Here is a 57,671-nt window from a genome sequence, read left to right on the forward strand (position 1 = left end):
ACGCGGGGTGGAGCAGCCTGGTAGCTCGTCGGGCTCATAACCCGAAGGTCGTCGGTTCAAATCCGGCCCCCGCAACCAATATTAAACACCTTAACGGGTGTTTTTTCGTTTCTGCGGCCCGTAAAAAAAGCGCCTTTCAGCGCTTTTTTATTATCCCCTTCTCGCCAGCGTCGCCCCATCGGCAAAGTAGGCTTTAATACCCGCCAGAATCGACTCCGCCACTTCCTGCTGGAACTTCGCCGTTTTGAGCTTACGCTCCTCTTCAATATTACTGATAAAGGCGGTTTCCACGAGAATAGAGGGAATATCCGGCGCTTTCAGCACCGCAAAGCCGGCCTGCTCGACCTGATTTTTGTGCAGATTATTAACTCTTCCCAGCTTGTTGAGCACCGCTTTACCGAACTTCAGGCTATCGGCGATGGTCAACGATTGCACCATGTCGAACATGGTGTGATCGACATAGCGATCGCCGCTTTTACTCACGCCGCCGATCAAATCCGAGGCGTTCTGAGTTTGCGCGAGGTATTTTGCCGCCGTACTGGTCGCGCCCTTCGTCGAGAGCGCAAAAACAGATGAACCGCTGGGCTGTCGGCTGGTAAACGCGTCCGCATGGATAGAGACAAACAGGTCGGCGCGCTGCTTCTGGGCTTTTGCCACGCGCACTTTCAGCGGAATGAAGATATCCTCATTACGCGTCATGTAGACCTTCATATTGCCTTCTCTCTCAATTAACGCGCGCAAGCGGCGGGCAATCTGCAACACCACGTCTTTTTCGCGCGTCTTGTATTTCCCCACGGCGCCGGGATCTTCCCCTCCATGACCGGGATCGAGCATGATCACGATCGGGCGATCGCGGCCCGCCTTGCCCGGCTGCGGCCCGCTCTGCGCAGGCGGCACCTGCTTATCCAGATCGCCTTTGTTGTAATCTTCCAGCAGCGCCAGCAACGGATCCTGCATATCCTGCGCATTGGCAGGGTAGAGATCCATCACCAGGCGTTCTTTAAAGCCCGCCACCGGCGCAAGGGCAAACAGCTGCGGTTTCACGTTTTGCTTCAGCTCAAACACCATCCGCACCGTCTGTGGATCAAACTGCCCCACTCGCGCTGACTTGATATACGGATCGTCCGCGCGGATCTGCGCGCCAATGCCTTTAAGCACCGAGTTCAGATTCACACCTTCAATATCCACCACCACGCGCTCAGGGTTACTCAGGGCAAACTGTTTGTATTTCAGCAGACGGTTCGATTCCACCGTGACGCGGGTATAGCTGGACGCAGGCCAGATGCGTACCGCGACGACCTGGCTGACGGCAGCCAAACCGACCTGACTTACGCTCAATAGCCACATGGCGCCCGTCCCTTGTAGTAAACGACGGCGACTGATTGCTGAGTTGGATCCCGACATGCTTCTCCCGAGCAAAACAAACTTAACGGTGCTGATGTACAAAACGTCTAAATTGACCGGAAACTTTAGCGAATGACGCATAATCTGTCATCTATAAAAGGGTAAACTTTCTTTTTGTATTCACGGTATTACTGAGAGAAAACTTCAGCGGGATTAAAATTTGCGCTTGCGCACGACGGAAAAACAGAATAAAAATACATTAATTTCGAATAATCATGCAATGAGGGTGTGCCGTGGTGAAGGAACGTAGAACCGAACTGGTACAGGGATTCCGCCATTCTGTTCCCTATATCAATACCCATCGGGGAAAAACGTTTGTCATTATGCTTGGCGGTGAGGCCATTGAGCATGAAAATTTCTCCAGTATCGTCAATGACATCGGGCTTCTGCACAGTCTGGGCATTCGCCTGGTGGTGGTGTATGGCGCGCGTCCGCAAATCGACGCGAACCTTGCCGCACATCATCATGAGCCGCTGTACCACAAAAATACCCGCGTGACGGACGCCAAAACGCTGGAACTGGTTAAGCAAGCGGCAGGCACGTTGCAGCTGGATATCACCGCCCGTCTGTCGATGAGCCTGAACAACACCCCCTTACAGGGCGCGCACATCAACGTCGTCAGCGGCAATTTTATTATTGCACAGCCGCTGGGCGTGGATGACGGCGTGGATTACTGCCACAGCGGACGCATTCGCCGTATTGATGAAGAGGCAATTCATCGCCAGTTAGACAGCGGCGCAATTGTGCTGATGGGGCCGGTCGCGGTTTCCGTCACAGGCGAAAGTTTTAACCTGACCTCAGAAGAGATCGCCACGCAGCTCGCCATCAAACTGAAGGCGGAGAAGATGATCGGCTTCTGTTCGTCGCAAGGGGTAACTAACGACGAAGGCGACATCGTTTCCGAACTTTTCCCGAACGAAGCGCAGGCACGCGTTGAAGCACAGGAAGAAAAAGGTGATTACAATTCAGGCACCGTGCGGTTCCTGCGCGGCGCGGTGAAAGCCTGTCGCAGCGGCGTGCGTCGCTGCCATCTGATTAGCTACCAGGAAGACGGCGCGCTATTGCAGGAGCTGTTCTCACGCGACGGGATAGGGACGCAAATCGTGATGGAGAGCGCCGAGCAGATTCGTCGCGCCACCATTAACGATATCGGCGGGATCCTGGAGCTGATTCGCCCGCTGGAACAACAGGGGATTCTGGTGCGCCGCTCCCGTGAACAACTGGAGATGGAGATCGACAAATTCACGATTATCCAGCGAGATAATCTGACCATCGCCTGCGCCGCGCTGTACCCTTTCCCCGAAGAAAAAATCGGCGAAATGGCCTGCGTGGCGGTACATCCAGATTATCGCAGTTCATCGCGTGGCGAAGTCTTGCTGGAACGGATCGCCGTGCAGGCAAGACAGATGGGCCTCAGCAAGCTGTTTGTGCTGACAACGCGCAGTATTCACTGGTTCCAGGAACGTGGGTTTACGCCGGTGGATATCGAACTGCTGCCCGAGAGCAAAAAAGAGATGTACAACTATCAGCGTCGTTCAAAGGTGTTGATGGCAGATTTGGGATAACCCATTTTGCCTGACGACGACGCTAAAGCGTCTTATCGGGTCTACGGGGATGCTGTAGGCCGGATAAGCGCAGGCGCCATCCGGCAACTTACCTCACAGCCCGTTATTAAAAAACGCGGACAGTCCGCTACGTCGTTCCGTGCGCGTCGCAATTGCCCCGCTCAAAACCCGTTCATCGGCATAGAGAGACAGGCGACGACGTGCGCGCGTCACGGCGGTATACACCAGCTCGCGGGTCACAACCGGCGAGCGCTGGCTGGGTAAAATCAGCGCCGCATGATCGAACTCCGATCCCTGCGATTTATGCACCGTCATCGCCCAAGTTGTTTCATGCTCCGGCAAACGGCTGGGCTGCACCGACTTAATGCTGCCATCCGGCATGGCGAACCACACCCTCAACCCCTGGCCGCGATCGAGCGCAATGCCGATATCGCCATTGAACAACCCCAACGCGCTGTCATTGCGCGCAATCATTACCGGACGCCCTTCATACCAGCGGCTGTGCGGGTGACGCTGAATTTTGCGCTTTTGCAGCATAACCTGTTCGATGCGTTCATTCAGACCGCCAACGCCAAACGGCCCTTCACGCAGCGCGCACAGCAACTGGTACTCATTGAAAGCCTGAATAATCGCCCCCGGCTCCGCGCCCTCGCGAACAAGCGCCAGATAACGCCCATAACCGGCCAGCGCCTCGTCGAGCATGGCGGCGTAATCCTCGCTGCTCTGTAGCGTTCGTTTTTCAATATCGCCGAATCCCTGCTGAAAGACCGTTTTCATCGCCGCTTTATCGCCACGATTAATGGCTGCCGCCAGTTGACCAATGCCGGAATCATGCCCGAAGCGATAGCTTTTTTGCAGCAAACACAGGCTATCGCGCAAAGAGGCCGCCTCCATTCCTGCGCCCGCAGGAATGGGGCTTCCCGTCAGTCGGCTCAGCTGCTGTGCGCGCCCGGCGGTAAATCCGGCATTTACCCAGGCGCAGATATCGCCCAGCACCGCCCCCGCCTCAACGGAAGCCAGCTGATCGCGATCGCCGAGAAAAATCACGCGTCCGTGCGGCGGCAGCGCCTCAATTAGCCGCGACATCATCGGCAAATCGATCATTGATGCCTCATCCACTACCAGCACGTCCAGATGCAGCGGGTTTCCCGCGTGATGGCGCAGCCTCTGGCTACCGGGCTGTGCGCCCAACAGCCGGTGCAACGTACTGGCGTCATCCGGGATGCGTTTTTTTTGCTCATCCGTGAGCGGAAGCTGGCGCAATGCCGCGCCAAGCGACTCGGTCAGACGCGCCGCCGCTTTCCCCGTCGGCGCCGCCAGTCGTATACGGCATCGCTCGCCGTCCGCCATCTGAATCAACGCGGCCAGCAGCTTCGCCACGGTAGTGGTTTTACCGGTGCCAGGCCCGCCGGAAATGACGGAAATACGGCGCGTCAACGCCACGGCCGCCGCCACTTTTTGCCAGTTGACGTCATCCGTCGGCGGGAAAAGCGCATCCAGCGTGCGGGCCAGTTGCTGTTCATCTACCGCGATCGCCTGGTTAACCTCGCTAAAAAAGCGGGCTACCGTGCGCTCGTTACTCCACATCCGGTTCAGGTAAAGGCGATCTTCATGCAGAATCAACGGCGTTGGCCGCTCTCCCCGACTGACCGCCCCGGAAGCCAGCAGACACGATGCCCAGTCTTCAGGCGCGTCCCTCTCGCTAAACCAGGAGACCAGTAGCGGATGCGACTCTTCCGTTATCGCCAGGCGCGAAAGCGGCATACAGACATGCCCTTCCCCGGCATCGCGGCTGAGCAATGCAACGGCCAGCGTCACGCATGGATCGTCCTGCCCGGCAACCGCCAGCGCAAACTGAGCGTCTAATGGCCGCAACAGCTTTTGTTCTACGGCCTCCAGTAATCGCTTCTGAATTGTCATTGCGCCTCCTCCGCTACAACGCCTGCAAACATCTCATCCATTAACGCAATCAGTTCGCCGTCCGGCCGGGTCGAGAAAATGCCCTGCCGTGGATATTCACGGTCAACGCCGCGCAGGAAAAGGTAGATCACGCCGCCGAAATGACGTTCATAGTCATAATCGGCGATGCGATGGCGCAGATAGCGGTGCAACGCCAGCGTATACAGCTGATATTGCAGGTCATAGCGATGCGTCTGCATCGCTGAGGCCATTGCCTCCTGAGTGTAGGCCGTGCTGTCTTCGCCCAGCCAGTTTGATTTGTAATCGAGCAGGTAATACCGCCCTTCATGGCGAAACACCAGGTCGATAAACCCTTTCAGCATGCCGCGAACCTGCATAAAGTCGAGCGGCGGGCAGCCCGCCGAGAGCGGATCAAACCGGCGAATCAGCGCATCCAGTTGACTGGCGATAAGCGGCTGTGCGATCGGCAGATAAAACGCCATCTCCACCTGTTTTTCACGGGCGGAAAGATGACGCAGACTCACGCCGCGTTCGGTCAGGGGAGCCTGCAAAACAGCGTCCAGCCACTGCGTTAAAACCGGCTCCCAGTGCGCGTCATAACCGCCAAGCTCCAGTTTTTCCCGCACCCAGGCCGGGTCAACGGGCTGCGTAAAGTCGAGGTCTTCAAACAGGCTATGCAGGAATGTACCCGGCGATGCCCCTCGCGGGAACTGGTGCGGCGTCAGCTCCGGCTCTTCCGCCACATCCCCCACCCCGGCGGCATCCACATCCAGACGCGGAATTAAATCCTGGGCGACGCTATGGCCTTGCTGCTGTAAGCCGGAATAACTGGTTACTCGCCAGTTGTCGGCAGGCGTTCGGCGTAACGCTCTGGCGCTTAGCGCCGCACGCGACGCTTCCGTTACCTGCCAGCGTTCGCTGTCCGGTTCGGCTGGCGTCCGACAGGCGATATCCTCCCCGCAAAGCGCGTCAATACAGGCGCGAAGCCCGGCGGCATCTTTCGGCTCACCTTTTTGCAGCAGGCGCCCGAGCGCGCTCTGGTGTACATCGGTATCGCCTTTCTTATCTCCGCGACGACGCACCAACGGCGCAACGCCGAGGCTGCAATGCCACACCGAACGGGTCAGCGCCACATAAAGCAAACGCAGGTCTTCCGCCAGACGCTCTGCTTCCGCCAGTTCAACGCTCTCCTCGGCGTGGCTGAGATCCAGCACCGCGTCAAACGAATTGCGATCGTGATAAAACGCCTGATCCTGCACGCGGAAATGGGTAATAAAAGGCAGCCAGACGAGCGGGTATTCCAGCCCTTTTGATTTATGGATGGTGACGATTTGCACCAGATGTTTATCGCTTTCCAGCCGCAGTTGCTGGCTGGCGGCATTGCTGCCCGGCTCAAGAATATGCTGCGACAGCCAGCGCACCAGCGCATGCTCGCTTTCCAGCTGCGAACCGGCTTCCTGCAACAATTCGCTGATGTGCAGAATATCGGTCAGGCGGCGCTCGCCTCCCGCCGTCGCCAGCAGGTTTTCGGCAATATTCCGCGCTGACATCAGCGCGCGCAGCATGGGCATGACGCCGCGCTTATGCCAGATTTGACGATAACCGTCGAACTCTTCGACCACCGCATCCCAGGCATTTTCGTCGTTATTCAGCGTTTCGATGTCCTGCGCGGTCAGCCCCATCATCGAGGCCGCCATCGCGCTACGCAGCGTATTTTCACGCTCAGGCGTCATGACGGCCTGTAAGATCCACAGCATCTCCTGCGCTTCCAGCGTCTCAAATACGCTGTCGCGGTTGGAGAGATAAACGGACGGAATCGCCAACAGCGTCAGCGCATCACGAATTTGCGCCGCTTCCTGGCGGCTTCGCACCAGCACGCTGATATCCGAGGCTCGAACCGGGCGTGAGGTTTTCTCGCTAACAAGCAGCGCATCGCCAGTTTGCCCGGCTTTCAGCCAGTCACGAATTTGCGTCGCGCACACCTGCGCCATGTAACTCTGATAGTCGCCAATGCCGCAGCTTTCCCCTTCCATCAACCACATGTTCATGGCGGGCTGCGTCTCGCCGTTCAGCACAAAGCGCAGCGACTGGTTCTTCTGGGCCGATTTAACCGGCGCAAATGGAATTTCGCGGAACATAAAGGCGTCGTTCATCTGACTGAACAACGTATTCACGCTGTTGACCATGCCCGGTGCGGAACGCCAGTTGGTATCCAGCGTATAATGGGCGCTGACCTCGCTGCGGGCTTTCATGTAGGTGAAGATATCCGCGCCGCGAAACGCATAAATCGCCTGTTTCGGATCGCCAATCAGCAACAGCGCGGTGTCCGGCTGATGCCGCCAGATGCGGCGGAAAATGCGGTACTGCTGCGGGTCGGTATCCTGAAATTCATCAATCATCGCCACCGGGAAACGGCCACGAATTGCGCTTGCCAGCGCATCGCCGCTATTACTACGCAGCGCAACATCCAGACGACTCAGCATGTCGTCAAAACCTAATTCACCCCGGCGTTGTTTTTCCTGCGCAACCGTCTCGCGGATTTCCGCCAGCGCACGGGTGATCAGCAGATCTTTTATCGTCAACGGTTCAGCCAGCAGTTCCTCAATGGCAACAAACAGCGGATGCTGCGGGGTTATGCCGCCCGCTTTGGTTCTCTCTTCCAGGAATCGCCGGGAGAATTTCTCCAGCGCGTCGGGTAATTGATAGGTTTGCGTTTCCGCCTGCGCCCACGCCGTGATCTTCTCGATCCATTTCGTCTGGTTGCCGCGATTGAATTTTCTGCGATCGATTCCCGACGACTCTATCACCCCATCCAGTTCATCAACGGACGCGCACCATTGCTGCTTCAGGGCGTTAATACGCGACAAAATGTGTTCGTGGCGAGACGCCAGCGTCTCGTCTGACGGCGGCGGTGCTTTGATGACCGGCGCTTCGCCCTGCAAATAACGATCGATATCTTTCAGTAGCGCCCGGGGGCCTTTCCACGCTTCAAAGACAACCTGGGCAATTTCGCGTGGCAGCGGATAACAGTGACGCCGCCAGAAGTCGGCGCAGGCCTGATAGCGCAGAAGGGATTCATCTTCGATTAATTGCTGCTCGAACAGCATGCCGGACTCAAACGCATTCAGGCTGAGCATGCGCTGGCAAAAACCGTGGATGGTGAATACTGCCGCCTCATCCATCTGTCTTTCCGCCAACAGTAACCACTGCGCCGCCTGCTTTTTATCCTCGATCTCTTCCAGCAGGCGAGCATATAACGGGTTATCGGTAGTTTCACGCAGACAGGCGATGCGCAGTTCATGGATGTTGCTGCGGATGCGGCCGCGTAACTCTTCGGTGGCCGCCTCGGTAAACGTCACGACCAACAGTTCTTCCACGGTCAGCGGTCGGGGAAAGGCGGCAGAGCCGCCCAATCCGAGCAGCAGGCGCAGATACAACGCGGCGATAGTAAACGTTTTGCCAGTGCCCGCAGAGGCTTCAATCAGACGCTCGCCCGTAAGGGGCAAGCGTAAAGGATCAAGGGACTCAGCGGCATCATTCATTCTTTTCACTCATCAGGGGTAAGGTTTGCTGCAACGCGCTGACGTTCTCCCACACTTTCCAGCCTTCCGGGCGCACGTACTCTGCTTTCCCGTTCTGACTGCCGGAAACCTGTGACAGTATCGCCATGCCTTGCGGCTCAACCACCGCCTGATGGAAGAAATCGGCAAGTTTTTGCGGCGTCAGCAGTTTAATCTGAGCCACGATTTTATCACGTGAATCAAAGCGCATATTGCCGCGATCGAAATCTTTGCTTAATTTCGACGCTTCTTCGCCCAGCGTTTGCGGCGCTTGCAACATCTGCGCGATGATCGCCTGCTGAATTTGCGCAAACTCTTCCGGCGTCATCGCCCGCAGCTTCGCTTCCGCCGTTGGGAAGAATGCTTTGTAACGCTCCCAGAGATAAGACGGTTGCTTGTCGCTGCTTTGCAGCAGGAAACCCATCCCCCACTGACGCCCGACGCTCATCGGGAAAGCGAACACCGCATAACCTAACTGTTCTTCAGTACGCAACTGATTATAGAACCACGGCTGAACGATTTGCCCTAACATCGCGCTGTAGGCTGAACTGGCATATTCATCGTAACCGGTTGGAACGAATACCGCCGCCAGCGCGGAGTCAGTGCTGCTTCCCGCCTTCTCAAAGATGACCGACTGCTTTTTATCCACCAGTACGTCTTTATTGCGACACCACTCTGAACCGTTGGCGCCAAGCTGCTGTTGGATATCCCGCGCCATAATTTTCACCTGCGCTTCGCGCATATTGCCAATCACCAGGAACTCCGGTCGCGCGCCTGCTTTTAACGTATCGCGGTAAGCCATGACCTCTTTCAGCGTGATCGAAGGCAACAGCTTACGGCGTTCATCACGCTGGAAGTAAGGCACCTGAGAAAGCATCTGTACCGGCATAATCGCCTGATCGTAGGCCTTCCCTTTTTCTGCGGAATCCATCATCTGTGCATACCAGGATTTCGCCTGTTCCAGCTGTTCTTCCGTCGCGGTGTAGCTGAAATACCCTTCCAGCAATGCCTGGAAAAGCTGCGGCAAGCGCTGCGTGTAACCGTTCGCGTTAAGCATCAGACCATTGTTGGCGTTGGTGGAAAAGCCAATCCCGCCAACCGATGCCTGGTTGCTTAACTGGTCGAGCGCGATCCCCGCGAGATAATCGTTTAACGCAAACATCACCTGGTTTCTGGCGCTGTCCATTGCTTTCGGGTTACGCAGAATAACGCTGACATCCGCCTTAGGCTCGCTGGCAAAATAACGGCTCGGCGCATAAACCACGCGCAAATCCGGTTCATCGACAATCAGCTCCGGGTGGGGATATTCCTTCTCCGGTTTGATCAGCGTGAAATCGTCTGGAATATAGGGATTAAGCTCCGGTAATGACAGCGCAATGCCCTGCGCTTTTTGCTGCCAGTCGGCGAGCGTTTTGTCGTCGATTTTATTCACCTGATAAGGCGCGTCGACAAAATAGGCCGTTTTGTTGTGCGGTTCCTTCGGGCTGATGTACCAGATACGCGCATTCTGCGGCGTCATCATCGCCAGGCGTGATTTCACCGCCGCCGCATCATATTGATCGGCGATATTCACCGCATCCAGCGTATGTTCCACCGGAACGCGAATCATCGTATCCGCCAGCCATTCGACGTAATCCATATCACGGGTGATAGAGGGGTAACGGAAGTCGAGATCCAGCACATGCGCCAGCTCATCGAAGTAACGTTTATCCACGCCTTTTTCACGTAACAGATTGAGATAGCTGAAGATGGCGGCGACAACGTCGTCCCGGTTCGCCAGCCCTTTGTCCGTCAGGGTAGCGGAAATAGCCAGTACGCCGCTGTTACCGTTAACCACCGGGTCAGAGTCCGCACGAATGCCTTCCACTAATCCTTGTTTTTGCAGCCAGTCGGAGAGCGTTCCCGGGCTCCGGTTGCCAATCAGGTAGGTCACCAGTTCGTCGGTTTTGCTGCGAAACTGCGCGCTGTTGTTATCAATACGAAACTCTACGCGCAGCACTTTACGCGGCAGAGCAGGCACATAATGAATGATGATGCCCTTTTGCGCGTCCGTTACTACCGGCACGGTAATTTCCGGCTTTTTGATATTTTTATTCGGCACCCGGCCATAGGTTTCAGCCGCAATACGCGCCAGTTCCGGCAGCGGTTTGTTACTGTAAATCACCGCCTTCATCAGGTTCGCTGAATAATATTTTTCGTGAAACGCCTGCAACGCCTGCTGAACCGGATTGCCCGGTTTGTCGCTTAAGGTTTCCAGATTGCCGCCAGAGAAGCGCGAACCCGGGTGCGCCGGGTTGATGGTTTCTGCGCTGACCTGCGCCATACGCATACCGTCTCGCGTACGCGCCATCGTCAGTTCGGCATTGACCGCATTGCGCTCACGCTCGGCATATTTTTTATCCAGCAACGGGGCGGCAATGGCATCGGCAAGGCGATCGACCGCACCTGACAGGGCGTCGTTTTCCACCTCCAGATAGAAGGCGGTACGATACGGCGCGGTGCTGGCATTATGGCTGCCGCCGTGCATTTTAAGGTATTCGGCAAGGCTGTCAGGCTGGGGATATTTTTTAGATCCCATCAGACTCATATGTTCGAGATAGTGCGCCAGCCCCTGATGTTCATCGGGGTCCTCCAGCGATCCAACAGGCACCACCAGCGCGGAAAGCGATTTTACCGCTTGCGGGTCGGATACCAGCAAAACCACCATGTCATTGTCCAGACGAATCGCCTGATACTGACGCGTATCTTTCTCGCTTTTACGGATGGTTTCCGCCAAAGGCTGCCAACCGGTATCTGCCTGACTTAAGGGTGCCCAAAGGGCGACAAACAACAATAACGCTTTGAACCAGGTGCTGCGGGGCATTCACGAACCTCATCATTAACTTTCTTTCCCGCTCAGGTGAAGCGCGAGCGCGACGCTGGCGCTTATTGAGCAGGACAAAACTGTGTGCTAAACGAGTCAGCATCTCTTATTGTAAAATCAGTCCGTGACAGAAAACGCATCATAAATGAAGCCATTTAATTGCGCAATTTTTATACAACCCTCACGACTGATTAAAACGAAATAGCGGTAACAGATAACGTTGAGACTGAGAAATAATGCTCTCTATCGTCTTCGGCTCCAGCTGTCGCCACAACCGTTGATACCAGATATCATCCCCTTCTCCGCGTATCACCATGTTACCTTCATAAGCCTGTAAGAACTTCGTCCGGGCTTTTTGCAGCGTGTCAGCATCATCTAACATGGCATCATTCGCCGCGTCATAACAAGCTTTTATCCATGCGCCGCCGCTTTCAGGAAGAACCAGCAGTGGGGATGACATCCCTTCCCGATAACCGTCAATCAGCTGTGCGAGGTAAGTTAACGCCTGTTCAGCCTCTAACGGCGGGAAGCGCCACTCTCCCTCTTTACGCAGGAACAAACGACTTTCGCCTTTTCCGCCACAGGCACAATAGACAAGGTGTTCCAGCCAAAGTTGCATTCCCTGCGCAACGCTTATTAAAGATGGGCGCCAGCGCAACAAACCGTCTTCCTGCACCTGCGGCAACCACCCCGTGATCTGCACGCCATTGCAGAGCAGATCAACTTCCATACTTTTCCCCGGCTGACGACACGCGATAATCCTGTCCGCCAGCGACTGCATCTCCTGACGCTGCGTATCCCAGAGGATCTCGCCAAAAGCGCCATACGGGAGATCGCCCGCCGCCCGGAAGCGACGGAATAAAAGCCCGGCATCCTCTTCTTCGACCAGCGTATTAAGCAACTGCTGATTAAGCTGATAGCGGGTTAGCCCTTCCAGAATGAACGGCTCCGTATCGGGAATTTCACTCTCTTCCGCGCGGAAATTCACCTGTAGCCGCATCTGGAAAAACGCCCGCACCGGATGCGCCCAGAAGCGCTGAAGTTTTTCCAGCGTCAACGTCTCAGGGAGTTCATAGGGCAACGGCTGTACAAAATCAGAATGGGCCTCGCCTGACTGACTTGCAGCAGGCAGCCATTCGCGCGCGTAGCTTTGCTGTTCACCGGGAAGATAGTTTTGCGCATCAAACGGCATCCGCGTGTGCAGGCGAGCGATATGCGCTTTCACGCGGGCCTCGCTCTCATCGCTGGTCAGTTCTTCATCTCCCGGCAAATAGTGACTTTGCCCGATATAATCCATCAGTTCCTGCACCAGGACTGACGGGAAACGTTCGCTGTTATCCTGAATAGAGCGCCCGATGTAGCTAATATAGAGCGTCTGCTGCGCAGAGATTAAGGCCTCAAGGAACAGGTAGCGGTCATCATCGCGACGGCTACGATCCCCGCGCATCGGTTTCTGACTCATCAGGTCAAAACCGAGCGGCGCCAGCTGACGCGGATAGACGCCGTCATTCATACCAAGGAGACACACAACCTTAAAGGGGATAGAACGCATAGGCATGAGCGTACAGATGTTTACCGGCCCCGCCAGAAAACGCTGGCTGATGCGTTCCTGATCCAGCCTTTGCGCCAGCTCGTCCCGTAACAGAGACAGCGGCACCGCATCGCCATACTCCGCCTCAAGCCCTTCGGTGATAATCGCCTGCCATTGCTGCTCGATAAGGGTCATCGCGGCTTCCGTTTCCGCATCGGGCAGGAAAAAGTCATTGAGCATGTCGCGGCAAACCGGGAGCCATTCTTCCAGCGGACGCGCCTGCGCCAGCCCGCGACGCCAGAGGTTCAACTGCATAAGCAGGGACGCCAGATGCCCGACCAGCTCCGCAATCAGCCCGCTGGACTCGTCATAAGGCAGCACGGACTGCCATTCGCCCTGCGCGCTTTCCATCGCGTAACCCAGCAGCATACGCGTCAGACCAAATTGCCAGGTATGCTGCCCCGTTGCAGGAAGCGCCAGCTCGCGCACGTTGTCGTCATCAATCCCCCAGCGGATACCCGACTCATTGACCCATAAGCGAAGATAGCGCAGCCCTTCTTCGTTGATGTTAAATCGGGCCGCCAGAACCGGCACGTCCAGCAGAGCCAGCACATCTTCAGAGACAAAACGGCTGTCCGGCAACGACAGCAGGCTGATAAACGCCTGCAAAACGGGATGCGACTGACGCGCCCGGCGATCGGAGATAGCATAAGGTAAATAGCGTTCGGCAGGCGCACTGCCAAATACGGCCTGAATAAAGGGGCTATAGCTGTCGATATCCGCCACCATGACGATAATATCGCGCGGCATCAGCGTCGGGTCGGCCTCCAGCATCGCCAGCAGACGATCGTGCAGGATCTCCACTTCACGCTGCGGGCTATGGCATACGTGAAAGGTCACGCTGGCGTCATTCGGGTCAAGCAGACGCTTGTTGTCGCTTCGGGCGTACTCTTCGAGGTTCGCCCCAGCCACGGCGCGACTTTCCAGCTCAAGGATGTCCGCCTGAATGTTATGAAGCAGATTGTCCGGGGGAATATCGACAAACGCATCCAGTTCCTGTGTGTTTTCCAGTTCGGAAAGCAAGTAGATGTAGTCCCGCCCCAGTTTCCCCCAGGACGCCAGCATCGGGTTCCCGACATCCTGCTCGCCGTCGCTATTAAATAACTCCCCGGCGCGTTGGTTATCGCGAAACAGCGGTAAGTCGCGCTCCTCAAAGCTGTGACGACGCTGACGAGCCACCAGTTTTGCCAGCCAGGCAGGATCTCTGATATCCCCCCAGTAATAACGGCAGGGGTTAGTGAACAGCAGATGGATTTCGATGTGCTTTCCCAGCGCCTGTAAGGCCCGGAGATACACCGGCGGCAGCGCGGAAATACCACAAATAAAGACGCGCGAAGGCAGCCCCGTCGGGCTGGTTGTCGCATTTTCCAGCGTCTGGATAAAACGCTGATACACATTCGCACGGTGCCAGCGCGGCTGCCCCAGTTCAGCCGTGTATTCCACCAGCGCCTTCCACAGCGGCGCCTGCCAGATCTGAGCCTCCCCTAACCCGTCAACCATCTGCCCCTCTTCCCACTGGGTAAGCCAGTCGGGGCGATAGACCAGATACTGATCGAAAAGATCGGCGGCACGCGAGGAAAGCTGGAATAGTTTGCGCTTATCAGCGTCGTCCGTCAGATAGTGGCGCAGTCGCGTAAAATCCTCACGCTCCAGCAGTTGCGGCAGCAGCGTCATCAGCTTCCAGCTCATGTTTTGCTTGCTGAACGCGCTCTCTTTCGGGATATCAGGCAGCACGCGTACAAACATATCCCAGATAAAACTCGCGGGTAGCGGAAAATCGATATTCGCGGCGATACCAAATTTCTGCGAAAGGGTCATTTGCAGCCACTGCGCCATACCGGTACTTTGAACCAACACAATTTCGGGTTCAAAGGGATCGTCAAGCCGATCGCGCTCAACGATGAATTCCATTAACGCTTCCAGCACGTCCAGACGGTTGGAGTGGTAGACCCTTAACATAGCAACTCCTGACTACTGACTTTTCGGGCAGTGTAAGCGCGACATCTGGCCTTGCCTGCCCAAAGGGGAAATGAGTTTAACGCTGATGCTGACACATCCCGCTTGTGTTGTCTGCATTCGGTTGGCCTGCCAGCTTTCGGGAGGTGAAAATGAATACAGCGCCGTTTGCTGCCAGCCGTACCGCCAGAGCTGTTGGTATTGCGCCCTGACGACAAGACTCGTCATCAACGCCCGCTGATAACCCGATAACGCAGTGACGGTTATCACCAGCAGCGCCATCGCCAGTATCACTTCCGGCAGACTAAAACCACGCTGCCTGTTCAGGGTATCTGGCATAACGCCACCTCACTCAACGGGCAAAAATCGCTCCATCCATGCGGAGAAAATACAACGCCGCTTTCCTCCCGCGCTCCCAGACGCCAGACCGATGCGCCATCATACTGCGCAATCAATAAAGCGGTGTTGTTCGCGAGCAGGCGCAGGCAAACGCGGGCATTCGGCGTGGTGTATTGCCGACACTCAACCGCAGCCTGCGCCGACCATGACTGCATCCTTCCCCATTCCAGCGCCGCCTGCGCCACCGCCTGACGCTGCAAGGCCCGGCTTTCTGTCGCCACCAGAGTGGAAAAACTCGCCTGCTGCTGGTTTGCCCCCTGAAGCAGCAGGCTGCCCAATACCAGCAGCAAAAGCACCATCGCCAGAGAAGACACACCCCGTTCACGCTTCACAGATTAAACCCGGTGACGCTGTATTGCGCCTTAACAGCGGTTTTAGAAGCCGCTTTACTGCGCCCCTGAAGAGACAGCGTCAGTACCGGCGCAAAACCGGGCATCTCCTGACGCTCAACGTTAAATGCCTCAATCTGTACCGTATCGGGATCGGTCATTTTATCCCACCCTTTATCTGCGCATGATGTTGCCCCACGCAGTGTTTCCAACGTTTTATTGTTTAAACGAAACCCGGTCTGTTCGGCCTCTTTTCCCGGCGCAGTCTCCCAGCGCCCGTTATTATTGGCGTCCCACTGTACGATAACGCACTCCCCCTGCCCGGCAATCACCAGTCCTTTCCCTGTGCAGTTTCCCCGACAATATCCCGCGCGTTGCAGGTGTTTTGCCACGGTATAAGCACGCTGCCAGATCTCATCTTCCAGCAACAGCTGCCGCGTGGTCTGTAGAATCTCACGCTGTAGCGCGGGTAAAAATCGTGCCGCGCCGAGCAGTAGCATGCTGCTTATCGCCATCGCGATAAGTACCTCCAGCAGAGAAAAACCGCGCTCGTTCATCGACATGCTTCGGCCTCGCGTCCCTCACAGAGCCGGATTCGCCCCCAGGACGAAACCACCAGACGCCATTCGCCCGCGGCGTTTTTCAGGCGGATATGCCCGGCCCAGGCGGTATTGCGCAGACCAAAAAACGCCAGCGAGGGGGTGATCTCCACCATGTCTATATCGCGCCATGCTGGAATAAAGACAAACGGCGCGTCTGGCGTACAGGCACCTTGCGCCGAAGCAGCGCTGACAAAGCACCAGCCGCCGCGTTCTCTGATGACCTGAACAATGTGATCCCGGTTGTGCCAGTTCGCATCCTCACGCAGTTGCAGCAAGTAATCCCGCAGCTGGCTGGCGGTTTGCCATAACCGTTGCTGCTGTTGCCAACGCTGCCAACCATAGAGCCCTGTGGCGCTAAGGCTAACCATAAGAAGCATTGCGACCATTGTTTCAATGAGCGTATAGCCCTGTTGTTTTTTCATAGCGGCAGTATGCCGGGGGCGGAGAAAATGACGAGGCAAGAATGCAGATTATTCGGCGCGTTACGAGAAATAGTTATCGTATTACAGCACGTTGCAAAAATTCGGGAATCTGCGCCGAAGAATGGCGTACGGGATAAAAAAAACCGACGCGCAAGGGCGTCGGTTATGACAGGATGAGCTCAGGTCAGATAGCGACCGGCGCTTTAATGCCAGGATGCGGGTCGTAGCCTTCAATCTCAAAATCTTCAAAACGGTAGTCGAAGATAGAGTCAGGCTTACGTTTGATCACCAGTTTCGGCAGCGCGCGCGGTTCGCGGCTTAACTGTAGGTGCGTCTGTTCCATATGGTTGCTGTACAGGTGCGTGTCGCCGCCGGTCCAGACGAAGTCGCCCACTTCCAGGTCGCACTGTTGCGCCATCATATGCACCAGTAACGCATAGCTGGCGATATTAAACGGCAGCCCCAGGAAAACGTCGCAGGAGCGCTGATACAGCTGGCAGGAGAGCTTGCCGTCCGCAACATAGAACTGGAAGAACGCATGACACGGCGCCAGCGCCATTTTATCCAGCTCGCCGACGTTCCAGGCGGAAACAATAATACGGCGGGAGTCCGGGTCATTTTTCAACTGGTTCATGACCGTGGTGATCTGGTCAATATGGCGACCGTCCGGCGCAGGCCATGCGCGCCACTGTTTGCCATATACCGGGCCTAAATTACCGTTTTCATCGGCCCATTCGTCCCAGATCGTCACATTGTTTTCATGCAGGTAAGCGACGTTGGTATCGCCTTGCAGGAACCACAACAGCTCGTGAATGATGGAGCGTAAATGGCAGCGCTTCGTCGTCACCAGCGGAAATCCTTCCCGCAGGTTAAAACGCATCTGATGACCAAAAATGGAAAGCGTTCCGGTTCCGGTACGGTCGTTTTTCTGTGTGCCTTCATCCAGCACTTTTTGCATCAGTTCTAAATACTGTTTCATGGTTCCTCAGGAAACGTGTTGCTGTGGGCTGCGGCGGTAAGCCCAAACCATCATGATCACACCAGCGACAATCATCGGGATAGAGAGAATCTGCCCCATGCTGATGTACTGTACCCATGCGCCGGTAAACTGCGCATCCGGCTGGCGGAAGAATTCAACAATGATACGAAACGCGCCATAGCCAATCAGGAACAGGCCAGAGACAGCCCCCATCGGGCGCGACTTGCGGATAAACAGGTTAAGAATAATGAACAGCACGATACCTTCCAGCACCAGCTCATACAGCTGGGACGGGTGGCGAGGCAGAACGCCATAGGTATCAAAGATCGACTGCCACTGCGGGTTTGACGGCAACAGCGCGATATCTTCCGCGCGAGAGCCCGGGAACAGCATGGCAAACGGGAAGCTCGGATCGACACGCCCCCACAGCTCACCGTTGATAAAGTTCCCCAGACGCCCTGCGCCTAAACCAAAAGGAATCAGCGGCGCGATAAAATCGGATACCTGGAAGAAAGAACGTTTAGTGCGTCTGGCGAAGATCACCATCACCAGAATGACGCCGATCAGGCCGCCGTGGAAGGACATGCCGCCATCCCAGACGCGGAACAGATAGAGCGGATTTTCCAGGAACATCGGGAAGTTGTAGAACAGAACGTAACCAATACGGCCACCGAGGAAAACGCCGAGAAAACCGGCATAGAGTAAGTTTTCAACTTCGTTTTTGGTCCAGCCGCTGCCCGGACGGTTTGCCCGGCGAATCGCCAGCCACATTGCAAAGACAAAACCGACCAGGTACATCATGCCGTACCAGTGCAGCGCAACGGGCCCAATTGAGAAAATGACCGGATCAAATTCCGGAAAATGCAGATAGCTACTGGTCATCTGTCACCACAAGTTCTTGTTATTTCGCTGAAAATAGACAGCAATTGATATGCGCGCCAGCCGTTCACAGGCGCTCCAAAGGAGCGAATGATAGCACAAGGGGTGCATCGGTGATGCCGGGAAGATGTAAAAGATCTGTATAGGCTATCAATGACAATCCCAGGAATGCCTGATGGCGCTTACGCTTATCAGGCCTACGGACCGCGCAACACCTTTGCCTGATGGCGCTGCGCTTATCAGGCCTACAGACCGCGCAACACCTTTGCCTGATGGCGCTTACGCTTATCAGGCCTACAGACCGCGCAACACCTTTGCCTGATGGCGCTTACGCTTATCAGGCCTACAAACGGTACAACACCTTTGCCTGATGGCGCTACGCTTATCAGGCCTACAGACGGCACAACACCTTTGCCTGATGGCGCTTACGCTTATCAGGCCTACAGACGGCACCGCGCCGTAGGCCGGATAAGGCGCGTGCGCCGCCATCCGGCAATCAAGGGCACTGCGCCTGTCACAACCCCCCGCGTATCAGGCCCCCCATGCCACGGCGCTCCATAAACGCCGCCACCTGATGACGCACTTCCGTCGCCATTTGCGCTTCCAGACTGCGCTGCGCCAGCGTTTGCGCGTCTTCATAATCAATGTGCCGCAGCAGGTATTTCACACGCGCGACGGAGCGACCGTTCATCGACAGATGGCGGAATCCCAGGCCTATCAGGATCGCCACACACATCGGATCGCCCGCCATTTCACCGCATAGCCGCAAATCAAGCCCCTGCTTTTCGGCTTCCTGAGCGATCATCGCCAGCGCACGTAACATCCCCGGGTGCAGGCTGTCGTAAATACTGGCCACACGCGTATTGTTGCGATCAACCGCCAGGATGTACTGCGTCAGATCGTTGGTGCCAACGGAGATAAAATCAACCCGGTTCGCCAGTTGCGGCAGCATAAATACCATCGACGGCACTTCCAGCATGATCCCAATGCGCGGTCTGGGGATCGCGTAACCGATCATCTCTTCGACTTCACGCCCGGCACGCTCAATCAGGCGTCGCGCTTCATCCACTTCATCAATGCTGGTGACCATCGGCAGTAAAATGCTCAGGTTGCCGGTCGCGGCGTTGGCGCGCAGCATCGCGCGCACCTGGATCAGGAAGATCTCCGGCTGATCGAGCGTAATACGAATGCCGCGCCAGCCCAGGCACGGGTTTTCTTCGCTGATCGGCATATAGGGCAGTTGCTTGTCCGCGCCGACATCCAGCGTACGCAGAGTCACCGGTTTGTCGTTAAACATTTGCAGCATCCCCTGATACTGCGCTACCTGCTCTTCTTCCGAGGGGAAACCGCTTTGCAACATGAACGGAATTTCGGTGCGATAAAGCCCGATACCGTCGATACGGCTGCCCAGCTTCTCTTCATGTTCCGGGCTTAACCCTGCGTTAAGCATCACCTTAACGCGTTCGCCGCTTTTCAGATGCGCGGGCAGATTGACATCATCTTCCGCCAGCCGGCTTAGTTCATTCTCTTCGCTGATAAGTCGCTGATATTCCTGCAACAATACCGGTTCAGGATCGACCAGCAGCTCCCCGCGATAGCCATCCACCACCAGCGTGCGGTGATGAAGAACCGAAGGCTGAATATCCGCGCCCATCACGGTCGGAATACCGAGCGCGCGCACCATAATCGCCGCATGCGAGTTAGCCGCGCCGTCGCGAACCACGACGCCGGCCAGTCTGTCCTGCGGCAGTTCCGCCAGCGTGGTGGCTGAGAGTTCGTCCGCCACCAGCACAAAACGCTCGGGCCATGTGTTCGGCCCCTGAATGGTGTCATCCAGGTGGAATAACAGACGCTGGCCCAGCGCGCGTAAATCTCCGGCACGCTCTTTGAGGTAGCCATCCGTCAGGGCGGCAAACTGCTCGGCAAACTTTTCGATGACTTTTTTGACGGCCCACTCCGCCACCGCGCCTTTATCGACTTCGGCAAACAGTTCACGACGCAGTCGGGCATCAGAAAGCAGGTGTGAATACAGATCGAAGATCGCCGCCGTCTCTTTCTGCGCGCCAGCGGCAAAGCGCTTACTGTAACGACGAAATTCGTTAGCGGCCTCTTCCAGCGCGCCGGTCAGCCGCTCGCGCTCAAGCGCCGGGTCAAGGGTGGAGGCTTCATAGACCTGCTCCATCAGCGGCAACGTTGCATCCTGCCAGCCTTCCGCTATCGCCACGCCGGGCGCGGCGGGCAGCGCACGGATGCGCGTATGGCGGTATTGACCAAATAACGCGGTTAGCTGCGTCTGCGAAAGGATAGCCGCCATCTGGGTCGCCAGCGTAACGAGGAAAGACTCTTCGCTTTCATCGTACTGGCGCAGTTCACGCTGCTGTACCACCAGCACCCCCAGTAGCTGGCGGCGCTGAATAATCGGCACGCCCAGAAAAGCGCGGAAACGCTCCTCTTTTACTGACGGGATGTATTTAAAGCTGGGGTGTTTCTGCGCATCGGCAAGGTTGATCGGTTCCGCCAGCCTGCCAACCAGGCCGACGATACCTTCATCAAATGCGAGTGTGACAGTACGGCCACGCGGTTTTTTTAGCCCTCGCGTCGCCATGAGGTAGTAACAACGTCGGTCGTGATCGGCCAGATAGACCGAACAGACCTCTGTATCCATCGCAAGACAGATATCAGTGACCAGAATATTCAGCGCCTCGTTAAGGCGCGGCGCACTGGCCACCTTTTCCACTATTTCGCGCAGGCGGGTGAGCATAATTTGCGTAGCTTTAACCTCTTTTACGTCGCCAGGCAGGTGCGTTTTGTGGCTTCGGCGTACTCTCCTGAAGCGCCATCACGACACTTGCGAACTCTTTCATCACCCTGCGGTAGACATCGCGTTTAAATGACACCACCTGCCTGACCGGGTACCAGTAACTTACCCAGCGCCAGCCATCAAACTCAGGGGTGCTGCTGGTTTGCATATTGATTTCCGCATCAGCGCTCATCAATTGCAGAAGAAACCATTTTTGTTTCTGGCCGATACAAACCGGCTTCGTGTCCCAACGCACCAAACGTTTCGGTAACTTGTAACGCAACCAGTTGCGAGTAGAAGCAAGTATCCGCACATCTTTACGGCTCAACCCGACTTCTTCAAACAGTTCCCGGTACATCGCTTGTTCTGCTGACTCCCCTGAATTTATCCCGCCTTGCGGGAATTGCCAGGAGTGCTGACCAAATCGCCGGGCCCACATAACCTGCCCCTGGCGATTACAAATTACGATACCTACATTTGGGCGGTAGCCATCGTCATCAATCACCGGACTACCTCAACATAAACCTTATATATGAATGATTGTTTCACACTCCAGAGAGACGGTAAACCACTCTGTTAGGCGTACGCGCTACTAATAACAATTGAATAACTCACAGCAAATAGCCGAGTTATAAACAGAGAGGTGTGTTCACAGACGATTTTATTCACCTTTTCTGTGGATATAGTTGTGAAGAAGTACGGAATTACTACGGGAAAACCCGGAACAGTCTGAATTGGGCGGCAAACACCATCAAAAAATAGCCTCGTAAATTCATTAAGTTAAATGCAAAACCTGCGACCATTCGTGCTAAATCGTGACAGCCATCACATTGAAGATCGTCAGGCTGATGAAAGATCAACCACCGTCGCTTTTATCCACAGATTGTGCCAATAAGTTAGGCACAATTTGTGTAAAAATTCGATTTTCGTCGCACGTCAAGGCTGTAAATTGAAACAGTAGTGGCGGTTTTTCACAGTTATCCCATCTTTCTGTGGATAACATGGTGTAAGATCCTGTTTATTTTCAGTGACCAGATTTGGAAAACCCATTTCTCTGTTGCGCAACTTGCAGGATCAGATCCTAAAAACCAATATAAATCATGCGATTGAACATCGCGTGTGGAAATCGTTAAACTCTGTTCATACGGTATAAAATCATTGTTCACTTTTTCGCCTAAGGTATAACGTCATGCCCGGACTCCGCCCGCTACTTTCTCCGCCAGCATCTGAAGCCCTTTTGCTTGCCCAGGCGCAGCAGCTTTCAGGTTACTCGCTGGGCGAACTGGCGGCGCTGGCCGGTTTAGTGGCCCCCAAAGATTTGAAACGGGATAAAGGCTGGATTGGCGTGCTGCTGGAGATCTGGCTCGGCGCCAGCGCCGGTAGCAAACCGGAACAAGATTTCGCCGCGCTTGGCGTGGAGCTGAAAACCATTCCCGTCGATAGCCTTGGCCGCCCGCTGGAAACCACGTTTGTCTGCGTCGCACCGCTAACCGGCAACAGCGGCGTGACGTGGGAAACAAGTCACGTCCGCCACAAATTAAAACGTGTGTTATGGGTTCCCGTAGAGGGGGATCGCAGTATTCCGTTAGCCGATCGGCGCGTCGGTTCCCCACTGTTGTGGAGCCCAAATGAAGAAGAAGATCAGCAGCTTCGCCTCGACTGGGAAGAGTTGATGGACATGATTGTGCTGGGTCAGGTTGAGCGTATCACCGCCCGGCATGGCGAATTTTTACAACTGCGGCCAAAAGCGGCGAATGCCAAAGCCCTTACCGAAGCAATTGGCGCGCAGGGAGAGACCATTCTGACGCTACCGCGCGGCTTTTATCTGAAAAAGAACTTCACTCGCACGCTGCTGGCCCGCCATTTCCTGTTACAGGGCTAACAGGCACAGACTGGACTTTCACCTGCCGCATTGCGCGCCTATAATTAGCGCTTCTTTTTTTTGGCAGGACTTTGTTCGATGTTATTTGCATGGGTAACCGATCCTAACGCCTGGCTCGCGCTCGGTACGCTGACGCTGCTGGAGATCGTTCTTGGGATCGACAATATTATTTTCCTCTCTCTGGTGGTGGCGAAACTTCCTACAGCGCAACGGAATCACGCCCGACGCCTTGGGCTGGCGGCGGCGATGGTGATGCGCCTGGCTTTGCTGGCTTCTATCGCCTGGGTCACACGCCTGACAAACCCGCTGTTCGAGGTTTTCGGCGAAGCGATTTCCGCCCGCGATCTGATCCTGCTGCTGGGTGGGTTGTTCCTGATCTGGAAAGCCAGTAAAGAAATTCACGAATCGATTGAAGGCGAGGAAGAAGGGCTGAAAACGCGCGTCTCCTCCTTCCTGGGCGCGATTGTCCAGATCATGATGCTGGATATTATTTTCAGCCTTGACTCCGTCATCACGGCGGTGGGCCTCTCGGATCATCTGTTTATCATGATGGCAGCAGTTGTGATTGCCGTCGGCGTGATGATGTTCGCGGCGCGCCCTATCGGCGAGTTTGTTGACCGCCACCCTTCCGTAAAAATGCTGGCGCTCTCTTTCCTGATTCTGGTCGGCTTTACCCTGATTCTGGAAAGTTTCGATGTACACGTTCCGAAAGGGTACATCTACTTCGCCATGTTCTTCTCTATCGCGGTAGAGAGCCTGAACCTGATGCGCAATAAAAAGAACCCTCTCTGATTCACTCTTTCGCTCCCTGTAAGGGGAGCGAATACCCGCAATGCCGCTCCCGTTCCTCACAGTTTAAGATTTTACTGCTTTTATCAGACATAACTTCAGGTTATTACTAGACTATTATCAGACGCAGGCCACGTGAGGATAAATGGATGAAAAAATGGGCAGTTGTGATTTCCGCTGTAGGACTGGCTTTTGCTGTTTCTGGATGTAGCAGCGATTATGTAATGGCGACCAAAGATGGTCGGATGATTCTGACCGACGGTAAACCAGAAATTGACGATGATACGGGTCTGGTGAGCTACCACGATCAGCAAGGCAACGCGATGCAAATCAATCGTGACGAAGTCTCTCAGATCATTGAACGCTAATTGTTGAGGTCAGCAGCCCTGCTGGCCTTAGAATTTTCTCTTTCCCTTTTCTCTTCCCTCTGCCATTTTTATATTCCTTTGTCGGGATTTACTGACTTCATAATAAGAAGGAAACGGCTATGCACTATCACCGTATACCCCACAGCTCGCTTGAAATAAGTACACTGGGGCTGGGCACAATGACGTTTGGTGAACAAAACAGCGAAGCCGACGCACATGCACAGCTCGATTACGCCGTGGATCAGGGCATTAACCTGATCGACGTCGCCGAAATGTATCCGGTGCCTCCACGCCCGGAAACCCAGGGACTAACAGAAACCTATGTCGGTAACTGGCTTGCTAAACACGGCAGCCGTGAGAAGCTGGTTATCGCTTCCAAGGTAAGCGGCCCATCGCGTAATAACGACAGCGGAATTCGCCCCAATCAGGCGCTGGATCGTAAAAATATCCGTGAGGCCTTACACGATAGCCTCAAACGCCTGCAAACCGACTATCTGGATCTGTATCAGGTTCACTGGCCGCAGCGCCCGACCAACTGCTTCGGCAAGCTGGGCTACAGCTGGACGGATTCGGCACCGGTTGTCACGTTGCTCGAAACGCTGGATGCGCTGACGGAGTTCCAGCGCGCGGGCAAAATTCGCTACATCGGCGTCTCTAACGAAACGGCCTTCGGCGTCATGCGCTATCTGCATCTGGCGGATAAACATGACCTGCCGCGCATTGTTACTATCCAGAACCCTTACAGCCTGCTGAACCGCAGTTATGAGGTGGGATTAGCGGAAGTCAGCCAGTATGAAGGCGTCGAGCTGCTGGCCTACTCTTGCCTGGCATTCGGTACGTTGACCGGTAAATATCTGAATGGCGCCAAACCCGCCGGCGCGCGCAACACCCTGTTTAGCCGCTTTACGCGCTACAGCGGCGAGCAGGCGCAAAAGGCGGTTGCGGCCTACGTCGACATCGCCAGACGCCACAACCTCGATCCGGCCCAGATGGCGCTGGCGTTTGTGCGTCGTCAGCCGTTCGTCGCCAGCACCCTGTTGGGCGCAACGACGATGGCGCAGTTAAAAACCAACGTTGAGAGTTTGCATCTGGAGTTAAGCGAAGAGGTGCTGGCGGAGATCGAAGCGGTGCATCAGGTTTATACCTACCCGGCACCGTAATGCGTTCATCCGGCGCTTCTGCCTGATGGCGCTACGCTTATCAGGCCTACCGACAGCACCATACCCGTAGGCCGGATAAGGCACCTGTGCCGCCATCCGGCACTTCTGCCTGATGGCGCTACGCTTATCAGGCCTACCGGCAGCACCATACCGTAGGCCGGATAAGGCACTGTGCCGCCATCCGGCACCTTTGCCTGATGGCGCTGCGCTTATCAGGCCTACCGACAGCACCATACCGTAGGCCGGATAAGGCGCCTGCGCCGCCATCCGGCTCCTCTGCCTGATGGCGCTACGCTTATCAGGCCTACCGACAGCACCATACCGTAGGCCGGATAAGGCGCTTGTGCCGCCATCCGGCGCTTCTGCCTGATGGCGCTGCGCTTATCAGGCCTACAGACGGCGCAACAATCACATCTGGCCGCGCTGCCAAATCCACAGCGCCGCAATCGCCAGCGCAAACAGTCCGCCAAAACCAATGCCGATCGCCACGACCGGAATACCCACCAGTACGGCCAGCGAATAGAGACCCAGCATCAACAGCATCGCGCTGTTCTCCCCCAGGTTCTGTACCGCAATCGCGTTGCCCGCGCCGACGCTTTTCTTGCCGCGCTCCTGCAATAACGCATTGAGCGGCACCACGAAAAAGCCGCCCAGCACGCCAATAAGCGTCAACAGCGCATAGGCCGGAAGCAACGCGTGTTGCAAAGAAAAAATCAGCACCACCACACCAATCAGAATACCCGCAGGCATACAACGCGCTACCGTCTCCAGCATAACCAGCTTCGCCGCAGCGCCCGCGCCCACAACAATACCGATCGCCACCATTGCGTTCAGGTAAGTCGGCGTGGCGTTATCGGTAATTCCCAGCGCTACCGGCACCCACAGCACCAGCAGAAAACGCAGCGTGACGCCCGCGCCCCAAAAAAGGCTGGTGCCAACCAGCGAGAAACGCGTCTCCCCGTTACGCCAGAGCGACATGCAGGCGCAGAAGAAGCTGCGCACCATCTTACGCAAATGCCAGGACTGGCCTGGCCGCGCCGCCGCGAGTTTCGGAATAAAAAGGTTAGCGACGACTGCGCCCGCATAGGCCAACGCACAGGCGACCAGCGCCGCAATCACATGCCAGTCTGCCAGTACGCCGCCTGCCACCGATCCCAGCAGAATCGCGGCAATGGTGGAGGCTTCCATCAGACCATTGGCTTTCACCAGTTTGTCGCCCGTGGTCAGCTCGCCAAGAATGCCATATTTCGCCGGAGAGTAAGCCGCCGCGCCAATCCCCACCAGCGTATAGCCGACAAAGGGATTAAAACCAAAACAGATGCTCGCAGCGCCCAACAGTTTCAGGCCGTTGGCGAACATCATCACCCGACCTTTGGCAAAGCTGTCCGCCACCTGCCCGACAAAGGGGGCAAAAAGAATGTAAGCGCCTACAAACACCATTTGCAGGATCGGCTGGCTCCAGTCCGGGTAGAACTGCGCCTTCAGCAGCGCCAGCGTCGCAAACAACAGCGCGTTATCGCCAAACGCAGAGAGAAACTGCGCGGCAATAACCGACATCATCCCTTTCGACCAGATCGAGGTGTTAGTATGTACTGACTCACGCATGTTGTTTTTCCGGTTCATCAACCCAGCTTTTCAGCGTCACAAAGTCCGGTTTGCCGCTGCCCAGTAACGGAAGTTGTTTCAGATAGCGGATATCACGCGGTACGGCAAGTTCAGGAATGCCGTGTGTGCGGGCATATTGCAGCAGGCTTTCACGCGTCAGCTCGCTGTCTGTCGTGAACAGCACCAGCGCTTCGCCCTTGCTGGCGTCGCTTTTAATCGCCGTGGCGTGCATTTTATCTGGCGAGACGCCCAGCGCCAGCTGTTCGACCATCTCCAGCGAAACCATCTCTCCGGCGATTTTCGCAAAGCGCTTCGCTCGCCCCTGGATCTGCACAAAACCGTTTTCATCGAAACGCACAATATCGCCCGTGTCGTACCAGCCCTGTTCAACGTCGCCCAGCGCATTTTCCGCCGCAGGCGCTTCCAGCACGCCCGGTTTTTCAACCCGCAGGTAGCCGTTCATGATATTAGGCCCTTTGAGTTGCAGACGCCCGCCGTCATCAATGCCCGGAACCGCCAGCAAGCGCGCATCCATGCCTGGCAAAATGCGCCCAACGGTGCCCGGCTTCGCCGCCATAGGTACGTTAATCGACACGACCGGCGCGCATTCGGTCACGCCGTAACCTTCCAGAACGCGCAGGCCGAATTTGTCCTGCCAGAGCTGTCGGGTGCTGTCCTGCAATTTTTCCGCGCCGGCGACGACATAGCGCAGACGATAGAAGTCATACGGGTTGGCAAACCGCGCGTAGTTGCCCAGAAACGTCGACGTGCCAAACAGCACCGTGCAGTTCCGGTCATAGACCAGCTCCGGCACAATGCGATAGTGCAACGGGCTGGGATAGAGAAACACCTCAGCGCCGGTCAGCAGCGGCGTCAACAGGCCGACGGTCAGGCCGAAGGAGTGGAACAGCGGCAGCGCTGACATAAAGCGGTCGTTCGCCGTGAAATCGGCAATGGTTTTTATCTGCTCAACGTTCGCCAAAAGGCTTTTATGGCTGTGCACCACGCCTTTCGGGTGCCCTTCCGAACCGGATGTAAAGAGGATCATTGCCGCCTCTTCCGGCCGCTGTTTGACCTGCGCCAGGCGCGGCATCAGCAGATGCGCAAAAATCCAGAGCTTATCGGCGAGCGTCACATCAGCTTTTAAATCTTCGAGATAAATCCAGCGAACCTGCGTCAGTTGCTCCGGCAGATGCCAGAGTTTGCCTTTCTCAAGAAACTGACGGGAGGTGAATACGGTTTTGATCTCCGCAGCGGTAATGGCGCTGGTCAACCCTTTCACGCCCGCCGTGTAGTTCATCATCGCCGGGATACGGCCACGAGAAACCGCGCCAAAAATGACGGCGGCGCTGATGGCCGCGTTTGGCAGCATCAGGCCGATGTTTTCACCCTGCGCGCTGTATTTTTCCAGAATGCGGCCGACAAACAGCGTTTTTGTCAGCAATTTGCGATAAGTGTCCGGCGTGAAGTTAATATCTTCAACACAGTTTTTACCCGCCCCGTAGCGGTACTGCGCGGCTAACAGTGATTCATACAGCGTTTCACGCGGGCGCACCGCCATGCGCGCTTCCATCATAATTTGATGCAGCATTTCTCCGGCCAGTTTGCGGCGCTCACGCGCTCGCGGCGCTTCCGGCATCGGCAAATGAGTAGGCGGCAGGATATGCAGGTGAATGCGCGGGAAAAAGCGCTGTTTTACCAGACCTTTCAGGCGGCTAAAGTACGTAAGCTCTGCGCCTTCAATACGAACCGGCACCACCGTTGCGCCAGACTTCGCCGCCACAAACCCGGCGCCGTCGTAGATTTTCATCAACGAACCGCTCACCGAAATTCGCCCTTCCGGGAAGATAACTACCGGGCGGCCCTGCTCTACCAGGCGTACCAGGTGCTTAATCGCCATCGGCTTCGTCGGGTCGAGCGGCACAAAATCAATCAGCGACTTTAACCAGCGCATGTACCATTGCTGGCTGATAGAGGAATAGACCGCGAAAACAGGGCGAACCGGTAAAAACAGGGCGAGTAAAATACCGTCGATAAAAGAGACATGGTTTGGCGTGATCAGGATGCGCTCACCCTGTAGCGCCCTGGCATCCCCGGTGACGCGTACACGATAAATCACGCGGAACAGGTTGCGAAAAAATCCAAAAAGCATGTCAACTCCCTTTGCTCACAGTTCGGTAAAGATGCATGGTTGCAGATTATACGAGATGGGGAACAGGCGCGACAGGTAAATGGAAGGACGAAAAAAAACCTGCGCATCCGCACAGGTTGGTGCAAGAGACAGGTACGAAGAGCGTACCGAATAATCTCACCAATCAATACCTCTGGGATCTTGATTGTGGTCTCCGGCGACGCTGCGCGCCACCAGCAAAACGCAAAGGAATGAACACAAATGCAACGAGTTGTGTAAATTATCGGTTACTGTTACAGATTGGTGTAAGCGCAAAAAAAAACCTGCACATGATGCGCAGGTTGGTGTAATTCTTGTGATCAACCCGAAAGCTGATTTCACCTATCAATACCTCTGGGATCTCAACTCTAGCAATCCGCCCGACGCCCTCACCAGCGAACAATCGCAACAGCGCTTCGCAAAGTGTAACCAAAGGTTTGCATTCTCCCTTTTCTGTCTTACTTCCCCGGCGTGCGCTCACATTTGCGCGTTCCCGTCAGGCAATCTGCTTGAACAGATAGCCATTTTCCGTAACACTGACGAAATGTAAGCGTTTACCCACTATAGGTACTGTCATGGCGACCATAAAGGATGTAGCCCGACTGGCTGGTGTTTCAGTCGCCACCGTTTCTCGCGTTATTAATGATTCCCCGAAAGCCAGCGAAGCATCCCGCCTCGCGGTCACCAGCGCGATGGAATCGCTCAGCTATCACCCCAACGCCAATGCGCGAGCGCTGGCACAGCAATCCACGGAGACAATTGGTTTAGTCGTGGGGGATGTCTCCGACCCTTTCTTTGGCGCGATGGTTAAAGCGGTCGAGCAGGTGGCCTACCACACCGGTAATTTCTTACTGATTGGCAACGGCTACCACAATGAACAAAAAGAGCATCAGGCGATTGAACAACTGATCCGCCATCGTTGCGCGGCGTTAGTCGTACACGCCAAGATGATCCCGGACGCGGACCTGGCGTCATTAATGAAACAGATGCCTGGCATGGTGCTGATTAACCGCATCCTGCCAGGGTTTGAGCAGCGCTGCGTGGCGTTAGATGACCGTTACGGCGCCTGGCTGGCAACGCGTCACTTAATTCAGCAGGGCCATACCCGCATCGGCTATATCTGTTCCAACCATTCGATTTCTGATGCGGAAGACCGGCTCAAAGGTTATTACGACGCGCTGGAAGAGAGCCATATTCCGGCTAACGACAGGCTGGTCACATTTGGTGAACCGGATGAGAGCGGCGGTGAACAGGCAATGACCGAGCTGTTAGGTCGCGGAAGAAACTTCACGGCGATCGCCTGTTACAACGATTCGATGGCCGCAGGCGCAATGGGCGTATTAAACGACAACGGTATTGACGTGCCGGGCGAAATTTCACTGATTGGTTTCGATGATGTGCTGGTCTCGCGCTACGTGCGTCCACGTCTGACCACGGTACGCTACCCGATCGTGACCATGGCGACCCAGGCCGCCGAACTGGCGCTCGCGCTGGCGGAAAAACGGCCTGTACCCGAAATCACCCATGTCTTTAGCCCTACTCTGGTACGTCGGCATTCCGTTTCGACGCCGTCGGAAACCGGGAATTCTTCGTCAAACGATTAATCAGGATAGCATCATGACAACAATGCTGGATGTTTCACGTCGCGCGGGCGTATCAAAAGCGACGGTTTCTCGCGTGCTGAACGGAACGGGACAGGTGAAAGAGAGCACGCGCCAGAAAGTCTTCAAAGCGATGCAGGCGTTAGATTACCGACCCAATTTTTTGGCGCGATCGCTGGCGAACCGCACCAGTAACAGCATTGGGCTTGTTGTCTCGACCTTTGACGGATTTTACTTCGGGCGCTTGCTGCAACAGGCGTCACGCCAGACGGAGTCGCACGGTAAGCAGCTTATCGTGACCGATGGCCATGACACGCCGGAACGCGAGCAAGAGGCGGTGCAGATGCTGGCCGACAGGCAGTGCGACGCGATCATTCTCTATACCCGCTATATGAGCGAAAAAACGATCATCTCGTTGATTAATACCATAGAGACGCCGCTGGTCGTGATCAACCGCGATGTCAGTCTGGCCCGCGATCGCGCCATATTCTTTGAACAGGAAGATGCCGCGTTTCAGGCGGTGGATTACCTGATCTCACAGGGCCATCGGGATATCACCTGCATTACCGTACCGAATCACACGCCAACGGGAAAATCCCGTCTGACGGGCTACCGCAAGGCGCTGGAGAAAAACGGGATCGCCTGGGACCCGGCGAAAGTGAAATACGGCGACTCCAGTATGACACGCGGGTACGAAGCGTGCCGTGAACTGCTGGAGGAAGGGATCGCCTTTACCGCGCTCTTTGCCTGTAACGACGATATGGCACTTGGCGCATCAAAGGCGCTGCATCAGGCCGGGCTGCGGATACCGCAGGATATTTCGCTGTTTGGCTTCGATGACGCGCCCAGCGCGAAGTGGCTGGAACCGGCGCTGTCCACCGTTTATCTGCCGATCGACAGTATGATCACCACCGCAATCGATCAGGCGATTCGGCTGGCGAGCGGCGAGGAGCTGGAGCCGATCCCACCGTTTACAGGAACATTAGTGCTGCGTGAATCAGTGACCACCGGGCCATTTTTTCAGTCGGATTGCTGATGGTTTGCCGGATGGCGGCGCAAGCGCCTTATCCGGCCTACGATACTGTAGGACTGATAAGCGTAGCGCCATCAGGCAAAGGAATCTTATCCGGCCTGCCGGTTAAAAAACTTCCAGCGCCAGCAACTCTTCAATCGTCTGGCGGCGGCGAATCAATCGCGCTTTACCGTTATCAAACAGCACTTCCGGCAGCAGCGGTCGGCTGTTGTAATTTGATGACATGGACGCGCCGTACGCGCCGGTATCGTGCAGAACCAGGTAATCCCCCGGCGCGACCGCAGGCAGCGCACGCGTTTCCACGTTACCGCCTTCCTGCTGCGTAAAGACATCGCCAGATTCGCACAACGGCCCCGCCACCACGGTGTCCAGCAGCGGCGCATGTTCAAGCGAGCGACCGTCCGCCGCCAGCGCCGTAATATGGTGATAGCTGCCGTACATTGCCGGGCGCATCAGGTCGTTGAAACCGGCATCCACCAGCACAAAATGACGGCGCCCCATCTCTTTCACGCTGCGTACCTGCGTCACCAGCACGCCGGATTGCGCCACCAGAAAACGTCCCGGCTCAATTTCCAGCTTCACCCGATGCCCCAGATGGCGAGCGATTTGCTCGCGGGCGGCGTTCCACAGTCCGAAGTAATGCTGCGTATCGACCGCCTCTTCCCCCTCGTGATAAGGGATCGACAGCCCGCCTCCCGCCGAAATCGCCTCCAGATCCTGCCCAAAATCGATAACCTGACGCACCATCGCGCCGCATACCTGCTCCAGATGACCGTAATCAACGCCGGAACCAATGTGCATGTGAACCCCGACAAGCTGAAGCCGATGGCGCTGCATCACCGCCAGCGCGGCAGGCAGATCGGTATGCCAGATGCCGTGTTTGCTGTTCTCGCCGCCGGTATTGGTTTTCTGGCTGTGCCCGTGACCAAAACCGGGATTGATACGCAGCCAGACGCGATGACCCGGCGAAACCTGCCCCAGTTGATCCAGCATATCCACCGACCCGGCATTCACCGGAATGCGCAGTTCGCTGACGCGGGCCAGCGTGGCGGCGTCAATAACATCAGCCGTGAAGACAATATCATCAGGGTGGTTTTGCGGATCGTATCCCGCCGCCAGCGCGCGCTCAATTTCACCCAGCGAGACGGAATCCACCTTTACGCCCTGCTCACGCATCAGGCGCAAAATATGAATATTCGAGCAGGCCTTTTGCGCAAAGCGCACCACATCAAACTGTTGCAGGGCCGCGATCTGACGGCGAATAATCTGCGCGTCATAGACCCATACCGGGCAGCCGAATTCCGCCGGTAGTCTGAGCAGATTTTCAGCGTTGAGATCAGTATCAGTGCAATTCAGTGAATGTGGCATAGCAGACTCCGGGCAAGACATTTTTTATGATTACGCCACAAACTGAAGGGAATAAAAAATATCGTTTTATGGCGAGTCTATGCAAAAATGATATGGATGATATCCACTGAGGGGAAAGCCAACGATGGCAGCCGTGAACCTGCGCCACATTGAAATCTTTCATGCCGTAATGACCGCCGGAAACCTGACCGAAGCGGCGCGCCTGCTGCATACCTCGCAGCCCACCGTTAGCCGGGAGCTGGCGCGGTTCGAAAAAGTATTGGGGCTTAAACTGTTTGAGCGCACGCGCGGACGCCTGCACCCGACGGTGCAAGGATTACGGCTATTCGAAGAGGTGCAGCGTTCCTGGTATGGGCTGGATCGCATTGTAAACGCAGCTGAGAGCTTGCGTGAATTCCGCCAGGGCGAGCTGTCGATTGTCTGCCTGCCCGTTTTCTCCCAGTCCTTTTTACCCACGCTGCTGCAACCGTTTCTCGCCCGCTATCCTGATGTCAGCCTGAACATCGTGCCGCAGGAGTCGCCGCTGCTGGAAGAGTGGCTTTCCGCCCAACGCCACGACCTCGGCCTGACGGAGACGTTGCATACCCCGGCAGGCACCGAACGCACCGCGTTGTTGACGCTAAATGAAGTGTGCGTGCTGCCGCCCGGCCACCCGCTGGCGACCAAATCCGTGCTGACGCCGGGCGACTTTCAGGGAGAGAATTACATCAGCCTGTCGCGCACCGACAGCTATCGCCAGCTGCTGGATGCGCTGTTTAACGAACACCAGGTTAAACGCCGGATGGTCGTGGAAACCCACAGCGCGGCGTCGGTTTGCGCGATGGTGCGCGCGGGCGCCGGGCTTTCGGTGGTTAACCCGCTCACCGCGCTGGATTATGCCGCCAGCGGAGTGACCGTGCGGCGGTTCAGTGTCGACGTTCCGTTTACCGTCAGTCTGATCCGCCCGCTGCACCGGCCATCATCCGCGCTGGTGGATGCGTTCAGCGAGCACCTGCAAACCAGCCTTCCGCGTCTTGTCGATCCGCTGGAGGCCATTCTGGAGCCGGTTAAGAAAGCATAAACTCCACGGCGTCAGCCGCATGGATCGCCGCAGTATCAAACACCGGCAGCGCGCTCTGCGCTTCCGGCACCAGCAACCCGATCTCAGTACATCCGAAAATCACGCCCTGAGCGCCCTGCGCCGCCAGACGTTCGATCACCTGCAAATAATACTGGCGGGAGCGTTCGCTAAACTCGCCGAGGCACAGTTCGTCAAAGATTATCTGGTTGATCTGCGCACGGTCGTCAGTTTCCGGCACCAGGGTTTCAATCGCAAATCGCTGCTCCAGACGCCCGCGATAAAAATCCTGCTCCATCGTGTAGCGCGTCCCCAGTAGCGCCACGCGCGTCATGTTTTTGCGCGCAATCGCCCGCCCTGTCGCATCCGCAATATGTAAAAACGGCAGTGAACAGCGCGACTCAATCGTCTCCGCCACTTTATGCATGGTATTAGTACACAGCACTATCGCTTCTGCGCCCGCCTGCTGCAAACCCAGTGCGGCCTGCGCCAGAATATCTCCCGTTTTATCCCACTCGCCCTGGCGCTGACACTCTTCAATTTCATGGAAATCAACGCTATGCAGCAACAGGCTGGCGGAATGCAAACCGCCCAGCCGTGTTTTGATTCCTTCATTAATCAAACGGTAATAGGGGATCGTCGATTCCCAACTCATGCCGCCCAGCAGTCCAATCGTTTTCATTACCTTCTCCTTCTCACCTTGATGACAGCAGTGAAGCAAACTTGTGATCAAGTTTCCAGTTCATTTGGTCTGCCATTTTCTTTTTCCCCGGTATGAACTAATTTAGTTGAAACATTGTTTCAATAAATAACAGGATCACCGCATGTTTATTTTTCATAATGAGACGACGCTTGAGGATCTGGGAAATGGCGTTACCCGGCGTATTCTGGCTCACGACGGCAACATGATGGCGGTAGAGGTGAATTTCGAAAAAGGCGCAATCGGGCCGTTGCACAATCATCCTCATGAACAGCTGACTTACGTTTTGTCCGGTGAATTTGAGTTTACTATTGGTGAAGAAAAGCATGTGGTGCGCGCCGGCGACACGCTATATAAACGGCCCAATATCATGCATGGCTGCGTGTGTTTACAACCGGGGACACTGCTGGATACCTTCACGCCAGTACGCGAAGATTTCCTCAACGCGTAAGCCATACGCATCCGGCCTGTACAGGAAACCCTGCGCAGGCCGGATGTTATCGCCTCACCGGGGCGAGGCTTTTACGACATCAGAATTAACGCGCCAGCCAGCCGCCATCTACCGCAACGGTATAGCCGTTAATATAGTCAGATGCGCTGGATGCCAGGAACACCACCGGCCCCATCAGATCGCTCGGCAGCCCCCAACGCCCCGCCGGAATACGGTCGAGGATTTCCGCGCTACGCTGCTCATCAGCACGCAGTTGCTGAGTATTGTTCGTCGCCATGTAACCCGGCGCGATAGCGTTCACGTTGATGTTATGTTTCGCCCATTCGTTCGCCATCAGGCGCGTTACGCCCATAACGCCGCTTTTAGACGCGGTGTAGGAAGGAACGCGAATCCCGCCCTGGAAGGAGAGCATAGAGGCGATATTAATAATTTTGCCGCCGTTACCCTGGGCGATGAAGTGCTTCGCCGCAGCCTGAGACATAAAGAACACGCTCTTAATGTTCAGGTTCATGACGTCATCCCAGTCTTTTTCACTGAAGTCGATCGCGTCTTCACGGCGGATCAGACCGGCGTTATTCACCAGAATATCAATGTGGCCGAACTCCGCCACCGCACGTTCAAGCAGGGCTGGAATACCGTCAATCTGACGCAAATCCGCCGTCAGACTTAAAAAACGGCGGCCCAGCGCGGTGATGCGTTCAATGGTTTCCGTCGGCTCAACAATGTTGATCCCGACAATATCACAGCCCGCTTCCGCCAGACCCAGCGCCATCCCCTGACCCAGACCGGTATCACAACCTGTGACTACCGCGACCTTACCTTCAAGAGAGAATGCATTCAAAATCATTGTTAATCCTTATTTTCTTAGTGCCTGTCACGGACAGACATGATTGCCGTCCGCGACTAGCGCAGATCTTTTACTGCAACGTGGTCCATATCATCAAAGACCTGATTTTCACCCACCATCCCCCAGATGAACGTATAGGCCTGGGTGCCGACACCGGAGTGAATAGACCAGCTTGGGGAGATAACCGCCTGCTCGTTATGCATCACGATATGACGCGTTTCCTGAGGCTGCCCCATCATATGAAAGACGCAGGCGTTCTCTTCCATGTTGAAATAGAAGTACACTTCCATACGGCGTTCATGGGTGTGACAAGGCATGGTGTTCCACAGATTGCCGGGCGCCAGTTCGGTCAGACCCATGCTCAGTTGGCAGGTCTCCAGTACGTCCGGCACGAAGTATTTGTTAATGGTGCGGCGGTTACTGGTGAGGTTGTCGCCCAGAGTGACCGGCGCGACATCGGCTGGCGTCACTTTTTTAGTCGGATAAGTGGTATGCGCCGGCGCGCAGTTGTAGTAGAACTTCGCCGGATTTGCGCCATCAACGCTGGCGAAAACAACTTCTTTCGCGCCTTTACCGACATATAAGGCATCGCGGTGGCCGATCTCATAGCACTGACCATCGACAGCAATCGTGCCCGGCCCGCCGATGTTGATCACCCCCAGTTCACGACGCTCCAGGAAGTAGGTAACGCCCAGCTGTTTACCAACTTCACCGCCAACGGAAACCGTTTTCGCTACCGGCATGATGCCGCCGACAATAATGCGGTCGATGTGGCTGTAAACCATGGTGTATTCATCAGCAACAAACACTTTCTCGACCAAAAATTCGTTGCGCAGCCCCTGGGTGTCCAGCGTTTTAGCGTGCGCGCTGTGGATGCTCTGTCTTACGTCCACATCAACCTCCAATAATAAACCGACCGTGAATGTCAGAACGGAAGGCGAAACACCGTTCCGTTTTACTTTATGCGGTAATGATATCCCTCCAGAAACGGGTTTTCAATTACAAATAAAACGTTGTTTCAGTTTTTCTGCATCTTATTATCAAAAGTGTAATTGCGATCACGTCAGCGCGAGATTTCCCTTTAGCAGGCACAGGCTGAGATACTTAAAATAAAATTAAAAACAATAAGATAGGTTTATCAGGTGGATATGGGAGCAGCGTGTGCTCCTGAAAAGAAACGCCGGATTGCTGCAACCCGCGGCGTCAGGGAGGGGAAATATCAGCACATATTGCGGCTGGCACGGTTGGCAGCGCCAGCACGGGGAAGCGGAAAATGAAGGCGGTCTTAATCTCGTTCGATAGCAAGCGCCACGCCTTGCCCGCCGCCAATGCAGAGCGTCGCCAGACCCTTTCGCGCATCGCGTTTAACCATCTCATGCACCAGCGACACCAGAATCCGGCAGCCGGATGCGCCAATGGGATGACCGAGCGCAATCGCTCCGCCGTTAACGTTCACCCGGCGTTCGTCCCACTCCAGCATTTTGCCGACGGATAACGCCTGCGCAGCAAAGGCCTCGTTAGCCTCGATAAGATCCACATCCGCCAGCTGCCAGCCTACCCGTTCAAGACAACGTCGGGTGGCGTAAACGGGCGCGATACCCATCAGTGCGGGATCGACGCCGACGCTGGCAAAAGCGCGAATACGCGCCAGTATGGGTAAATCCAGTTCCTGCGCTTTGGCTTCGCTCATCATCATGACGGCAGCCGCGCCATCGTTAATTGACGAGGCATTGCCCGCCGTGACCGAGCCGAGGAGATCAAATGCCGGGTTCAACTGGGCCAATCCTTCCGCGCTGGCATCGGTTCTTGGCTGCTCATCAGTATCGACAACGACAGGCTGGCCGTTACGCTGGGTGACAACCGGGACAATCTCAGCTTTAAAACGCCCGGCATCAATGGCCGCTCGCGCTTTTTGCTGGGAGCTGAGGGCATAGGCGTCCTGCAATTCGCGGCTGATGCCGTATTCCCGCGCCAGATTTTCAGCGGTAACGCCCATGTGGTAATCGTTAAACGCATCCCACAAGCCGTCGTGAACCAGGCTGTCCACCAGTTGGCTGTTACCGAGCTGCGCCCCTGTGCGGCTGTCGGTAAGAACGTGCGGCGCCCGGCTCATGTTCTCCTGCCCGCCGGCAATGACAATATCCGCCTCGCCGCACTGAATTGCCTGCGTAGCCAGGTGCAGCGCTTTCAGGCCGGAGCCGCAGACATCGTTGATGGTGATAGCGGAAACGGTGTTGGGCAGCCCACCTTTGATGGCTGACTGCCGCGCCGGGTTTTGTCCTGCGCCCGCCGTGAGCACCTGACCGAGGATAACTTCATCGATAGCATGTACATCAACGCCGGTACGCTCCATCAACGCTTTTACCACCATGCTGCCCAGTTCAACGGCAGAATGGCGGGACAGCGTTCCCTGGAAGCATCCGATCGGCGTACGTAAAGCCCCAACTATCACAACCTCTTTCATCACCACCTCAGCGCAAAATAACACCGCAATAGTAGAGGATTGTTAAAGATAATTATCCTGCTTGTTTAAAAATGGTGAGTTTTATCACAAAGGAAATTGCAGCTATTTTAATCAGCCGGTATACGCCCCTGCTGTAAATGATCGCGGAGCCAGCTTCCCGCCGCGCCCGGCGGCGACTTCTTGTTCCAGAGAAGATCAATCGAGATCGCCTTCGGCCAGCCGGGCACATCCAGTTGCACCAGCGGTTTTTCAGCCGCGAACTCTTCCACCAGCGCGCAAGGCAATGCGCACCAGCCAAATCCCTGTACCGCCATACTCAGTAATAACAAATAGTTAGGTGCAGACCAGGCCGGGCCGCGCGCCACGCTGGCGCCACTTTCCAGATAGGTATTCAGCCGCAGTTCACGCCAGGTATGCAGCTGATCCCATTGCAGGGTTTTCTGCGCGGCCAGAGGATGCGAGGCCGCCACGTAGAGTCCCATCCAGGTCTGCATGGGCAGACGCGTCACCCCCATCTCGGTAGGGTAATGATTGCGCGCTTCAATCAGCCCGACCTGCGCGCGTCCCTTTTGCAGGAGATCGATGACATCTTCATCTTCGCCGATCAGACATTCAAATTCTGTATGGGGAAACTGGCGGTCGAACTGCACCATTAATTCTTCCAGAACGTCTGGATGCAGGGTGTCGGATAGCACGAATGTCAGACGGGTTTCCGTTTCGCCAGACAGGGATAACGCCACCTCATCCAGACGATCGCTTGCTGACAGAATAGCCTGCACATAGCTGAGCACCCGCTTGCCCTCTTCCGTCAGCACTGGCTGTCGTGAAGAGCGATCAAACAGTGAAAACCCCAGATCGGCTTCCAGGTGGGCAATCGCCGTACTGACGGTGGACTGACTTTTCCGTAACCGGCGCGCCGCAGCGGAAAACGAGCCGCAGGAGACCGTCTCAACAAATGCGATCAATGCTTCGGGAGAGTAGCGCATAAACTATCTACTTTATCGATGGATTCTATCTTTTAGATATCATATTAAACGATAAAATGCCTGACATTCCGTTTTCCCGGAGATGAAAAAAAAGGTTTGATCCTATGCAACATGATTTAGTCCAACGCCGTTCGCTACTCGAACGCATTTTCCATGCGGTCTGCTTCGAAGGCATTGCCACCGCCATTCTGGCCCCGACTACCGCCTGGCTGATGCAGCGCTCAGTGCTGGAAATGGGAGGCTTAACCATTCTGCTGGCAACCACGGCGATGATCTGGAATATCATCTATAACGCGCTGTTTGACCGCTTCTGGCCGTCACACGTAGTGACGCGCACCGCTAAAGTTCGCGCACTGCACGCGCTGGGATTTGAAAGCGGCTTTATCGTTATTGGTGTAAGTATTGTCGCCTGGGCGCTGAACGTCAGCCTGTTGCAGGCCTTCACGCTGGAAATTGGTTTCTTCCTTTTCTTCCTGCCATACACCATGTTCTACAACTGGGCCTATGACACGTTGCGTCTTCGCGTAGTAAGACGCCGCCAGCAGCGCGTTACTGCCTGATAATGCTCTGTTTAGCCGGAACATTCCCCGTTCCGGCGCTTCCTGCCTGCCCTCGCACACCGCTTTAGTTTCCCCAGCCTCATGCCATTTATGGTAAATTGCGCTTCTTTTTGTTTATTTTATAGTTGATACGTTCAAATAATGTCGAAAATTTGGTCAAAAGAAGAAACTCTCTGGAGTTTTGCACTATATGGGACTGCGGTCGGCGCAGGCACCCTTTTCCTCCCCATTCAGTTGGGCTCCGCGGGGGCCATCGTGCTGTTTATTACCGCACTGGTTGCCTGGCCTCTGACTTACTGGCCTCATAAAGCGCTGTGCCAGTTTATCCTCTCTTCGAAAACCTCCGCTGGCGAAGGGATCACCGGTGCGGTAACGCATTACTACGGCAAGAAGATCGGCAGTCTCATCACCTCGCTATACTTTATTGCGTTTTTCGTGGTGGTCCTGATTTACGCCGTGGCGATAACCAATTCCCTGACGGAACAGCTGGCAAAGCAGATGACGGTAGACCTGCGGGTGCGTGTTCTGGTCAGCCTGGGCGTCGTATTGATTCTGAATCTGATTTTCCTGATGGGACGACATGCGACTATCCGCGTGATGGGCTTTTTAGTGTTTCCGCTTATCGCCTATTTCTTATTTCTGTCGCTTTATTTGACCGGAAGCTGGCAGCCCGCGTTATTGACCAGCCAGATGTCTTTCGATCGGCACACACTTCATCAGGTATGGATATCCATTCCGGTGATGGTTTTCGCTTTTAGCCATACGCCCATTATCTCCACGTTTGCGATCGACAGACGTGAAAGATACGGCGAGCAGGCCATGGGTAAATGCAAAAAAATCATGAAGGTGGCTTATCTGATCATTTGCCTGAGCGTGCTGTTTTTCGTTTTCAGCTGTCTGCTCTCCATTCCGCCATCCTATATTGAAGCCGCGAAACATGAAGGCGTGACCATCCTGTCAGCGCTGTCTATGATGCCAGCCGCACCGGCATGGCTCTCCATTTCAGGGATTATTGTCGCCGTTGTCGCAATGTCAAAATCGTTTCTGGGCACCTATTTTGGGGTGATTGAAGGGGCGACAGAGATAGTACGAACGGCGTTACTTCAGACTGGCGTGAAGAAAAGCCGGGCATTTAATCGCGCCCTGTCTATCATGCTGGTCTCGCTGATTACCTTTGTCGTTTGCTGCATTAATCCCAACGCCATTTCGATGATTTATGCGATCAGCGGCCCGCTTATCGCCATGATTTTGTTTATCATGCCGACGCTGTCGACCTATCTGATCCCCGCGCTCAAACCATACCGCTCTCTGGGAAATCTGCTTACCCTGATTGTGGGTCTGCTTTGCGTGTCCGTGATGTTTTTTGGCTAATCTCAATACAAAACGGCTCATCCACCTGAAGAGGGGCGAGCCGTTTTACTCAGTCTTTAATCTATCGGCATAATAGTGAGGGCGACCCGACTGTCGTAAACGTCCAGCCTTCCCGCCAGGGTTGTATCAAAAACGAGAACGTCGCGTCCTTTGATAAATAAATAAGCGGCATGGCCTTGCGTTCATGGCTGCCCTGCAATTCGTCAGACGGATATCGGACCAGATTATGCGTCGTAATAATATAGTTTTGCTGCAACTTCTGGTACGTAAAATAAATAATCCGGCTAATTTTATAAGAATGAGCGTCAGGCGTATTCAACACGCCGGTTAATGTCACGATCCCCTGATGATTATGCATCTGGTAGGTAATATCACCAGCAAAAAGTTCATGATCAATATCCCAGACGGCATAACCACTGCAATCAATTTTCGGATTAATGCTGTGCGCATACCAGAATCCTCCGCCACCCACAATGAAGATCGTGATAATAATAGCCGCTGCCAGTATTTTAATTTTCATCATTTATCGAATAGTAGGTTATACACTTTACGGACGGATTTTCTCTGGCATCCTCCGGGCATATAATCGCCGTGATATTTTTTGCGCTGCTCATTCCTGAGAGAAACACATAGTTATTGTTATCGCAAATCTCGCGATGTTTGTGCATAAAGCGAATATAATTTAGCTCCAGCACATCATTCCCTTTTTGCAGGACGGTACAGGATGAAAAAGTCTCGGAGTCCAGAACCTCATAAGACGACAGCAGCGACTCTGGAGACATATAAAACAGGCTGGCGGCAATGCTTATCATCACCACCAGAAGCGCCAGTCCGCAAAGCGCCGCAGGCAACGAGAGATGGCGCTTTTTTATTGGCGTGTCTCCCTTCGGCTCCATTTGGGGTGCAACAATCTGCGCCGGCGCTTCGGTCGCTGATGCTTTTGCGGTTATCTCATCCGTCTGAATATTCGCTGAAATCATCATACCGCGACGGGCAATGGTTTTTATAAGATCGCGCGGTAACCCAATATAACTTAACGCATTTCTTAGAATGAGAATCGTCTGATAAAAAGTATTCGCCGAGGTAACATGATTCTTCTCTCCCCAACCCGCTGTAATCAGCTGGTTTTGAGAAACCACCGTGTTGTTATGCTGAATAAGATATAAAAGGATAAGGCTTGCAGGACTCTGTAACGTTACGGTCTTCTGCATTGCGCTATTCGATAACGCCCGGTTTCCAGGGTGAAAGTCAACCAGGTTATTAATTGTGTAACATCTGGCGTGTTTTAACAAATCCGACACAGTATTCCTTCTGGCATTCACATGATGAATGCCATGCTACAAAATTCTTATATCGAGATCACTATAAATATTTGATTATGCGATTACTGTCAAACGCCAGCGGTAAAATTACTTATAAATCAAAAACCTTAAGTCAAAAAAGATCATTTGTTCTTAATTAAGACTATTTTTAAAGCATTTTCATGCTCTCCTGATATTATTACGATAAGCTTAAAAAGCACACAAATACATAATTTATTAATTATGAAAAACAATAGCGATTTTACAATTAAGATACAGTAATTAACATTGATGCAACTTTTGTCCATAAATGCCATTTAACAAAATATCTTAAACATTTTTGCAATATAACTATTCCTGGATTTTGCTATAAAAGTCCTGGATGCTAAATTGTTTCTGTCTCTGACGAGACGTCGCTCCAGGAAAATAAGCAGCATGTAAATAGCCACTATTATAAATACATCGCAAGGCTTTAAGAAAAATAGCAATAAGTGATATACATCGATTTTTTACGCACGCTAATCGCCGTCTGGCAAAGTATTGACATATTTAAAAACGGATGAAATTATGAAATTATCTACGGATAGGGAGGTTCCTGTATGGAGCTGGATGTTAAATTAAAAAACCTTACGTGCAGTAGTTGTTCTTTACATTGTAAAATAATGCCAGAAAAATCACCTCGTTTACAATATTGTGCTAACGCATGTTTTTGTATGTGGCCGGAAGAAAGTATCTACTTTAACAGAGGTGTTATTGAGGGCATTTTAAATAATAATCATAATGCCCGATTAAATGGTTATATTTTTGTCGATTTCTCTATCAGCTTTTTGCGGCTGTTTCTCGACAAACAGTGGATTGATTATCTCGCCAGCACACGTATGGGTATTGTACTGGTGAGCGATCGGAACATGCAGTCGTTAGCCAACTACTGGCGTAAACATCATCCGGCGGTTTCTGTCGTCATTTATCACGATGATGGACTGGCGGTTGCCAATGAAAAAATCAGACAAGTATTTATTGGGCGACATCTGTCTTTTACAAAAGGAAATACCCTGACCCAGACGGAGTTCATCATTATGGGTAACATGGTTGCAGGGAAAAATCCGCATCAAATCGCCGAGTTGCTGAGTATGGATATCCGCAGCGTCTATGCTTATAAACAGAGGATCGAGAAAAGAATGGGCGGGAAGATAAACACGCTGTTTATTCATTCGCATCCACTCTCCAATGAAAAAGCCGCATTCCCAATGATCACAAAGGAATGCAAAGGCTCGCTTATTCATCTGCAAAGACGGCGTTAACATTGAAGACAACAGTCGGGCACCGGTCCCGGCTATTTTATATAGGAATCCAGCACCTTCAGGATCACTTCCAGATCGTCTTCGCGCTTCACTTCATCGCTCTGATGAACAATGTGTTCGGTCAGATGCCCTTTGATCACCTCACGCATTAATCCGTTCACCGCGCCGCGTATCGCCGCGATTTGCTGCAATACCGCGGCACACTCGTGAGGCTCATCCAGCATTTTTTTCAGTGCGACAACCTGCCCCTGGATTTTACTGGCGCGAGCTTTAAGTTTTTGTTTATCCCGGATCGTATGTGACATAACAACGCCTTATTAACATAAATCATTATGGATTATAGCATTGTGACGCTACTGGGGGGTAGTATTTGGTACTGGGGGGGAGTAGAATGCGGGGAAATAAGACAACTAAGAATCATTCTCATGGGCGAATTTTCAACATTACTTCAGCAAGGAAACGCCTGGTTCTTCATTCCCAGCGCCATTCTGTTGGGCGTATTACATGGGCTGGAACCCGGGCACTCCAAAACGATGATGGCGGCGTTTATCATCGCCATCAAAGGGACGATTAAGCAGGCTGTGATGCTGGGGCTGGCAGCCACGCTTTCACATACCGCCGTTGTGTGGCTTATCGCCCTGGGCGGCATGTACGTCAGCAGAGCGTTTACCGCAGAATCCGTGGAACCCTGGCTACAGCTGGTCTCCGCCATCATTATTCTGAGCACGGCGTTCTGGATGTTCTGGCGTACCTGGAAAGGGGAGCGGGACGGGTTGGCTAACAGGCTTCCTGCCCACACTCACCACCATCACGACCATGAGCACCACCATCACGACCACGACCACGACCACGACCATCACCACGACCACCAGCATGTTCATATTTCCCTGAAGGGGCTAACGGACGGATCGCACGCCTGGCAGGATGCCCATGAACGGGCGCATGCAACCGATATTCAGCGCCGCTTTCACGACCGGGAAGTGACAAACGGACAGATTTTACTGTTTGGCCTGACGGGCGGCCTGATCCCTTGCCCGGCAGCCATCACCGTATTGCTGATCTGCATCCAGCTTAAAGCCTTCACGCTGGGAGCCACGATGGTACTGTGCTTCAGCATTGGTCTGGCGTTAACGCTGGTAGCCGTTGGCGTGGGCGCAGCCATCAGCGTGCAACAGGCCGCAAAACGCTGGAGCGGATTTAATACCCTGGCGAGAAAAGCCCCCTATTTCTCCAGCATACTGATCGGTCTGGTGGGGCTTTATATGGGAATGCATGGTTATCTGGGCATTATCCGCTAATTGTTCCCCGCCTTTTTCCACAAACGTGCAGCGACCCAAGTGCTGCACGTCCGTTCATATCAATTTTTCGCAAGCCATGAGCAGACCGTAGGCGGGCGGTAAGCCGCTCTGATGAGTGAAGCGCATTAACGAATCTTTCCAGAAAGTCGCCTGGCCGTATAATTCGATGCTATTACCCGACGCGTATTGCAGTTCTGCGCTTTTGCGACAAGCGCGCAGGCATTGCGGATTTATTGCGGAAAAATTGTTCTCTCCCACGCTCAACATCAGCATAATTCCGCGCAGAAAACACGCTTCATGCGAACAAAACGCACTATATCAACTGGCAACTTAAATACGATTGCATCAATTGTTGATCTTAATCAAATGGGGTTTATTGGAAACTAAGCCTTTTAAGCTCCAAAAGATCCAACAAAATAAAATAAAATTCCTAAAGTAAAGAGTACGCACCTAATAGTCAGTAACAGAAACAGTATAGCGATGCTGATGATTATTATAAAACCGGTATCTGTTTACATCACACATTCAATTAATTAACTCACCGGCATGGAACGACTTTACGGCTAAATCATTAATACCAATAAAGCGAATATCTAATTATCTTAATATCGACACAACCGATCTATTTCCAGTTTTTAATAGCCAGCGCCTATTGCAAAAGATTTATTCGGATGTTTTAAACGATTTTCATATTTAAGATTACTGTCGTTAAAATTCCGGCATAAGAAAAAAGATATATTTTCAGATGGGCTATTTGTCGCCTGGGACGCATTGTTGAATAAAAACTGAGAAGGCGCGTGCAGCAGCACATTTTCCTATTTCAACGCCTCAACACCAGGATTAATACCAATATTTTCGCCAACACTGACTTAATACAGCAACATTCCAGCACAGTGCCATTTTTATGAATGTCCCTGAGCATTGGGAACACCCTGAATTCTCAGGGTAAATCAACACGACTGAATGAAAATGGAGTTTAGTTATGAAACTGAATCGTGCCCTAATTCCGGCGCTGGTGATCTCCGCGATCTATTCTGCGGGCGCGCTGGCTTCTGATAATACCATTACATTTATGGGAGAAGTTTCTGATGAAACCTGTTCCGTATCGGTAAATGGTTCTGAGGCCTCACCTGTCGTCTTACTGCCTACCGTCACGGTAAACACCTTGAACACCAATCAGGTTGCAGGACAAACGACCTTCGACATCGGCGTCAGCGGATGCACCGGCTCAGCCTCCGGGATCAATATTTCAACCGTCTTCGTCGGAAATAACATCAGCGCCACGACCGGAAACCTGGCCAGCAATGGCTCGGCGAGCGATGTTGAAATTCAGATCCTCGACACCAGCGATACAGAGATCGATTTTCGCAACGCGTTTAATGGCGGCGGAGATTTAGCGCTGGCGGCAAATGAGACATCAGCCACGGCAACCTACAAGGCCCAATATTACTCAGGGGGCGCAGCAACCACCGGTACGGTGCAGGCCTCCATGCAATACGCGGTTTCTTACCAGTAATTTAACCCAGGCGGGAATTTCGTCCCGCCCTCTTTCGACCAGGGAGTAATAAATGAACCCCATTCGCGACGCCCTGTATTCTCTCGCGGGGTTTCTGTTTATCTTTTTTACACTCTGGAGTGAACACGTCGCCGCCAGTATTACCATGACCGGGACGCGAATTATTTATAATGGTTCAGCCAACTCTGTCGATGTTCATTTAAAGAATAAAGATTCCTTCCCTTATGTGGTCTCAACCTGGTTCGATAACGGCAATATGGCAGACGGGCCGGAGAAATCAGCTCAACTTCCCTTTATCGCCACGCCGCCGGTATTTCGTATTCAACCCGGCGAAGGGCAAATTATTCGGATTGTTTTTACGGCGGCCCAGTCCCTGCCACAAGACAGGGAATCTCTGTTCTATTTTAATTTTATGCAGGTTCCGCCCGCGAATGTGGGCCAACGTAGCCCGGATCAGGGCAATCAAAACAGCCTGCTGATCATGCTACGCAACCGGGTGAAGTTATTTTATCGTCCGGCTGAATTAAACGGTAATCCACAAAAAATGCTGACGAACCTTCAGGTCACGCGAACGGGTCAAACCGGCATCACCATTAAAAATAATCAGCCTTATTACATCACCATTGCCGGGCTACAGTTGATCAATGCCTCAGAAACCCGCGCCCAAAAAGCAGGCATGATTGCCCCTTTCAGCAGTGAGCGTTATGTCTTTACCGACGCCCGATCGGCTGCAAATCAGCGTGTTCGCATCACGTTGATTAACGATCAGGGAGCCAGAATCAGTGAAGATTTTCCTCTTTAATCGCCCGGCGGGTTTCGGCCTGATGGTATGCGTTACGGCATTTTCCGCTGCGGCCAGGGCTGATTACTATTTTGATCCCGCGCTGCTCCAGGGGTCCGCATACGGTCATGGTCTGGATCTCCAGCGCTTTAATCATACCCAAGACAGCGTGCCTGCGGGTGAATACGTGCTGGATATTTATCTTAATAACCAGTTGATTCGCCAGCAGGAAAAGATCGAACTTATTGCATCCGCCACGCCGGATAACGCCGTCGAACCCTGTCTGCCGTTTGAGGTGGTTCGCGCCAGCGCGATTCGCACACGCTCCTCTGCGGCGTCTTCAACGCCGCACTGTCTGCGCATCAGCGAGACCGGGCAAAAAATCAGTTGGCAAGTGGATATGGCGAAGCTGCGCCTGAATATGACGATTCCTCAGGCCGGGCTTTACCACGCTCCCCGGGGGTATATTCCCGTTTCCGAATGGGACGCCGGAGAAACCGCGCTGTTTTTGCGCCACAATACCAATTTTTATCATACGGAAAATACAGACTCACGCCTGCGCTACGACTACCTGTGGAGCAATATCAATGGCGGTTTCAACATCGGGCTGTGGCAATTTCGCCATCAGGGGAACCTCCGCTATGCCGATGACAACCAGACGGGTAGCCACTACAAATACAATGCGGTAGCGACCGCGATTCAGCGCCCTCTTCCTCAGTTTGAGAGCGTGATAGCGTTTGGGGACAATTACACCAACAGCAGCCTGTTCGGTAGCCTCTCATTCAACGGCATAAAACTGAACACCGATCAACGGATGTGGCCGCAGGGCAAACGCGGTTATGCGCCGGAAGTGCGCGGCGTGGCGACCACAACCGCCCGCGTGGTGGTACGCCAGCAGGGTAAAGTGATTTACGAAACCACCGTCGCGCCCGGCGCTTTTGTTATTAACGATCTCTACAATACCCGTGGCCAGGGCGATCTGGCCGTCGATGTCATCGAAGCGAACGGGCAAATCTCAAGTTTTACCGTTCCCTACTCGGCGGTTCCTGATTCCGTTCGACCGGGAAACTGGAACTATGAGCTGGCAATGGGCTACGTTCGCCACTACTACAGCGTGGAGAATAAATTTGTCGAAGGCGTTTTGCAGCGCGGGATGAGCAACACACTAACCGCCAATTTGGGTTCACGGCTGGCCGATGATTATCAGGCGTTTCTGCTGGGCGGGGTAATGGCAACATCCGTCGGGGCATTCGGCCTCAATACCGTTTACTCAAACGCCAGAGTCGAAAACGACGATAACGAGCAGGGCTGGCGCATTGAGGCCAGCTACAGCAAAACGTTTACCACCGGCACAAATCTGGTGCTGGCGGCCTACCGTTACTCCACCAGCGGTTATCGTGATTTACAGGATGTGCTGGGCGTGCGCCGTCAGCAGAAAAACAGCGTGGCGTATTATTCGGATACGCTGCACCAGCGTAATAACTTTTCCGCTACGCTCAGCCAGCCGATGGGCGACTGGGGCATGGTTAGCTTCACCGGCAGTACGTCAGATTACTACAGCGACGCGTCGCGCATCACCCAACTCCAGTTTGGCTACAGCAACAGCTGGCGCAACATCACCTTTAATCTTAGCGCCGCCAGACAGCGCAGCAGTTATGCCAGCCGCTACGACACCAGCGTAAACGACCGGGATTTTGACCGCGAAAACCAGCGTAAATACACCGAAAACACGCTTTCACTGGGGATCTCCATCCCCTTCGATGTTGGCGCCAGCCGCACGCAGCTAAATCTGGATATGAATCGCAGCCGCGACGTTCGCACCGCCACGGTGGGGATAAGCGGCGCCACGGGCGAGAACAGCGCCACATCCTGGGCCGTTTATAGCGGCCTGGAGCGAGATAAGCACGACGGCAGCAGCGCAACCTGGGGCGGCAACGTGGAGCAACGAACCGCCGTCGGCGCGTTTCGCGGCTTTGCCTCCCGCGGCAGCGATTACCAGCAATATGGTCTGGGGATGTCCGGCACGCTGGTTGCGCACCGCGGCGGGATCACCGCTGGCCCCTACACCAGCGATACATTTGCGCTTATCGAAGCGCCAGGCGCACGCGGCGCGGCGGTACGTAACGGGCAAGGCGCAACGGTCGATTATTTCGGCTATGCCCTGCTCCCTTCCATGACCCCCTATCGCTATAACACCGTAAGCCTGGACAGCGGAAACATGAATGCCGAAGTAGAGCTACAGAGCGGCAGCAAGCGCATCGTGCCCTACGCCGGCGCGATTTCCCGCGTGAAATTCATGACCACCAGCGGTAAAGCGGCACTCATCAACACAACGCTTCCCGATGGCGACCAGCCACCGATGGGCGCTGACGTGACGGACGGCCACGGCGAATCAGTGGGAATGGTCGGCCAGGGCGGGCAAATTTACGCCCGACTGGCGGAACAATCCGGCGTGCTGTTCGTACAGTGGGGGCAAAAATCCACGCAGCGATGCCAGGTCTGGTATCAACTACCGGCTAAAACGCATACGCCGCTGTACCAGCTCACACTACCTTGTCGTCAGGAATAACGTATGAAAATCAGACAGCTCTTTTACGGCCTGTTATTCAGCGGCATGGTTGCGCATCCTGCCCTGTCCGCCTGCATCAAGGTCACGTCAGCCAGCCCCCTTTCTCAGGCGGCGAAAGACGCAGGCTATGTGGGCGCCAGTTGGGGCGGCGTGGGGGATGGCGATGTAAAAGGGAAACTGGGCTTGCCCGGCGTCATTACCTTAAGCAACGGGACGGGATTTCAGAGCGAAGGCACGTTGCTGGGCAGCGCCGCTGCCAGTTTCGTCCCCAATGGACGAACGCAGGGCGTCACGGCCAATCAGATTATGTTTCGCTGTACCGTTTCCGAAATCGGCCAGGTATATGAATACTACGCCACCAACGGCGACGATTACTGGGGAGGCATGGTCGACGTACCGGGAATCGACGGCGCTTACTACACCTACGTTAAAAACGTGGCGGTCAGGCTGACCAATCTAAAAACCGGAGAATATTACTCCCGTTACTGGAAAGCGCGCGCAATCCCGGAAAGTGAAATGTTCAATGACGGCACCTATATCTACATCCCAGCCAGCGCCTTTAGCGACGTATTTGTTGAATTGTTTCGGGTTGATGACAGCGCCAGAGGCGTTGATGGTTCCAACCGTTATACCTATCCCTACGCGGGACCGGCAGGCTATATCGCTTTCCACGGCGGCGGCATGAGTTCAGGGCTTTTCGAGGGCGCTGACAGCCGAACCAACTATAGCGGCTGGGGCGCAGCGCAGTGGCCCGGCGGCTGGACGTTAACCAGCCAGACCGTGTTCGTGCGCGGCGCCGCCTGCCGGGTCAACGACTATCCCGCCATTGTCAGGTTACCGCCAGCCAGCGTTGGCGAACTCATCAGCGGCGGCAGCAGTCAGGCTCCTTTTAGCATTAGCGTTGAATGCGAAACCGGGGCGTTGTCCGGCACGACGGCGTCCACCAGCTTAAGAGCATATGTGGCGATGGGATTCCTGGTCAGCAATCCCACCGCAGCCAATGCGGCCTCTCAGTTGGGCCTCAAGACCGGTTCCGGCGCTTATACATGGCTACTCGACAATCATTATGGCGTAAACGGCGTTGCATCAGGCGTTGGCATTCGCCTCTACAGCGACAAGCAAAATGGCAATGCGCTGAATCTTCTGCCCAACCAAATAGCCACAGCCACGGGCAACGCGGGCGGCTGGTACGGCTATCAGGATCTGACCACGCAAACCGCCAGCGGCTCAACCAGCCTCTACAGCGGTGACTTTACCGCCTCTCTGGAAGCGATTCCGGGGGAAAACGTGACAGCAGGAACGGTCTATGCACAGCTCCAGGTGGTGGTCAGTTTTCAGTAACTGGCCCACATACACGCTTCTTATCGTCTGGACAGGATGGACGGCGACTCCCGCACGGGCCGTGGTCAATACGGAAGTGACCCGCGTTATTTTTAACGCCGGGGAGAGCCATTATTCGCTGGCGCTGGCAAATTCAGCGCAGCACCCTGCCCTGGTTCAAATCTGGACGGATGAAGGCGATCCGCTGAGTCAGCCTGCTGAGACCATCACGCCCATCGTCGCGATACCGCCCGTATTCAAAATGCAGCCAACGGAAATTCGGACGGTAAAGTTACAGCTCGCAGAGAAGCCTGGGTTAGCGCGCGAGCGGGAGTCGCTTTACTGGCTGAATATCTACCAGATCCCGCCGATGACCGATCAGGACGCGAAAACGCGGCAAAAACTCGTTCTGCCGCTGCGCATCCGCATGAAAGTGTTTATTCGTCCACAGGGCGTTGGGCCATTGAGAGAGCAGGATGGCGAACGGCTGACCTTCACATTCCAGCCGCAGGAGGCGCAGCTTTATGTTAATAACCCGACGCCGTGGTACATCACGCTGGCAGCGCTGGCGTGCGACAACACCAGCGCAACGCCGCTGATGATCGCTCCGCTGTCTTCACAACCGCTAGCGTTACCCGGGAAAGTGGGACATTGTCGTACCGTCAGGTACGAGCTTATCAACGACCACGGTAATCGCTGGGTTTATGAGAAACCGATAATAAACAGCGGGGCGCCGGAAAAGACCGTGGGCAGAAACCCACGGCGATGACCGGTAAAACGCATCAGGCGCGGATATCGTCATACTCGCGCGTTTTATCAAACTCATGTTTGGCGAAAGGACAAAGCGGAATAACCTTGCGGTTCTCCTGGCGCATCTTTTCAACCACCTTCGCGACAAGCTGTTTACCGACGCCCTGCCCCTTCAGGCTGGGATCGACATCCGTATGCTCAATAATGCTCAGATGCTCGCCCGTCGGTACAAATACGATTTCGGCGACCTGATTACCCGCAGCATCATTCACATAAAATTTGTTGTGGCCTTCGAGTATCTCCATCATTTCCTCACTTATTTCTGGCGGTATTTCAGCGCGCCGCTCGGACAGGTATCAATAACATGCACAACCGTTGCCACATCCACTTCATCCGGGATGATCCACGGCTTACGTTTCAGATTAAAGAGCTTCGCGCTACCGCGCACGCAATTACCCGAGTGCTGACAAATGGCCGTATTGAAATAGACATCGATTTTCTCGCCGGTATAGGCCCGGTAACCCGCATCCAGTAGTTCCTGATCCATGACATTGCCTCTGTAATTGTTATGTTTTCGCTAGTAAGCATAGCCCCGTCAAAGTGGCGTGGCTACAGGAAAACAGAAGCATTTGCCAGTTGATGAGCAGTCGTCGTTGCGCAAAATAACGTTAAGTCATAAACCAGTAATAAAAGAGACCAACTTTTAATCCAAGGATCACAATATAGGCACAGCAGTACTTCATAGTGCCGGACATTATCTGATTCGCCTGTCCCTCCATTTTGGTTGCCGAAACCGCAATGGCGATACTTTGCGGTGAAATCATTTTCCCGCCTGTTGCGCCGGAGGTATTTGCCGCAGCCAGCCAGTTTGGATCAATATTTAATTTACTGGCGGCAATGGTTTGTAGTTTGCCAAACAGAATATTCGAGTTGGTGTCGCTGCCGGTAACAAACGTTCCCAGCGCACCAATCACCGGAGCGAGAAAAACGTACGAGCTTCCGGTCAGATCGACAATCGACTGGGCCAGCGTGGAGATAATACCGCTGAGATCCATTACCGTTGCCAGAGCGACGATCGCCATAATCGCGACAATGGAATTTTTAAGCTGGAATACGGTTTTGACAAACACTTCCAGCATACCGCGTGCCGATGCCCCCTGAATAAAACCGCCAATAATGGTCGCAAAGATAATCAACATTCCGGGCGTGGTGACCCATTCGACTTTCAGCGCCAGCGTTTTGCCATCGGCCAGCGTAAAATGCAGCACCGAAGCCAACTGAGAAGCCGCCGCTTTTATCGTTGGAAATAACGGCGAGCACAGCAGAATAAAGACAAAAATAAACAGATAGATAGAACCCACCCGGAACAGCACTTTCGCCGAGCGCGGCGTCGTTTCACGGGTGTGGCTGACTTCAATGCGCCACTCGGGATCTGTTTTCCCTTTGCGCAGGCGGCTGGCAATTGCGACGGCAAAAAGACTGACCAGGCTGCCGGCAAAGGCGGGTAATTCTGCCCCGAGATGTATGGCGACAAAATACTGCGGAACAAGCGTTGTGATACCGCAAAGCAGCGTAATAAGGAACACGCCGCGAATGGCTTTCAGGCCACCGCCAATAATGCAAATTATGACAAACGGCAGCAGGATATTAAAAAGGGCTAATTGCAGAATAATCGTTCCGCCTAAGGTGTAAACCGGCAGATTAACCTGTTCAGCCAGGATAGAGACCGGAATACCAACCGCCCCGAACGCCGTGGGGACGGTGTTGGCCACAAGTGAAGCAATTGCTGCCTTCAGTGGGTTAAATCCCAGCGCGATGAGAATACCGATAGGTATCGCGACCGCCGTACCGTACCCGGCAGCCGCTTCAAGGAATCCACCGAAACACCACGAAATCAGCAGTACCTGAATACGCTTATCTTCGCTAATACTGGCGAGAATATCGCGGAGAATATCCAGCGCTTTGGTCGCCTGCATGACGTTATAACTGAATATAGCGCCGAGGATCACAATCACAATCGGCCATAATCCTTTCAGTGCGCCATAACCCATCGAGGCTTTAAGATTTTGTACTGGCGTGTCCCAGAATATTGCAGACAGCGCGGCAGTGAATGCCAGCGAAATCAAAACTGAATAATGGATGGGCATTTTCAATTTCAGAATTAAAAATACCATAAGCAGCAAAGGAGAGAGTGCCAGGGCAAACATAAAATATTCGTTCATTACTATTCCTGATTGGTTCATTAAACCTGATTTATATTTATGGAGGGGAGGCTACATTGCTGGCCAAATGAAATATGTAAACTGAATCGCTTCAGTGAATAAAGTAATTATGATTTGTAGTTTTGTAACTATTGTAATCTTTTAATTAAAATTCAATGCCAGGCAAATATACTTAAGAGCAAGACAGATACCTATAAATAGTTATTTAACAACCTGTTTAATAATGATATTGACGAGATTAGTAATCACTTGAAACTATTTTTCGGACGTTCACATCGCTGTGGTTTTCATTATAAAAATGTGAGCGATGCCGAAATAAATAAACCCGGGTATTGCATATGGGTATTGATTGGTGGATTATTCTATTTTGTCATACAAATGAACGTAGAGTAGGATAAACCGAAAAACAATGGTCGTTTTTATTATTGATTTATGACCCGGTGGCTGGTTGCCATCGGGGCTAAATAGAAGTGAAGCAATGGAGCATTGATTGTGAATGTAAATTTCTTTGTTACCTGTATTGGTGACGCGCTGAAATCACGGATGGCCCGAGACTCCGTATTGCTGCTGGAAAAACTGGGCTGCCGCGTTAATTTCCCCGAGAAGCAAGGGTGTTGCGGCCAGCCAGCCATCAACAGCGGCTACATCAAAGAAGCGATCCCGGGGATGAAAAACCTGATCGCAGCGCTGGAAGACAACGACGACCCGATTATCTCTCCTGCTGGCTCCTGTACCTACGCGGTAAAAAGCTACCCGACATATCTGGTCGATGAACCTGAATGGGCGTTACGTGCGGAAAAGGTCGCCGCGCGCATGCAGGATCTCACCTCCTTTATCGTTAATAAACTGGGTGTGGTGGATGTGGGAGCCAGCCTTCAGGGCAGAGCCGTCTATCACCCATCCTGTAGCCTGACCCGCAAGCTGGGAGTGAAGGAAGAACCGCTCACGCTACTGAAAAATGTGCGCGGGCTGGAGCTGTTGACGTTTGCCGATCAGGATACCTGCTGCGGATTTGGCGGGACGTTCTCGGTCAAAATGGCCGAAATATCCGGCGAGATGGTGAAAGAGAAAGTCTTACACCTGATGGATGCCCGGCCTGAATATTTGATTGGCGCAGACGTCAGCTGCCTGCTGAACATTGGCGGTCGACTGCAACGGGAAGGCCAGCCGGTCAAAGTGATGCATATTGCTGAAGTGCTGATGAGCCGCTGAGGGGAAAGAGATGTCGATAAAAACCAGCGATGTAGAATTTAAACTGCGCATTCGTCAGCAAATTGAAGATCCGATCATGCGCAAAGCCGTGGCCAATGCGCAGGAGCGAATCGGCGCGAATCGGCAAAAAATGGTCGATGAGTTAGGGCACTGGGACGAATGGCGTGACCGTGCCAGCCAGATCCGCGATCACGTTCTGAGTAATCTCGACGCTTACCTGTACCAACTCACCGAGAAAGTGACGGAAAACGGCGGGCACGTCTACTTCGCCAAAACCAAAGAAGAAGCCACCCGCTACATTTTACAGGTCGCCCAAAGTAAAAACGCGCGCAAGGTAGTGAAGTCCAAGTCGATGGTGACCGAAGAGATTGGCGTCAATCATGTGTTGCAGGATGCCGGAATTCAGGTGATCGAAACCGATCTGGGCGAATATATTCTCCAGTTGGATCAGGACCCGCCTTCACACGTTGTAGTTCCGGCAATCCATAAGGATCGCTATCAGATCCGCCGCGTGCTGCATGAACGTCTGGGCTATGACGGCCCGGAAACGCCAGAAGCGATGACCTTATTCATCCGCCAGAAGATCCGCGAAGATTTTCTCAGCGCTGAAATCGGTATTACCGGCTGTAATTTCGCCGTGGCGGAAACCGGATCGGTGTGCCTGGTGACCAACGAAGGCAATGCGCGGATGTGTACCACGCTGCCGAAAACGCACATTGCGGTGATGGGGATGGAGCGTATCGCCCCCACCTTTGCCGAGGTGGACGTACTGATCACCATGCTGGCGCGCAGCGCCGTTGGCGCACGTTTGACAGGTTACAACACCTGGCTGACCGGCCCGCGCGAGGCGGGCCACGTTGACGGGCCAGAAGAGTTCCACCTGGTTATCGTGGATAACGGGCGTTCCCAGGTACTCGGTTCTGAATTTCGCGACGTGCTGCGCTGCATTCGCTGCGGAGCCTGTATGAACACCTGCCCGGCATACCGCCACATTGGTGGACACGGCTATGGCTCAATCTATCCCGGCCCTATCGGCGCGGTGATTTCCCCGCTGCTCGGCGGTTATAAGGATTTTAAAGATCTGCCATATGCCTGTTCATTATGCACGGCCTGCGACAGCGTCTGCCCGGTGCGCATTCCGCTGTCAAAACTGATCCTGCGCCATCGCAGAGTAATGGCCGAAGAGGGCATTACCCCGAAAGCCGAGCGACGGGCGATCAAAATGTTCGCTTATGCCAACAGCCATCCTGGGCTGTGGAAAGTCGGGATGATGGCGGGCGCCCATGCGGCAAGCTGGTTTATTAATGGCGGTAAAACGCCGCTTAAAGTCGGCGCTATTGGTGACTGGATGGAGGCGCGAGATCTCCCTGATGCTGACGGAGAGAGTTTCCGTAGCTGGTTTAAGAAACATCAGGCAGAGGAGAAAAAGAATGGATAACCGTAGCGAGTTTTTAAACACCATCGCCCAGGCGCTGGGCCGCCCGCTGCGATTCGAACCGCAGGCAGATACGCTGCCGGTTAACAACTATGCGAACGAGCGACTGACCGAACTTAGCCAGCAGCAGCGCTGCGACGCGTTTATCCAGTTTGCGAGCGATGTCATGCTGGTACGCTGCGAACTGACCAGCGAAGCGCAGGCGCCGGAAGCGGCGTTACGCCTGTGTGAAGAACTGGGGCATAAATCGGTGGTGCTCAGCGGCGATAGCCGACTGGTTGAACT

Annotated in this window: 49 protein-coding genes and 1 tRNA gene (1 of these 50 only partly in view); 22 read left to right on the forward strand and 28 right to left on the reverse strand. The window is 54.2% G+C overall.

From position 1 onward, the window contains the following. Position 1 precedes the first annotated feature (1 nt). Positions 2–78, forward strand: a tRNA-Met gene (locus OGW17_RS18285). A gap of 72 nt (positions 79–150) precedes the next feature. Here the strand turns inward: OGW17_RS18285 and amiC are convergent. Next, entirely contained in the window at positions 151–1,404 is a 1,254-nt protein-coding gene (gene amiC / locus OGW17_RS18290; protein WP_024130905.1) for an N-acetylmuramoyl-L-alanine amidase AmiC, read from the reverse strand. A gap of 233 nt (positions 1,405–1,637) precedes the next feature. Here amiC and argA point away from each other — a divergent pair, with 233 nt between their 5' ends. After that, positions 1,638–2,969 (forward strand): amino-acid N-acetyltransferase, encoded by a 1,332-nt coding sequence (gene argA / locus OGW17_RS18295; protein ID WP_024130906.1) that lies wholly within the window; start codon positions 1,638–1,640, stop codon positions 2,967–2,969. 93 nt (positions 2,970–3,062) lie between these two features. Here argA and recD read toward each other — a convergent pair whose 3' ends face one another. From recD to OGW17_RS21675, 13 genes are all read right to left on the reverse strand, one after another. Continuing rightward, a complete protein-coding gene (gene recD / locus OGW17_RS18300) occupies positions 3,063–4,889 on the reverse strand; it encodes an exodeoxyribonuclease V subunit alpha (RefSeq protein WP_071257907.1) in 1,827 nt (608 codons plus the stop codon). Then, positions 4,886–8,431 (reverse strand): exodeoxyribonuclease V subunit beta, encoded by a 3,546-nt coding sequence (gene recB / locus OGW17_RS18305; protein WP_071257906.1) that lies wholly within the window; start codon positions 8,429–8,431, stop codon positions 4,886–4,888. The genes recD and recB overlap by 4 nt, the downstream gene beginning before the upstream one ends. Further along, positions 8,424–11,312 (reverse strand): pitrilysin, encoded by a 2,889-nt coding sequence (gene ptrA, locus OGW17_RS18310; RefSeq protein WP_071257905.1) that lies wholly within the window; start codon positions 11,310–11,312, stop codon positions 8,424–8,426. The genes recB and ptrA overlap by 8 nt, the downstream gene beginning before the upstream one ends. A gap of 181 nt (positions 11,313–11,493) precedes the next feature. Beyond that, positions 11,494–14,862 carry an exodeoxyribonuclease V subunit gamma gene (gene recC, locus OGW17_RS18315; protein WP_071257904.1) on the reverse strand — a complete coding sequence of 1,123 codons (3,369 nt, stop codon included), beginning with the start codon at positions 14,860–14,862 and terminating at the stop codon, positions 11,494–11,496. Positions 14,863–14,874: 12 nt separating this feature from the next. Beyond that, positions 14,875–15,198: a prepilin-type N-terminal cleavage/methylation domain-containing protein gene (locus OGW17_RS18320; protein WP_012134939.1), complete on the reverse strand. Its 324-nt coding sequence runs from the start codon at positions 15,196–15,198 to the stop codon at positions 14,875–14,877. Next, the gene (locus OGW17_RS18325; RefSeq protein WP_071257903.1) at positions 15,183–15,590 is read right to left on the reverse strand and encodes a DUF2509 family protein; all 408 of its coding nucleotides are present in this window, start codon (positions 15,588–15,590) and stop codon (positions 15,183–15,185) included. The genes OGW17_RS18320 and OGW17_RS18325 overlap by 16 nt, the downstream gene beginning before the upstream one ends. Beyond that, positions 15,587–16,150, reverse strand: a complete 564-nt coding sequence (locus OGW17_RS18330) for a prepilin peptidase-dependent protein (protein ID WP_071257901.1) — start codon at positions 16,148–16,150, stop codon at positions 15,587–15,589. Before OGW17_RS18330 ends, OGW17_RS18325 begins: the two co-directional genes overlap by 4 nt. Then, positions 16,141–16,611 (reverse strand): prepilin peptidase-dependent protein, encoded by a 471-nt coding sequence (locus tag OGW17_RS18335; RefSeq protein WP_012134942.1) that lies wholly within the window; start codon positions 16,609–16,611, stop codon positions 16,141–16,143. The genes OGW17_RS18330 and OGW17_RS18335 overlap by 10 nt, the downstream gene beginning before the upstream one ends. A gap of 184 nt (positions 16,612–16,795) precedes the next feature. After that, the gene (gene thyA / locus OGW17_RS18340; protein ID WP_012134943.1) at positions 16,796–17,590 is read right to left on the reverse strand and encodes a thymidylate synthase; all 795 of its coding nucleotides are present in this window, start codon (positions 17,588–17,590) and stop codon (positions 16,796–16,798) included. A gap of 6 nt (positions 17,591–17,596) precedes the next feature. Continuing rightward, complete coding sequence (gene lgt, locus OGW17_RS18345) at positions 17,597–18,472, reverse strand: prolipoprotein diacylglyceryl transferase (protein WP_071257899.1); 876 nt, start codon at positions 18,470–18,472, stop codon at positions 17,597–17,599. Between the two features lie 511 nt (positions 18,473–18,983). Further along, positions 18,984–21,230 carry a phosphoenolpyruvate--protein phosphotransferase gene (gene ptsP, locus OGW17_RS18350; RefSeq protein ID WP_012134945.1) on the reverse strand — a complete coding sequence of 749 codons (2,247 nt, stop codon included), beginning with the start codon at positions 21,228–21,230 and terminating at the stop codon, positions 18,984–18,986. 13 nt (positions 21,231–21,243) lie between these two features. After that, the gene (rppH, locus tag OGW17_RS18355) at positions 21,244–21,774 is read right to left on the reverse strand and encodes an RNA pyrophosphohydrolase (protein ID WP_024130909.1); all 531 of its coding nucleotides are present in this window, start codon (positions 21,772–21,774) and stop codon (positions 21,244–21,246) included. A gap of 351 nt (positions 21,775–22,125) precedes the next feature. After that, a complete protein-coding gene (locus OGW17_RS21675) occupies positions 22,126–22,272 on the reverse strand; it encodes a hypothetical protein (protein WP_047461519.1) in 147 nt (48 codons plus the stop codon). Positions 22,273–22,458: 186 nt separating this feature from the next. Here OGW17_RS21675 and mutH point away from each other — a divergent pair, with 186 nt between their 5' ends. From mutH to OGW17_RS18375, 4 genes are all read left to right on the forward strand, one after another. Further along, complete coding sequence (mutH, locus tag OGW17_RS18360; protein WP_047461516.1) at positions 22,459–23,151, forward strand: DNA mismatch repair endonuclease MutH; 693 nt, start codon at positions 22,459–22,461, stop codon at positions 23,149–23,151. 78 nt (positions 23,152–23,229) lie between these two features. Beyond that, positions 23,230–23,943, forward strand: a complete 714-nt coding sequence (locus OGW17_RS18365) for a TerC family protein (protein WP_049012027.1) — start codon at positions 23,230–23,232, stop codon at positions 23,941–23,943. A gap of 146 nt (positions 23,944–24,089) precedes the next feature. After that, positions 24,090–24,308: a lipoprotein YgdR gene (ygdR, locus tag OGW17_RS18370; RefSeq protein ID WP_012134951.1), complete on the forward strand. Its 219-nt coding sequence runs from the start codon at positions 24,090–24,092 to the stop codon at positions 24,306–24,308. Between the two features lie 119 nt (positions 24,309–24,427). Beyond that, a complete protein-coding gene (locus tag OGW17_RS18375) occupies positions 24,428–25,468 on the forward strand; it encodes an NADP(H)-dependent aldo-keto reductase (RefSeq protein WP_047461513.1) in 1,041 nt (346 codons plus the stop codon). Positions 25,469–25,876: 408 nt separating this feature from the next. Here the strand turns inward: OGW17_RS18375 and lplT are convergent, their stop codons facing one another. Then, a complete protein-coding gene (gene lplT, locus OGW17_RS18380; RefSeq protein WP_071257897.1) occupies positions 25,877–27,073 on the reverse strand; it encodes a lysophospholipid transporter LplT in 1,197 nt (398 codons plus the stop codon). Then, entirely contained in the window at positions 27,066–29,225 is a 2,160-nt protein-coding gene (gene aas, locus OGW17_RS18385) for a bifunctional acyl-ACP--phospholipid O-acyltransferase/long-chain-fatty-acid--ACP ligase (RefSeq protein WP_071257896.1), read from the reverse strand. The genes lplT and aas overlap by 8 nt, the downstream gene beginning before the upstream one ends. Before the next feature lie 593 nt (positions 29,226–29,818). On the opposite strand from aas, the gene galR reads away from it, so the two are divergent. Both galR and OGW17_RS18395 read left to right on the forward strand, forming a co-directional pair. Continuing rightward, positions 29,819–30,847 (forward strand): HTH-type transcriptional regulator GalR, encoded by a 1,029-nt coding sequence (gene galR / locus OGW17_RS18390; RefSeq protein ID WP_012134956.1) that lies wholly within the window; start codon positions 29,819–29,821, stop codon positions 30,845–30,847. Positions 30,848–30,860: 13 nt separating this feature from the next. Further along, positions 30,861–31,880, forward strand: a complete 1,020-nt coding sequence (locus OGW17_RS18395; protein ID WP_071257895.1) for a LacI family DNA-binding transcriptional regulator — start codon at positions 30,861–30,863, stop codon at positions 31,878–31,880. A 102-nt stretch (positions 31,881–31,982) separates the two neighbouring features. Here OGW17_RS18395 and lysA read toward each other — a convergent pair whose 3' ends face one another. Further along, the gene (lysA, locus tag OGW17_RS18400) at positions 31,983–33,245 is read right to left on the reverse strand and encodes a diaminopimelate decarboxylase (RefSeq protein ID WP_012134958.1); all 1,263 of its coding nucleotides are present in this window, start codon (positions 33,243–33,245) and stop codon (positions 31,983–31,985) included. A 124-nt stretch (positions 33,246–33,369) separates the two neighbouring features. Here lysA and OGW17_RS18405 point away from each other — a divergent pair, with 124 nt between their 5' ends. Continuing rightward, on the forward strand, positions 33,370–34,305 hold the full coding sequence (locus tag OGW17_RS18405) for a LysR family transcriptional regulator (RefSeq protein WP_071257894.1): 936 nt from the start codon (positions 33,370–33,372) through the stop codon (positions 34,303–34,305). On the opposite strand, the gene OGW17_RS18410 is transcribed toward OGW17_RS18405, so the two are convergent. Next, positions 34,292–34,984: an aspartate/glutamate racemase gene (locus OGW17_RS18410; protein ID WP_047461496.1), complete on the reverse strand. Its 693-nt coding sequence runs from the start codon at positions 34,982–34,984 to the stop codon at positions 34,292–34,294. The genes OGW17_RS18405 and OGW17_RS18410 overlap by 14 nt on opposite strands. A 142-nt stretch (positions 34,985–35,126) precedes the next feature. On the opposite strand from OGW17_RS18410, the gene OGW17_RS18415 reads away from it, so the two are divergent. After that, on the forward strand, positions 35,127–35,453 hold the full coding sequence (locus tag OGW17_RS18415; protein ID WP_012134962.1) for a cupin domain-containing protein: 327 nt from the start codon (positions 35,127–35,129) through the stop codon (positions 35,451–35,453). 85 nt (positions 35,454–35,538) lie between these two features. Here OGW17_RS18415 and kduD read toward each other — a convergent pair whose 3' ends face one another. From kduD to OGW17_RS18435, 4 genes are all read right to left on the reverse strand, one after another. Further along, entirely contained in the window at positions 35,539–36,300 is a 762-nt protein-coding gene (gene kduD / locus OGW17_RS18420; RefSeq protein ID WP_071257893.1) for a 2-dehydro-3-deoxy-D-gluconate 5-dehydrogenase KduD, read from the reverse strand. A gap of 56 nt (positions 36,301–36,356) precedes the next feature. After that, complete coding sequence (gene kduI / locus OGW17_RS18425) at positions 36,357–37,193, reverse strand: 5-dehydro-4-deoxy-D-glucuronate isomerase (RefSeq protein WP_024130911.1); 837 nt, start codon at positions 37,191–37,193, stop codon at positions 36,357–36,359. A gap of 392 nt (positions 37,194–37,585) precedes the next feature. Further along, positions 37,586–38,764, reverse strand: a complete 1,179-nt coding sequence (locus tag OGW17_RS18430) for an acetyl-CoA C-acetyltransferase (RefSeq protein WP_047461488.1) — start codon at positions 38,762–38,764, stop codon at positions 37,586–37,588. A gap of 107 nt (positions 38,765–38,871) precedes the next feature. After that, positions 38,872–39,750: a LysR family transcriptional regulator gene (locus tag OGW17_RS18435; RefSeq protein WP_047461486.1), complete on the reverse strand. Its 879-nt coding sequence runs from the start codon at positions 39,748–39,750 to the stop codon at positions 38,872–38,874. A 104-nt stretch (positions 39,751–39,854) separates the two neighbouring features. On the opposite strand from OGW17_RS18435, the gene OGW17_RS18440 reads away from it, so the two are divergent. Next, positions 39,855–40,310: a multidrug/biocide efflux PACE transporter gene (locus OGW17_RS18440; protein WP_024130912.1), complete on the forward strand. Its 456-nt coding sequence runs from the start codon at positions 39,855–39,857 to the stop codon at positions 40,308–40,310. 141 nt (positions 40,311–40,451) lie between these two features. Next, a complete protein-coding gene (locus OGW17_RS18445; protein WP_047461483.1) occupies positions 40,452–41,681 on the forward strand; it encodes an amino acid permease in 1,230 nt (409 codons plus the stop codon). A 61-nt stretch (positions 41,682–41,742) separates the two neighbouring features. Here the strand turns inward: OGW17_RS18445 and OGW17_RS18450 are convergent, their stop codons facing one another. Continuing rightward, positions 41,743–42,204, reverse strand: coding sequence for a YqeJ family protein (locus OGW17_RS18450; protein ID WP_071257892.1), 462 nt, complete (start codon positions 42,202–42,204; stop codon positions 41,743–41,745). Continuing rightward, positions 42,191–42,892, reverse strand: coding sequence for a winged helix-turn-helix domain-containing protein (locus OGW17_RS18455; protein WP_071257891.1), 702 nt, complete (start codon positions 42,890–42,892; stop codon positions 42,191–42,193). The genes OGW17_RS18450 and OGW17_RS18455 overlap by 14 nt, the downstream gene beginning before the upstream one ends. Before the next feature lie 689 nt (positions 42,893–43,581). On the opposite strand from OGW17_RS18455, the gene OGW17_RS18460 reads away from it, so the two are divergent. Then, the gene (locus OGW17_RS18460) at positions 43,582–44,283 is read left to right on the forward strand and encodes a helix-turn-helix transcriptional regulator (protein WP_024130913.1); all 702 of its coding nucleotides are present in this window, start codon (positions 43,582–43,584) and stop codon (positions 44,281–44,283) included. 32 nt (positions 44,284–44,315) lie between these two features. Here OGW17_RS18460 and rcnR read toward each other — a convergent pair whose 3' ends face one another. Then, the gene (rcnR, locus tag OGW17_RS18465) at positions 44,316–44,588 is read right to left on the reverse strand and encodes a Ni(II)/Co(II)-binding transcriptional repressor RcnR (RefSeq protein WP_012134972.1); all 273 of its coding nucleotides are present in this window, start codon (positions 44,586–44,588) and stop codon (positions 44,316–44,318) included. Positions 44,589–44,708: 120 nt separating this feature from the next. Between rcnR and OGW17_RS18470 the strand changes: the two genes are divergently transcribed. From OGW17_RS18470 to OGW17_RS18495, 6 genes are all read left to right on the forward strand, one after another. Continuing rightward, positions 44,709–45,581 (forward strand): nickel/cobalt efflux protein RcnA, encoded by an 873-nt coding sequence (locus tag OGW17_RS18470; protein WP_071257890.1) that lies wholly within the window; start codon positions 44,709–44,711, stop codon positions 45,579–45,581. 982 nt (positions 45,582–46,563) lie between these two features. Next, positions 46,564–47,097 (forward strand): fimbrial protein, encoded by a 534-nt coding sequence (locus OGW17_RS18475; protein WP_012134978.1) that lies wholly within the window; start codon positions 46,564–46,566, stop codon positions 47,095–47,097. A gap of 52 nt (positions 47,098–47,149) precedes the next feature. Continuing rightward, on the forward strand, positions 47,150–47,899 hold the full coding sequence (locus tag OGW17_RS18480) for a fimbria/pilus periplasmic chaperone (protein WP_049011215.1): 750 nt from the start codon (positions 47,150–47,152) through the stop codon (positions 47,897–47,899). Next, on the forward strand, positions 47,880–50,447 hold the full coding sequence (locus OGW17_RS18485) for a fimbrial outer membrane usher protein (protein ID WP_081353159.1): 2,568 nt from the start codon (positions 47,880–47,882) through the stop codon (positions 50,445–50,447). The genes OGW17_RS18480 and OGW17_RS18485 overlap by 20 nt, the downstream gene beginning before the upstream one ends. Before the next feature lie 3 nt (positions 50,448–50,450). Further along, positions 50,451–51,788: a fimbrial usher protein StbD gene (gene stbD, locus OGW17_RS18490; protein ID WP_049011218.1), complete on the forward strand. Its 1,338-nt coding sequence runs from the start codon at positions 50,451–50,453 to the stop codon at positions 51,786–51,788. Next, on the forward strand, positions 51,754–52,536 hold the full coding sequence (locus tag OGW17_RS18495) for a fimbria/pilus periplasmic chaperone (protein WP_071257889.1): 783 nt from the start codon (positions 51,754–51,756) through the stop codon (positions 52,534–52,536). The genes stbD and OGW17_RS18495 overlap by 35 nt, the downstream gene beginning before the upstream one ends. 13 nt (positions 52,537–52,549) lie before the next feature. On the opposite strand, the gene OGW17_RS18500 is transcribed toward OGW17_RS18495, so the two are convergent. The 3 genes from OGW17_RS18500 to OGW17_RS18510 form a co-directional block, all read right to left on the reverse strand. Beyond that, positions 52,550–52,822, reverse strand: a complete 273-nt coding sequence (locus OGW17_RS18500; RefSeq protein WP_047463941.1) for a GNAT family N-acetyltransferase — start codon at positions 52,820–52,822, stop codon at positions 52,550–52,552. An 11-nt stretch (positions 52,823–52,833) separates the two neighbouring features. Beyond that, on the reverse strand, positions 52,834–53,064 hold the full coding sequence (gene yjdI, locus OGW17_RS18505) for a 4Fe-4S mono-cluster protein YjdI (RefSeq protein WP_071257888.1): 231 nt from the start codon (positions 53,062–53,064) through the stop codon (positions 52,834–52,836). A gap of 121 nt (positions 53,065–53,185) precedes the next feature. Then, positions 53,186–54,739, reverse strand: coding sequence for an L-lactate permease (locus tag OGW17_RS18510; RefSeq protein WP_071257887.1), 1,554 nt, complete (start codon positions 54,737–54,739; stop codon positions 53,186–53,188). 492 nt (positions 54,740–55,231) lie between these two features. On the opposite strand from OGW17_RS18510, the gene OGW17_RS18515 reads away from it, so the two are divergent. The 3 genes in view from OGW17_RS18515 to OGW17_RS18525 are tightly spaced (at most 10 nt apart) and all read left to right on the forward strand, a layout consistent with a single transcriptional unit that may run on beyond the window. Then, positions 55,232–55,951 carry a (Fe-S)-binding protein gene (locus OGW17_RS18515; RefSeq protein WP_024130919.1) on the forward strand — a complete coding sequence of 240 codons (720 nt, stop codon included), beginning with the start codon at positions 55,232–55,234 and terminating at the stop codon, positions 55,949–55,951. A gap of 10 nt (positions 55,952–55,961) precedes the next feature. Continuing rightward, the gene (locus OGW17_RS18520) at positions 55,962–57,389 is read left to right on the forward strand and encodes a LutB/LldF family L-lactate oxidation iron-sulfur protein (RefSeq protein ID WP_047461453.1); all 1,428 of its coding nucleotides are present in this window, start codon (positions 55,962–55,964) and stop codon (positions 57,387–57,389) included. Further along, a protein-coding gene (locus tag OGW17_RS18525; RefSeq protein ID WP_071257886.1) for a LutC/YkgG family protein crosses the window boundary here: on the forward strand, positions 57,382–57,671 show its start. It continues 406 nt past the right edge of the window; 290 of the gene's 696 nt are visible here — the first part of the coding sequence; it begins with the start codon at positions 57,382–57,384; its stop codon lies beyond the right edge, outside the window. Before OGW17_RS18520 ends, OGW17_RS18525 begins: the two co-directional genes overlap by 8 nt.

It is taken from the genome of Citrobacter sp. CK181, from assembly GCF_030333595.1.
In the GTDB taxonomy this organism is placed as follows: Bacteria; Pseudomonadota; Gammaproteobacteria; order Enterobacterales; family Enterobacteriaceae; genus Citrobacter_B; species Citrobacter_B koseri.

Bases quoted from the DNA above. Each gene is read 5' to 3' on its own strand.
- amiC (WP_024130905.1), bottom strand. From the start codon at position 1,404: ATGTCGGGATCCAACTCAGCAATCAGTCGCCGTCGTTTACTACAAGGG.
- recD (WP_071257907.1), bottom strand. From the start codon at position 4,889: ATGACAATTCAGAAGCGATTACTGGAGGCCGTAGAACAAAAGCTGTTG.
- recB (WP_071257906.1), bottom strand. From the start codon at position 8,431: ATGAATGATGCCGCTGAGTCCCTTGATCCTTTACGCTTGCCCCTTACG.
- ptrA (WP_071257905.1), bottom strand. From the start codon at position 11,312: ATGCCCCGCAGCACCTGGTTCAAAGCGTTATTGTTGTTTGTCGCCCTT.
- recC (WP_071257904.1), bottom strand. From the start codon at position 14,862: ATGTTAAGGGTCTACCACTCCAACCGTCTGGACGTGCTGGAAGCGTTA.
- OGW17_RS18320 (WP_012134939.1), bottom strand. From the start codon at position 15,198: ATGCCAGATACCCTGAACAGGCAGCGTGGTTTTAGTCTGCCGGAAGTG.
- OGW17_RS18330 (WP_071257901.1), bottom strand. From the start codon at position 16,150: ATGTCGATGAACGAGCGCGGTTTTTCTCTGCTGGAGGTACTTATCGCG.
- OGW17_RS18335 (WP_012134942.1), bottom strand. From the start codon at position 16,611: ATGAAAAAACAACAGGGCTATACGCTCATTGAAACAATGGTCGCAATG.
- thyA (WP_012134943.1), bottom strand. From the start codon at position 17,590: ATGAAACAGTATTTAGAACTGATGCAAAAAGTGCTGGATGAAGGCACA.
- lgt (WP_071257899.1), bottom strand. From the start codon at position 18,472: ATGACCAGTAGCTATCTGCATTTTCCGGAATTTGATCCGGTCATTTTC.
- ptsP (WP_012134945.1), bottom strand. From the start codon at position 21,230: ATGCTCACCCGCCTGCGCGAAATAGTGGAAAAGGTGGCCAGTGCGCCG.
- OGW17_RS21675 (WP_047461519.1), bottom strand. From the start codon at position 22,272: ATGTTATCCACAGAAAGATGGGATAACTGTGAAAAACCGCCACTACTG.
- mutH (WP_047461516.1), top strand. From the start codon at position 22,459: ATGCCCGGACTCCGCCCGCTACTTTCTCCGCCAGCATCTGAAGCCCTT.
- OGW17_RS18365 (WP_049012027.1), top strand. From the start codon at position 23,230: ATGTTATTTGCATGGGTAACCGATCCTAACGCCTGGCTCGCGCTCGGT.
- ygdR (WP_012134951.1), top strand. From the start codon at position 24,090: ATGAAAAAATGGGCAGTTGTGATTTCCGCTGTAGGACTGGCTTTTGCT.
- OGW17_RS18375 (WP_047461513.1), top strand. From the start codon at position 24,428: ATGCACTATCACCGTATACCCCACAGCTCGCTTGAAATAAGTACACTG.
- lplT (WP_071257897.1), bottom strand. From the start codon at position 27,073: ATGCGTGAGTCAGTACATACTAACACCTCGATCTGGTCGAAAGGGATG.
- aas (WP_071257896.1), bottom strand. From the start codon at position 29,225: ATGCTTTTTGGATTTTTTCGCAACCTGTTCCGCGTGATTTATCGTGTA.
- galR (WP_012134956.1), top strand. From the start codon at position 29,819: ATGGCGACCATAAAGGATGTAGCCCGACTGGCTGGTGTTTCAGTCGCC.
- OGW17_RS18395 (WP_071257895.1), top strand. From the start codon at position 30,861: ATGACAACAATGCTGGATGTTTCACGTCGCGCGGGCGTATCAAAAGCG.
- lysA (WP_012134958.1), bottom strand. From the start codon at position 33,245: ATGCCACATTCACTGAATTGCACTGATACTGATCTCAACGCTGAAAAT.
- OGW17_RS18405 (WP_071257894.1), top strand. From the start codon at position 33,370: ATGGCAGCCGTGAACCTGCGCCACATTGAAATCTTTCATGCCGTAATG.
- OGW17_RS18410 (WP_047461496.1), bottom strand. From the start codon at position 34,984: ATGAAAACGATTGGACTGCTGGGCGGCATGAGTTGGGAATCGACGATC.
- OGW17_RS18415 (WP_012134962.1), top strand. From the start codon at position 35,127: ATGTTTATTTTTCATAATGAGACGACGCTTGAGGATCTGGGAAATGGC.
- kduD (WP_071257893.1), bottom strand. From the start codon at position 36,300: ATGATTTTGAATGCATTCTCTCTTGAAGGTAAGGTCGCGGTAGTCACA.
- OGW17_RS18430 (WP_047461488.1), bottom strand. From the start codon at position 38,764: ATGAAAGAGGTTGTGATAGTTGGGGCTTTACGTACGCCGATCGGATGC.
- OGW17_RS18435 (WP_047461486.1), bottom strand. From the start codon at position 39,750: ATGCGCTACTCTCCCGAAGCATTGATCGCATTTGTTGAGACGGTCTCC.
- OGW17_RS18440 (WP_024130912.1), top strand. From the start codon at position 39,855: ATGCAACATGATTTAGTCCAACGCCGTTCGCTACTCGAACGCATTTTC.
- OGW17_RS18445 (WP_047461483.1), top strand. From the start codon at position 40,452: ATGTCGAAAATTTGGTCAAAAGAAGAAACTCTCTGGAGTTTTGCACTA.
- OGW17_RS18450 (WP_071257892.1), bottom strand. From the start codon at position 42,204: ATGATGAAAATTAAAATACTGGCAGCGGCTATTATTATCACGATCTTC.
- OGW17_RS18455 (WP_071257891.1), bottom strand. From the start codon at position 42,892: ATGCAGAAGACCGTAACGTTACAGAGTCCTGCAAGCCTTATCCTTTTA.
- OGW17_RS18460 (WP_024130913.1), top strand. From the start codon at position 43,582: ATGGAGCTGGATGTTAAATTAAAAAACCTTACGTGCAGTAGTTGTTCT.
- rcnR (WP_012134972.1), bottom strand. From the start codon at position 44,588: ATGTCACATACGATCCGGGATAAACAAAAACTTAAAGCTCGCGCCAGT.
- OGW17_RS18470 (WP_071257890.1), top strand. From the start codon at position 44,709: ATGGGCGAATTTTCAACATTACTTCAGCAAGGAAACGCCTGGTTCTTC.
- OGW17_RS18475 (WP_012134978.1), top strand. From the start codon at position 46,564: ATGAAACTGAATCGTGCCCTAATTCCGGCGCTGGTGATCTCCGCGATC.
- OGW17_RS18480 (WP_049011215.1), top strand. From the start codon at position 47,150: ATGAACCCCATTCGCGACGCCCTGTATTCTCTCGCGGGGTTTCTGTTT.
- stbD (WP_049011218.1), top strand. From the start codon at position 50,451: ATGAAAATCAGACAGCTCTTTTACGGCCTGTTATTCAGCGGCATGGTT.
- OGW17_RS18495 (WP_071257889.1), top strand. From the start codon at position 51,754: ATGCACAGCTCCAGGTGGTGGTCAGTTTTCAGTAACTGGCCCACATAC.
- OGW17_RS18500 (WP_047463941.1), bottom strand. From the start codon at position 52,822: ATGGAGATACTCGAAGGCCACAACAAATTTTATGTGAATGATGCTGCG.
- yjdI (WP_071257888.1), bottom strand. From the start codon at position 53,064: ATGGATCAGGAACTACTGGATGCGGGTTACCGGGCCTATACCGGCGAG.
- OGW17_RS18510 (WP_071257887.1), bottom strand. From the start codon at position 54,739: ATGAACGAATATTTTATGTTTGCCCTGGCACTCTCTCCTTTGCTGCTT.
- OGW17_RS18520 (WP_047461453.1), top strand. From the start codon at position 55,962: ATGTCGATAAAAACCAGCGATGTAGAATTTAAACTGCGCATTCGTCAG.